The sequence below is a fragment of the Dickeya oryzae genome, assembly GCF_009372235.1.
Classification (GTDB): domain Bacteria; phylum Pseudomonadota; class Gammaproteobacteria; order Enterobacterales; family Enterobacteriaceae; genus Dickeya; species Dickeya oryzae.
The window spans coordinates 1-57,671 of record NZ_SULL01000017.1; the positions used below are offsets into that span (position 1 = coordinate 1).

General features: G+C 52.8%; 54 protein-coding genes and 1 tRNA gene. 24 read left to right on the forward strand and 31 right to left on the reverse strand.

Annotated features, from left to right (window positions below; genetic code table 11):
- Positions 1–97: 97 nt before the first annotated feature.
- A complete protein-coding gene (mltD, locus tag FAZ14_RS17860) occupies positions 98–1,495 on the reverse strand; it encodes a murein transglycosylase D (protein ID WP_038925133.1) in 1,398 nt (465 codons plus the stop codon).
- Positions 1,496–1,565: 70 nt separating this feature from the next.
- On the reverse strand, positions 1,566–2,321 hold the full coding sequence (gloB, locus tag FAZ14_RS17865) for a hydroxyacylglutathione hydrolase (RefSeq protein WP_153508967.1): 756 nt from the start codon (positions 2,319–2,321) through the stop codon (positions 1,566–1,568).
- Between the two features lie 46 nt (positions 2,322–2,367).
- Here gloB and FAZ14_RS17870 point away from each other — a divergent pair, with 46 nt between their 5' ends.
- Entirely contained in the window at positions 2,368–3,087 is a 720-nt protein-coding gene (locus FAZ14_RS17870; protein ID WP_016942106.1) for a class I SAM-dependent methyltransferase, read from the forward strand.
- A gap of 28 nt (positions 3,088–3,115) precedes the next feature.
- Here FAZ14_RS17870 and rnhA read toward each other — a convergent pair whose 3' ends face one another.
- Positions 3,116–3,682 (reverse strand): ribonuclease HI, encoded by a 567-nt coding sequence (gene rnhA / locus FAZ14_RS17875; protein WP_194287082.1) that lies wholly within the window; start codon positions 3,680–3,682, stop codon positions 3,116–3,118.
- Here rnhA and dnaQ point away from each other — a divergent pair.
- Together dnaQ and FAZ14_RS17885 are read left to right on the forward strand one after the other, a co-directional pair.
- Entirely contained in the window at positions 3,636–4,370 is a 735-nt protein-coding gene (gene dnaQ / locus FAZ14_RS17880; protein WP_016942104.1) for a DNA polymerase III subunit epsilon, read from the forward strand. The genes rnhA and dnaQ overlap by 47 nt on opposite strands.
- Positions 4,371–4,500: 130 nt before the next feature.
- Positions 4,501–4,577 (forward strand) — tRNA-Asp (locus FAZ14_RS17885).
- A 157-nt stretch (positions 4,578–4,734) separates the two neighbouring features.
- Here FAZ14_RS17885 and speD read toward each other — a convergent pair.
- The 3 genes from speD to FAZ14_RS17900 all read right to left on the reverse strand — a co-directional run bounded on the left by speD (position 4,735) and on the right by FAZ14_RS17900 (position 6,879).
- Positions 4,735–5,529, reverse strand: a complete 795-nt coding sequence (gene speD, locus FAZ14_RS17890) for an adenosylmethionine decarboxylase (protein WP_016942103.1) — start codon at positions 5,527–5,529, stop codon at positions 4,735–4,737.
- 30 nt (positions 5,530–5,559) lie between these two features.
- Positions 5,560–6,423, reverse strand: coding sequence for a polyamine aminopropyltransferase (gene speE / locus FAZ14_RS17895; protein ID WP_016942102.1), 864 nt, complete (start codon positions 6,421–6,423; stop codon positions 5,560–5,562).
- 108 nt (positions 6,424–6,531) lie between these two features.
- Positions 6,532–6,879, reverse strand: a complete 348-nt coding sequence (locus FAZ14_RS17900; protein ID WP_012885795.1) for a YacC family pilotin-like protein — start codon at positions 6,877–6,879, stop codon at positions 6,532–6,534.
- A 232-nt stretch (positions 6,880–7,111) separates the two neighbouring features.
- On the opposite strand from FAZ14_RS17900, the gene FAZ14_RS17905 reads away from it, so the two are divergent.
- Together FAZ14_RS17905 and FAZ14_RS17910 are read left to right on the forward strand one after the other, a co-directional pair.
- Entirely contained in the window at positions 7,112–8,719 is a 1,608-nt protein-coding gene (locus tag FAZ14_RS17905) for an ABC transporter permease (protein WP_153508969.1), read from the forward strand.
- Positions 8,720–8,726: 7 nt separating this feature from the next.
- A complete protein-coding gene (locus FAZ14_RS17910; RefSeq protein ID WP_016942100.1) occupies positions 8,727–9,794 on the forward strand; it encodes an ABC transporter ATP-binding protein in 1,068 nt (355 codons plus the stop codon).
- Between the two features lie 108 nt (positions 9,795–9,902).
- Here FAZ14_RS17910 and FAZ14_RS17915 read toward each other — a convergent pair whose 3' ends face one another.
- Together FAZ14_RS17915 and FAZ14_RS17920 are read right to left on the reverse strand one after the other, a co-directional pair.
- Positions 9,903–10,256 carry a hypothetical protein gene (locus FAZ14_RS17915; RefSeq protein ID WP_016942099.1) on the reverse strand — a complete coding sequence of 118 codons (354 nt, stop codon included), beginning with the start codon at positions 10,254–10,256 and terminating at the stop codon, positions 9,903–9,905.
- Positions 10,257–10,409: 153 nt separating this feature from the next.
- Entirely contained in the window at positions 10,410–10,880 is a 471-nt protein-coding gene (locus tag FAZ14_RS17920; RefSeq protein ID WP_016942098.1) for a GNAT family N-acetyltransferase, read from the reverse strand.
- A gap of 142 nt (positions 10,881–11,022) precedes the next feature.
- Between FAZ14_RS17920 and hpt the strand changes: the two genes are divergently transcribed.
- A complete protein-coding gene (gene hpt, locus FAZ14_RS17925) occupies positions 11,023–11,556 on the forward strand; it encodes a hypoxanthine phosphoribosyltransferase (RefSeq protein ID WP_016942097.1) in 534 nt (177 codons plus the stop codon).
- Positions 11,557–11,599: 43 nt separating this feature from the next.
- Here the strand turns inward: hpt and can are convergent, their stop codons facing one another.
- Complete coding sequence (gene can / locus FAZ14_RS17930; RefSeq protein WP_012885789.1) at positions 11,600–12,241, reverse strand: carbonate dehydratase; 642 nt, start codon at positions 12,239–12,241, stop codon at positions 11,600–11,602.
- 127 nt (positions 12,242–12,368) lie between these two features.
- On the opposite strand from can, the gene FAZ14_RS17935 reads away from it, so the two are divergent.
- Positions 12,369–13,292, forward strand: coding sequence for an ABC transporter ATP-binding protein (locus FAZ14_RS17935; RefSeq protein ID WP_016942096.1), 924 nt, complete (start codon positions 12,369–12,371; stop codon positions 13,290–13,292).
- The gene (locus FAZ14_RS17940) at positions 13,289–14,059 is read left to right on the forward strand and encodes an ABC transporter permease (RefSeq protein ID WP_016942095.1); all 771 of its coding nucleotides are present in this window, start codon (positions 13,289–13,291) and stop codon (positions 14,057–14,059) included. The genes FAZ14_RS17935 and FAZ14_RS17940 overlap by 4 nt, the downstream gene beginning before the upstream one ends.
- 73 nt (positions 14,060–14,132) lie before the next feature.
- Here FAZ14_RS17940 and panD read toward each other — a convergent pair whose 3' ends face one another.
- From panD to thpR, 9 genes are all read right to left on the reverse strand, one after another.
- Positions 14,133–14,513, reverse strand: coding sequence for an aspartate 1-decarboxylase (panD, locus tag FAZ14_RS17945; RefSeq protein WP_012768777.1), 381 nt, complete (start codon positions 14,511–14,513; stop codon positions 14,133–14,135).
- A 25-nt stretch (positions 14,514–14,538) separates the two neighbouring features.
- Positions 14,539–15,393 (reverse strand): pantoate--beta-alanine ligase, encoded by an 855-nt coding sequence (gene panC / locus FAZ14_RS17950; protein WP_023640514.1) that lies wholly within the window; start codon positions 15,391–15,393, stop codon positions 14,539–14,541.
- A gap of 15 nt (positions 15,394–15,408) precedes the next feature.
- Positions 15,409–16,203 carry a 3-methyl-2-oxobutanoate hydroxymethyltransferase gene (gene panB / locus FAZ14_RS17955; RefSeq protein ID WP_016942093.1) on the reverse strand — a complete coding sequence of 265 codons (795 nt, stop codon included), beginning with the start codon at positions 16,201–16,203 and terminating at the stop codon, positions 15,409–15,411.
- 169 nt (positions 16,204–16,372) lie between these two features.
- On the reverse strand, positions 16,373–16,861 hold the full coding sequence (gene folK / locus FAZ14_RS17960) for a 2-amino-4-hydroxy-6-hydroxymethyldihydropteridine diphosphokinase (RefSeq protein ID WP_016942092.1): 489 nt from the start codon (positions 16,859–16,861) through the stop codon (positions 16,373–16,375).
- A complete protein-coding gene (gene pcnB, locus FAZ14_RS17965; protein ID WP_071526209.1) occupies positions 16,858–18,261 on the reverse strand; it encodes a polynucleotide adenylyltransferase PcnB in 1,404 nt (467 codons plus the stop codon). Before pcnB ends, folK begins: the two co-directional genes overlap by 4 nt.
- A 68-nt stretch (positions 18,262–18,329) precedes the next feature.
- The gene (gene gluQRS, locus FAZ14_RS17970; protein ID WP_016942090.1) at positions 18,330–19,238 is read right to left on the reverse strand and encodes a tRNA glutamyl-Q(34) synthetase GluQRS; all 909 of its coding nucleotides are present in this window, start codon (positions 19,236–19,238) and stop codon (positions 18,330–18,332) included.
- A gap of 92 nt (positions 19,239–19,330) precedes the next feature.
- Positions 19,331–19,786: an RNA polymerase-binding protein DksA gene (gene dksA, locus FAZ14_RS17975; RefSeq protein ID WP_012768782.1), complete on the reverse strand. Its 456-nt coding sequence runs from the start codon at positions 19,784–19,786 to the stop codon at positions 19,331–19,333.
- 168 nt (positions 19,787–19,954) lie between these two features.
- Positions 19,955–20,674: a DNA/RNA nuclease SfsA gene (gene sfsA, locus FAZ14_RS17980; RefSeq protein WP_016942089.1), complete on the reverse strand. Its 720-nt coding sequence runs from the start codon at positions 20,672–20,674 to the stop codon at positions 19,955–19,957.
- A 10-nt stretch (positions 20,675–20,684) separates the two neighbouring features.
- Entirely contained in the window at positions 20,685–21,218 is a 534-nt protein-coding gene (gene thpR / locus FAZ14_RS17985; RefSeq protein WP_153508970.1) for an RNA 2',3'-cyclic phosphodiesterase, read from the reverse strand.
- A 204-nt stretch (positions 21,219–21,422) separates the two neighbouring features.
- On the opposite strand from thpR, the gene hrpB reads away from it, so the two are divergent.
- Both hrpB and mrcB read left to right on the forward strand, forming a co-directional pair.
- Positions 21,423–23,909, forward strand: coding sequence for an ATP-dependent helicase HrpB (gene hrpB / locus FAZ14_RS17990; protein WP_420890254.1), 2,487 nt, complete (start codon positions 21,423–21,425; stop codon positions 23,907–23,909).
- Between the two features lie 103 nt (positions 23,910–24,012).
- Positions 24,013–26,523 carry a bifunctional glycosyl transferase/transpeptidase gene (gene mrcB / locus FAZ14_RS17995; protein ID WP_153508972.1) on the forward strand — a complete coding sequence of 837 codons (2,511 nt, stop codon included), beginning with the start codon at positions 24,013–24,015 and terminating at the stop codon, positions 26,521–26,523.
- A 102-nt stretch (positions 26,524–26,625) separates the two neighbouring features.
- Here mrcB and yajL read toward each other — a convergent pair whose 3' ends face one another.
- On the reverse strand, positions 26,626–27,222 hold the full coding sequence (yajL, locus tag FAZ14_RS18000) for a protein deglycase YajL (protein ID WP_016942085.1): 597 nt from the start codon (positions 27,220–27,222) through the stop codon (positions 26,626–26,628).
- Positions 27,185–28,105: a 2-dehydropantoate 2-reductase gene (gene panE / locus FAZ14_RS18005; protein WP_016942084.1), complete on the reverse strand. Its 921-nt coding sequence runs from the start codon at positions 28,103–28,105 to the stop codon at positions 27,185–27,187. The genes yajL and panE overlap by 38 nt, the downstream gene beginning before the upstream one ends.
- A 198-nt stretch (positions 28,106–28,303) precedes the next feature.
- Between panE and FAZ14_RS18010 the strand changes: the two genes are divergently transcribed.
- Positions 28,304–28,795, forward strand: a complete 492-nt coding sequence (locus FAZ14_RS18010; protein ID WP_016942083.1) for a YajQ family cyclic di-GMP-binding protein — start codon at positions 28,304–28,306, stop codon at positions 28,793–28,795.
- Between the two features lie 138 nt (positions 28,796–28,933).
- On the opposite strand, the gene FAZ14_RS18015 is transcribed toward FAZ14_RS18010, so the two are convergent.
- From FAZ14_RS18015 to FAZ14_RS18050, 8 genes are all read right to left on the reverse strand, one after another.
- Positions 28,934–30,313: an MFS transporter gene (locus FAZ14_RS18015; RefSeq protein ID WP_016942082.1), complete on the reverse strand. Its 1,380-nt coding sequence runs from the start codon at positions 30,311–30,313 to the stop codon at positions 28,934–28,936.
- Between the two features lie 159 nt (positions 30,314–30,472).
- On the reverse strand, positions 30,473–31,363 hold the full coding sequence (gene cyoE, locus FAZ14_RS18020) for a heme o synthase (protein WP_023639160.1): 891 nt from the start codon (positions 31,361–31,363) through the stop codon (positions 30,473–30,475).
- Positions 31,364–31,379: 16 nt separating this feature from the next.
- The gene (locus FAZ14_RS18025) at positions 31,380–31,712 is read right to left on the reverse strand and encodes a cytochrome o ubiquinol oxidase subunit IV (protein ID WP_016942081.1); all 333 of its coding nucleotides are present in this window, start codon (positions 31,710–31,712) and stop codon (positions 31,380–31,382) included.
- Positions 31,712–32,326 carry a cytochrome o ubiquinol oxidase subunit III gene (locus FAZ14_RS18030; RefSeq protein ID WP_016942080.1) on the reverse strand — a complete coding sequence of 205 codons (615 nt, stop codon included), beginning with the start codon at positions 32,324–32,326 and terminating at the stop codon, positions 31,712–31,714. The genes FAZ14_RS18025 and FAZ14_RS18030 overlap by 1 nt, the downstream gene beginning before the upstream one ends.
- Positions 32,316–34,307 (reverse strand): cytochrome o ubiquinol oxidase subunit I, encoded by a 1,992-nt coding sequence (gene cyoB / locus FAZ14_RS18035; protein ID WP_153508973.1) that lies wholly within the window; start codon positions 34,305–34,307, stop codon positions 32,316–32,318. Before cyoB ends, FAZ14_RS18030 begins: the two co-directional genes overlap by 11 nt.
- A gap of 19 nt (positions 34,308–34,326) precedes the next feature.
- On the reverse strand, positions 34,327–35,277 hold the full coding sequence (gene cyoA / locus FAZ14_RS18040) for a cytochrome o ubiquinol oxidase subunit II (RefSeq protein WP_016942079.1): 951 nt from the start codon (positions 35,275–35,277) through the stop codon (positions 34,327–34,329).
- Positions 35,278–35,788: 511 nt separating this feature from the next.
- Positions 35,789–37,258, reverse strand: a complete 1,470-nt coding sequence (gene ampG, locus FAZ14_RS18045; RefSeq protein WP_153508974.1) for a muropeptide MFS transporter AmpG — start codon at positions 37,256–37,258, stop codon at positions 35,789–35,791.
- A 57-nt stretch (positions 37,259–37,315) separates the two neighbouring features.
- Complete coding sequence (locus FAZ14_RS18050) at positions 37,316–37,894, reverse strand: lipoprotein (RefSeq protein WP_153508975.1); 579 nt, start codon at positions 37,892–37,894, stop codon at positions 37,316–37,318.
- A gap of 352 nt (positions 37,895–38,246) precedes the next feature.
- Between FAZ14_RS18050 and bolA the strand changes: the two genes are divergently transcribed.
- From bolA to FAZ14_RS18090, 8 genes are all read left to right on the forward strand, one after another.
- Positions 38,247–38,561 (forward strand): transcriptional regulator BolA, encoded by a 315-nt coding sequence (bolA, locus tag FAZ14_RS18055; RefSeq protein WP_016942077.1) that lies wholly within the window; start codon positions 38,247–38,249, stop codon positions 38,559–38,561.
- A gap of 361 nt (positions 38,562–38,922) precedes the next feature.
- Positions 38,923–40,227, forward strand: a complete 1,305-nt coding sequence (gene tig / locus FAZ14_RS18060; protein ID WP_016942076.1) for a trigger factor — start codon at positions 38,923–38,925, stop codon at positions 40,225–40,227.
- Between the two features lie 406 nt (positions 40,228–40,633).
- Positions 40,634–41,257: an ATP-dependent Clp endopeptidase proteolytic subunit ClpP gene (clpP, locus tag FAZ14_RS18065; RefSeq protein ID WP_016942074.1), complete on the forward strand. Its 624-nt coding sequence runs from the start codon at positions 40,634–40,636 to the stop codon at positions 41,255–41,257.
- 128 nt (positions 41,258–41,385) lie between these two features.
- Positions 41,386–42,660, forward strand: coding sequence for an ATP-dependent protease ATP-binding subunit ClpX (clpX, locus tag FAZ14_RS18070; protein ID WP_016942073.1), 1,275 nt, complete (start codon positions 41,386–41,388; stop codon positions 42,658–42,660).
- Between the two features lie 188 nt (positions 42,661–42,848).
- Entirely contained in the window at positions 42,849–45,212 is a 2,364-nt protein-coding gene (lon, locus tag FAZ14_RS18075) for an endopeptidase La (protein ID WP_016942072.1), read from the forward strand.
- 194 nt (positions 45,213–45,406) lie between these two features.
- Positions 45,407–45,679, forward strand: a complete 273-nt coding sequence (hupB, locus tag FAZ14_RS18080) for a nucleoid-associated protein HU-beta (protein WP_012770737.1) — start codon at positions 45,407–45,409, stop codon at positions 45,677–45,679.
- Between the two features lie 254 nt (positions 45,680–45,933).
- Positions 45,934–47,814, forward strand: coding sequence for a peptidylprolyl isomerase (gene ppiD / locus FAZ14_RS18085; RefSeq protein ID WP_038925146.1), 1,881 nt, complete (start codon positions 45,934–45,936; stop codon positions 47,812–47,814).
- 150 nt (positions 47,815–47,964) lie between these two features.
- Entirely contained in the window at positions 47,965–48,345 is a 381-nt protein-coding gene (locus tag FAZ14_RS18090; protein WP_016942070.1) for a ComEA family DNA-binding protein, read from the forward strand.
- A 112-nt stretch (positions 48,346–48,457) separates the two neighbouring features.
- On the opposite strand, the gene queC is transcribed toward FAZ14_RS18090, so the two are convergent.
- On the reverse strand, positions 48,458–49,153 hold the full coding sequence (queC, locus tag FAZ14_RS18095; protein WP_016942069.1) for a 7-cyano-7-deazaguanine synthase QueC: 696 nt from the start codon (positions 49,151–49,153) through the stop codon (positions 48,458–48,460).
- A 147-nt stretch (positions 49,154–49,300) separates the two neighbouring features.
- Complete coding sequence (locus tag FAZ14_RS18100) at positions 49,301–50,353, reverse strand: PLP-dependent cysteine synthase family protein (RefSeq protein ID WP_016942068.1); 1,053 nt, start codon at positions 50,351–50,353, stop codon at positions 49,301–49,303.
- Positions 50,354–50,529: 176 nt separating this feature from the next.
- Between FAZ14_RS18100 and FAZ14_RS18105 the strand changes: the two genes are divergently transcribed.
- The 5 genes from FAZ14_RS18105 (at position 50,530) to amtB (ending at position 56,593) form a co-directional block, all read left to right on the forward strand.
- Positions 50,530–50,991 (forward strand): Lrp/AsnC family transcriptional regulator, encoded by a 462-nt coding sequence (locus tag FAZ14_RS18105; RefSeq protein WP_012883767.1) that lies wholly within the window; start codon positions 50,530–50,532, stop codon positions 50,989–50,991.
- 81 nt (positions 50,992–51,072) lie between these two features.
- Entirely contained in the window at positions 51,073–52,839 is a 1,767-nt protein-coding gene (locus tag FAZ14_RS18110; RefSeq protein ID WP_038925147.1) for a SmdA family multidrug ABC transporter permease/ATP-binding protein, read from the forward strand.
- Positions 52,832–54,625, forward strand: a complete 1,794-nt coding sequence (locus FAZ14_RS18115) for a SmdB family multidrug efflux ABC transporter permease/ATP-binding protein (protein ID WP_153508976.1) — start codon at positions 52,832–52,834, stop codon at positions 54,623–54,625. Before FAZ14_RS18110 ends, FAZ14_RS18115 begins: the two co-directional genes overlap by 8 nt.
- Positions 54,626–54,918: 293 nt before the next feature.
- The gene (gene glnK, locus FAZ14_RS18120; protein ID WP_002208627.1) at positions 54,919–55,257 is read left to right on the forward strand and encodes a P-II family nitrogen regulator; all 339 of its coding nucleotides are present in this window, start codon (positions 54,919–54,921) and stop codon (positions 55,255–55,257) included.
- A gap of 43 nt (positions 55,258–55,300) precedes the next feature.
- Positions 55,301–56,593, forward strand: coding sequence for an ammonium transporter AmtB (gene amtB, locus FAZ14_RS18125; RefSeq protein ID WP_016942065.1), 1,293 nt, complete (start codon positions 55,301–55,303; stop codon positions 56,591–56,593).
- 123 nt (positions 56,594–56,716) lie between these two features.
- On the opposite strand, the gene tesB is transcribed toward amtB, so the two are convergent.
- A complete protein-coding gene (tesB, locus tag FAZ14_RS18130; protein WP_016942064.1) occupies positions 56,717–57,580 on the reverse strand; it encodes an acyl-CoA thioesterase II in 864 nt (287 codons plus the stop codon).
- Positions 57,581–57,671: the final 91 nt, after the last annotated feature.

A 57,671-nucleotide genomic window follows, 5' to 3' on the forward strand; every position in this document is an offset into this window, starting at 1 on the left:
GTCCATGTGAAGACATGAACCCTTTTTACATCAGCCACCGGATCGGTCAACCGATCCTTAAACGATCGGCATTAGCCTAAGTGGCGGTTTTTTTGTATCAGGAGTCGGGTGACTGTCTTCTGGTGACATAAAGTGTCAGTCGATCGCCTGGCTGAAGGTTGGCATCTTTAATGACCGTATTCCAGCGCATGACATCAGCAATGTTAACGCCGTGGCGTTTGGCAATGCTTGCCAGCGAATCACCTTTACGAACCTGATAAATGATCGAGTTCGACTTATTGCTTGCTATTACACCTGCCGTCACGGGTGTGGTTGCCTTAGCAACCTGCAATGTCTGACCCACTTTCAGAGCACTACCCTTAAGGTGGTTCCAGTTTTGCAGGTCCTGCGTACGGACATTCATTCGTTTAGCGATACTCGATAACGTATCACCAGAACGAACTTTATATCCGGCAGAGCGAGTCGCCACAGTCGGCTGCACAGTTTTGGTCGGCTGGATTGCAGCAATATCACCATCAGCCAATGAGTCTTTCAACTGTCCTACATGGGACTTGGGCACCATAATGTAATGCGGACCGTTAGGTGCGGTAACATCACGTGTGTAGCCCGTGTTGTAGCTCTTAAGCTTAGTGACAGACAATCCCGCCAGCTCGGCAGCTTGTGTCAACTCCATCTGCTGGCCTAAATCAACGCGTGCCAATGCACGGTTTTCATTAGGCCTCGGCAGTTCAACTCCGTACTTTTTGCTGTGCTTGAGAATATCGCTCAGCGCCAACATTTTGGGCACATAGGTTGACGTTTCATATGGCAACGCCAGCGCCCAGTAATTTGTTGGGCGACCCTTCGCTTTATTCGCTTTCACCGCTTGCATGATTCGCCCTTCACCGGCGTTATAGGCGGCTACGGTCAATAACCAATCGCCGTCAAACATACGGTTCAGGCGCTGCATCATGTCCAGCGCAGCAGTCGTAGATGCAACAACATCACGACGTCCATCGTACCACTGGGTATGTTTCAACCCATAATTGCGCCCTGTGCCAGGAACAATTTGCCAAAGCCCTACGGCGTTGGATGATGATCTGGCGTTTGGGTCAAAAGCGCTCTCCACTATGGGTAGCAGTACCAGTTCCATCGGCATCTTACGTTCTTTAATCTGCCCGACTATCCAGTACATGTACGGCTCTGCCCGTAATGTTACATCGTGGAGATAGCTCTTATTTTTTAAGTAACGCTGTTTTTGCTCGCGGATCCGGGTATTTTCCGGAACCTCCATCTTCAGCTCGTCGCCAATGAAGTTCCACAGGTCTTGCTGCGCGATGCTTTCATCATCCAGCCATCGCGTACCGGTCTCTCGACCATCTGTGTACTTTCCTGCTTCACCTTGACCTGCCGAAGACAGACTCTGTGCATGCTGTCTGGGTTGAGAGGTGTCATTGGGTGGCACCTGGCAACCTGTCAACACGACTGAGGCGATGAATATCGCTTTAGTCTTCATATCTGTGTCAATAGTTGCTTAAAAGACAGGCAATGATACTTTGATTGGCAATTCAGTACAACAAAAACCGTCAGAATTGGTCTTTCAATGCACGTAAATGCGCAAAAATCTGCCAATCACCCTGAGTGTCCGTATTAATGGACAATTTTCTTTTTAAATCAATGTCATGGTAGCGTAAAAAAATATTTATTCTTCGTTCCCGGCCCAGCGTGGAGGGGAGGGATGATTCTCCTTTTTCACGTAATTGCCTGATTTTTACAAGGTAATCATAAATATCTACATCTTCTGGCCAAATCTGGTGGGCAAAGGCCAGATTGGACAATGTGTACTCATGCGCACAACATACTTGGGTTTCATCGGGTAAATCAGCCAACTTGATCAATGATTCGAACATTTGTTGTACTGTACCTTCAAAAATGCGACCGCACCCAGCAGAAAACAGCGTATCGCCACAGAACAGATATGGGTGGCTATAGTACGCGATATGTCCTGCGGTGTGTCCAGGCACGAAAAAAATAGAAAATTCCGAACCTGCGACGGTAATCTTGTCTCCCTCTTGTACTGTATGTGTCACACCACAACGTTTAGTTTCCTGTGGGCCGTAAATGTGTATATCGGGGTAATGAGTGGCCAGTTGCTGGACACCACCGGTATGGTCATTGTGATGATGGGTCAACAGAATCGCGGCGGGAGATAGCCCATACTGTTCCAGTGCATGAAGTACGGGGGCGGCATCTCCTGGGTCCACAATCACACAGTGTTTTTCATCATTAGCCAGCAGCCAAATGTAGTTATCTTTGAAAGCCGGTACACTGATAAGATTCATGCTGCATCCTCGTTGTTGATGGTTAGCTTGTGGACGATTCTAAAACATGAAGCCAGCACAAACATCCCAGAAAATCGTGGCGCCTGATAGTTGGGAAGCTATTCCCTGGGGAGAAAACTATCTTCATACCCTGAATACTGCGCTGGCCCCTTGGTGGAGCCGGATATTCGGATTTCATCTGCTAAAAATTGGCGGATTGAGCATCGCGATTGATAGCCAGACGTGCACTATCCCACATCAGGTGAATGTCAGTCGCGATCAGCAGGCGCATGTTATGGCTGATCCCTATCAACTTCCATTTATAGAGAAATCAGTTGATGCCTGTCTACTAACCCATGTCCTGGCGTACTCTGCCGATCCTCACCGTATCGTGCGGGAGGTAGACCGGATTTTGATTAATGATGGATGGGTCATCATCAGTGGTTTCAACCCGGTTAGTCTGGTGGGGATGGGGCGTCTGGTACCAGGAATGCGCCGACGGCAACCCTATTGTAGCCGTATGTTTAGCCAAATGCGGATGATGGATTGGTTGAGCCTGCTGAACTACGAAATTGTGCATCATAATAGTTTGCAGGTACTACCGTGGCGTGAGCCAGGGCAGGGCAAATGGAACAATACGCTACCACTACTGGGGTGCCTGAATCTGATCGTTGCACGCAAACGTACCATCCCACTGACCATGACGCCGAGCAAAAGCTTGTTAAGAAAATCACCAATGCATCGCCCGGTAGGGGCGACGAAAAGCTACCGGTATCGGCATGATTAATCACCTGACAGGCGAGTGATAGTGCAGATTATTCAGGCTGATAGCCAATGTCATCAAGGGTTGGTGCATTAGCCGCCTGGCGTGCCAACTCATCGCAGCGTTCGTTTTCTGGATGACCGGCATGCCCTTTGACCCACAACCAGCGCAGAGTATGGCGCTGAATTGCAACATCTAACCGCTGCCACAGGTCGATGTTCTTTACTGGTTTTTTCTCAGCGGTCTTCCAGCCGCGTTTTTTCCAGTTGTGGATCCAACTGGTAATCCCCTGGCGGACATATTGGCTATCAGTACTGAGTGTAACATCACAAGGCGAGGTCAGGCTTTCTAGTGCGACGATCGCCGCCATCAGTTCCATCCGGTTGTTAGTGGTTAGCCGGTAGCCTGCACTCAGTGTTTTTTCGTGCTGCTTGTAGCGCAAAAGCACCCCGTAGCCACCCGGGCCAGGATTGCCGAGACAGGAGCCGTCGGTGAAAATCTCAACCTGTTTTAGCATCTCTGGTAGACTCTTATTCATGGTCAAAAGCATAAGTCTGACATAAACGAAACCGATGAGCACTGCAATTACACGACAAATCGTTCTTGATACGGAAACCACCGGTATGAATAAGCTGGGGGTTCACTATGAAGGGCACAAGATTATTGAGATTGGTGCGGTTGAGGTGGTGAATCGTCGCCTGACCGGGCGTCATTTCCATGTTTATCTTAGGCCGGACCGTCTGGTAGACCCGGAAGCCTATAATGTTCATGGCATTAGCGATGAGTTTCTGGCTGATAAGCCGACTTATGCTGAGGTTGCCGATGATTTTCTCGATTTTATCCGCGGTGCGGAGCTGGTGATCCATAACGCGTCGTTTGATATCGGTTTTATGGACTATGAGTTCCGGTTGCTGGGACGAGACATCCCCAAAACGGAAACCTTCTGTACTATCACCGACAGCCTGCTGATGGCCCGCCGGTTATTCCCCGGCAAGCGTAATAACCTGGATGCATTGTGCGACCGTTACCAGATAGATAACAGCAAGCGTACGCTGCACGGCGCGTTACTGGATGCCGAGATTCTGGCTGAAGTCTATCTGTCGATGACCGGCGGGCAAACGTCACTGGCTTTTTCGATGGAAGGGGAGAACCAGCAGCAGACAGTGCAAGCCGAAACCATACAGCGTATTTCACGCCCGGCATCGGCGTTAGCGGTGTTGTACGCCAGTGATGACGAGTTAGTGGCGCATGAACAACGGCTGGATTTAATTATGAAGAAAGGCGGCAGTTGCCTGTGGCGCAACTGAGGTAGGATGCCTTGATCACAAAGGCATCACTGCGCTGAAAATGTAAGCAAACAGAAGCAGTTAGTGATAAAAAGCGTTGACGCAACCGGTGTCGGACCGTAGTATTCACCTCGCTCACTGAGCACAGCGCGGTGCGGTAGTTCAGTCGGTTAGAATACCGGCCTGTCACGCCGGGGGTCGCGGGTTCGAGTCCCGTCCGCACCGCCAATCATTCCGAAGCCCTGAATCATCTGGTTCAGGGCTTTTTCGTTTCTAAAGCAGGAATACAATGCTTTGCCTTTGCGCGGTGACGCGTATTTATCTTGTCAGGAATAACGGGCGAAGATTTGCCAGAACCTGAGGGCATATGCCCTCAGGTGGATGATCATACGGTTGCGATGTTTCTGCCGTAATAGATTTCCTGCATCTCACGATACAGCAAGTCCGTGATACGTTTACGCTCTTCGGCGCTCAGCTCTTGAGGGCTGACGTTAAACAGGTAGTGCTTCAGGTCGAAATCCTTCAGCAGCATTTTGGTGTGAAAAATATTTTCCTGGTAAACATTAACATCCATCAGATGATAGAGCGATTTCATGTCGTCAGACATGAAGTTCTGGATTGAGTTGATCTTATGGTCGATAAAATGCTTAACGCCATTGATGTCGCGGGTAAAACCACGAACACGGTAGTCAATGGTTACGATATCCGATTCCAGTTGATGGATCAGATAGTTCAGTGCCTTCAGCGGTGAAATGACACCACAGGTCGATACTTCTATATCCGCGCGGAACGTGCACAGGCCGCCACCAGGATGGCTTTCCGGATAGGTGTGCACACAGATGTGGCTTTTATCAAGGTGTGCGACGACGGAATTCGGCAAGGGGCCGGGATGTTCGGAGGTATCCACATCGCGTGGATCCATCGGCTCTTCGCTGACCAAAATGGTCACACTAGCGCCTTGCGGTTCATAATCCTGGCGAGCAATGTTCAGAATATTGGCGCCAATGATGGAACAGGTTTCACTCAGGATTTCTGTCAGACGGTTTGCGTTGTACTGCTCGTCAATATACGCGATGTAGCCATCGCGATCGGCGGGCGTTTTCGCATAACAGATATCGTAGATACAAAAACTCAGGCTCTTGGTCAGATTGTTAAAGCCATGTAGTTTCAGCTTTTGCAATTTAATTCACCCCCTTATGGATGCCAGTGATCAGCGTGCCGCTGACAGGGCATTCAGTAAATATTGTGGCAGAGCAAAGCTGCCGATATGGATGGCTGGGTTGTAATAGCGGCATACGATTTCCGCTGCGTCAAACCGTCGTTGCAGGCTCTGTTGGTCGATAGCACGCAACGCCGGGTTATTACTGGCCCAGGCAAAAGTCATGATCCCGCCATAATATGTGGGAATGGCTGTTTGATAAAAACTGACATCACTGAAATAGTGGCTCAGTTTCTGATGGCTGTTAACAGCCTCATCCTGCTGCAGGAAACAGACGCCGTTCTGTGCCACGAAGATCCCGCCGTCGTTCAGGCAACGCGCGCACCCCTGATAAAAATCCGAGGTAAACAGGCTTTCACCCGGGCCGATGGGGTCGGTACAGTCGGAAATGATGATATCGAACTTTTCCTGACAGGCATTGACGAAGTTAACACCGTCGTCAATCACCAGACGAAAACGTGGGTCATCGTAAGCGCCAGCGCTGTGATTGGGCAGATACTGGCGGCAGAACGACACGACACCCGCGTCGATTTCGACCATCGTTATCTGCTCGATGTTACGGTGACGACAGACTTCGCGCAGCATTCCGCCATCGCCGCCGCCGATGATTAACACGCGTCTGGCGTTGCCATGGGCGAGCAGCGGAACGTGGGTCATCATTTCGTGGTAGATGAACTCGTCGCGTTCGGTGGTCTGTACAACCCCATCTAATGCCATCACCCGGCCTAGCGCCGCGTTTTCGAAGATGATCAGATCCTGATGGTCAGTTTTTTCATGATAGAGCACCTGGTCTATTGAAAAGTACTGACCGAAGTTGGCATGCAGGGTCTCATACCAAATTTCTTTCTGGGACATGTTAGGGCTTCCTCCGCGATAACAGCCATGAAAATTGGCGCGCTATGATAGCTAACTCTCATGGTGCTTGCACGGTCAAATTTCACGCAATGCGGAGGATTTTAAGCTTTACTGTGTAGTGGCGAGTAAACTGAGTGAGTTCCGGGCCAAAGACTGACACTTTTTCGGTGTGGGAATGGCGATACCACTGAGATCACGGTAGCTGGCTTCGCCAAGCGCAATCATGTCGAACTGGTTGTAATTGCTGAGATCCCAGCGGTTTTGTTGGGCAAAAATAACCAGCGCCCGGCGGATCTGATCGTTGGGAAGGTCTTTATAGCCACAGTTGTTTTTCAGATAAACGAAAATGGCGGTCAGATCGGCGAGGTCTTCTGCCTCGAAATCATTCAATGCCTTACTGGCGGAGGAGAAGCCCAACAATGAGAGCAGGAGCAGCACCAGCGCGGAGTGTTTCATAATTTAACCTGTTTCATCTTTCATTAGATGACGTTATCACAGTTACCGGCCCTGATTTCAAGTTTTATTCAGATCAGTGTGATATCCGGTGATCAGCTGTTGGGCGGGGTCAAACGAGGTGCTGTTTGTTCAATGGGATAATTACCGGCCATTTATCGGCGATTGATACCATGACGCCAGCGCCCGGCTTTGATATTAATAGTGCAGTTTAAATTTATTTTACCGATTTCTCATGACTTCAGGTATCTGGCGCATTAGTAGTGTGCTGCTGGCGGTGATCCTTCTGTTCCCGCTAGTGACTATCGTCGGCATGGCCTTTTTCGCCCCCGGTAACGCGGTATGGGCGTTATGGCAAGCGCTGCCCGTTTATGGAATGAACTCGCTGATGCTGGTGATCGGTTGCGTGCTATTCAGCTTGCTGTTTGCGCTGCCTTTGGCCTGGTTGATGTCACATTATCGTTTTGCCGGTCAGGTATGGCTACATCGGGCATTGTTGCTACCGTTGGCGGTGCCTGGGTACCTGCTGGCGGCTGTATATGGCGACTTGTTTGGGTACGAAGGGCCGGTTAAACAGACGCTCTACGCTCTATCATTTACTTCTGCTCGCGTACCCCATACATTCTGGCATCAAGTCTGGATGGTGGGCTGTGCCAGCCTCTGTCTGGCGTTAGTGTTGTTTCCCTATATCTACCTGTTGGTGCGTACTGCGTTAATGTCACAGTCTGTCAACCTGCGGCAGGCTGCCTTATTGATGAATCATAACCGCGCTCAGGTTTTCTGGCGTGTGGTGTTTCCTATGGCGCGCCCGGCGATTGCTCTTGGCATGGTACTGATGGCTTCTGAGGCGCTCGGTGATTACGGCATCTCCGCCTATTTCTCATTACGGACGGTGACGACGGCGGGTCTGGATTTGTGGCGTGACAAAGCGCAGCACGGGACGGCCGCGTTATTGATGTCGTTATTGCTGCCGTTGGTATTCCTGATATGGTTTCAGGCGCGCCGCAGTCGTGCACGTCAATTGCGTTATCAACAATTGGGTAGCGTTTGCCCTAAAGATCTGCCGGTTTTGCGTGGGTGGGCGCGTTTTCTGACGGTACTGCTCGGCTGTGGGCTGGTGGTGATTGCGTTTGTCGTACCCGTTGGTCGCCTGGTGTGCTGGGCCGTGCTGTCTGAAGCACCGATCTGGAGCCTGCCATTCTTGCTGGCATTTACCAGCAGTGTGATGGCGGCTGCCTGCGCAACACTGCTGGTGATTGGACTGGCCGTCGTGTGTACGTTTGATTTCAAGGCAACGGGCAACCCGGCTTACCGTAACCCACTGCGCTGGGTCAATATTAACCGCTTGTTACCCTCGACGGCGCTAGGTATGGGGCTATTGGTGCCGTTCCTCGGACTGGATGCCTGGAACGCCTCGCCCGGTGGCGTGGTGGATGACCCCTGGGCGGGGTCGGTACTGGTGCTTATTCTGGCGTACTGCATGCGCTTTAGCGGTTTATTGATCGATCGGCTGCAAATTCGGATCTCCCGTTTACCGGGCGCGATGAATCATGTCAGTCAGTCGCTGGGATATACACCTGTACAGCAAGTGCTGTGGGTCTATTTGCCGCAGTTACGCCATTGCCTGGTGGTTGGCGTGTTGTTGGTGTTTACCGAAAGCCTGCGTGAGTTGAATGCATCGCTGCTGTTGCAGCCGTTTGAGGTGGAAACCATGGCGACTTATGTGTTTCGTTTCATCATGGATGAACGGCTGCCGTTGGTCGCTACACCTGCGTTGATGCTGGTCGGTGTGGGGATGATCCCGCTATTTGGGATCACCCGATTGATGCGAATGGAAGGATAGGAACGTTATGACGACTCCGGAGATTCTGACGATAACCTCGCTCAGTTGCGGCTACCCATCGGTTTCTGTATTAGAGAATGTGGGTTTTTCGGTACATGAGGGAGAGATGGTGTGCCTGCTGGGAGCCAGTGGCGATGGTAAAACCACGCTGCTGAAATCGATAGCGGGTCTGTTGCCGCCGGAAAAAGGCCGAATAGCTATTGCCGGTCAGAAGGTCGTTCCTCCTCAAACCCAACGTGGTGAAGCCTCACCAGGCGTAGTCGGGATGGTGTTTCAGGACGATGTGTTGTTTCCTCATCTGACGGTGATGGAAAACATTACTTTTGGGCTACGTGGTAAGTCATCCGAAGAAATCAGTACGCTGGCGATGGATGTGGTAGGGGTGATGCAACTGGAAACGTTCACCCGTTGCTACCCGCATGAACTTTCTCGCGAGCAGTATCAGCGTGCCGCCATTGCCCGGGCGCTGGCGTGTCAGCCTAAACTGTTGTTGCTGGATGAACCTTTTTCCTCCATAGATAGTCAGCTTCGCTACCAATTGATCAGCGAATTACGCCAAATCCTGCGGCAGCGGCAGATAGCCACGCTATTTGCCTCCTCTGACAGGGAGGATGCGTTTGCGTTTGCCGACCATCTGATTCTGATCCGTGACGGTGGTATTGTGCAGCAGGGATTTTCCGCCGATCTCTACTACCGGCCGGTTAACCGCTATGTGGCAAGTTTTATGGGGAACACCAACTACCTGCCAGTGAAGATCAGTGGTGACAGGCAATGGCAGAGTTTTCTCGGTGAGCATCAGGCAACACGGGCGTTGAAATTGCCGCATGGCGCGCAATATGACTGGTTGGTTCGTCCGCAAGAAATCGCACTGGCCCTTGATGAGGATGGGCCGGGGGTGATCGAGGACCGGTTATTCATGGGAAACAGCAATTTTTACCGTATTCGGGTTAATGAACTGGCGCTCCAGGTGCAAAGTGGTAACTGGTTTGAGCCAGGGCAACCGGTTCGACTCAGTATTCGCATTGATCAGCCGGTTCTGTTCCCGCCGCAATCTGCGGTAAGTGCTCAGGAATAGCGGGCCTGAGGCCCGCGTTGCCGTTAGGGGACCGGTACGTGGTTTATCACCACTCACTACGGTAACAACCGCCATGCGGCCCCCTCTCTGTGCTCTTCCTGTGCCGGGTCATTTGGCGGGTGCGGGTGCAACCTGTGCCGGATTCGGCTCTGGTGGCAGCTCTCTTACACTGATGCTGACTTCATACGTTTTACCATTACCTTGGGGCACGTTAGCGACCAGCTTGTTAGCGGCTAACACCGGGTCGGTCGCCTGTAATGACGCCTGATACAGTGCATGAACGGGTGGACGTAACGCAGGTGATGGGGGCGGGAACCCGGGTGGCGGTGGCAGCATTTCCTGTCTGTCCGGTAACCGTGGATCCACATTTTCTGGATGCGCAGACGCTACAGACAAGCTCGAAAGCAGTGAAATACCGGCAATCCACGCTGCGGTACGGCAGGTTTTCGTGAGTACTGTCATGTTACACCTCGTTTTGGTTGGACGACGTCCATCAGAAACCTTTCACCGATACCGTGCAATGCGCTTTACTCTGTTTTATGCCGTGATAACGTAATCTTCACATTCTTATACATGCACTGATATTCTCACTGCCATCATCGAGCCTGCCGGGCTTTACGGCTTCAGTGCCAGAAAGTCCTGCGCCAGAATATGCCAGGCACTGGGGTGTGCCTCAAAGCCGATTTTGGGGTAATAATCCACGGCCTGCGGTGCGGCAATCAGAATCAGGCGACACAGTGGCTTGAGTTGCCGGACCGTGTGCTCGATAAGCTGGCGGCCAATGCCGCCGTGCTGGCAGGCTTCATCCACCGCCAGATCCGACATATAGCAACAATAGTGATAATCCGTCACGCTGCGGGCGACACCCACCAGTTCGTCACCACGCCATGCTGTCACCAGCAGGTCGGCTTGTGTCAGCATGCCCGCGAGGGTCTCGCGCTGCTCCAGCGGACGTCTGGGTCCTAAGGAGGTTCGGTTAAGCAGATGGATAAATTGATCGACAGTGATGGGGTCATTCACTTTGTAAGTGATGAGGCTTGGTGTGGTGATAGTGTTGTCAGACGCTGAAGACGATAACGATGTCATGTTCTCTCCTTGAGTGGGGTAAAGCCGGCTTTCTGTTATACTGCGCGCCGTGATGAATGGCGGCACAGCCTGGCTGCGTGTCTGCCCTGGAGTATGGCCACGGTGGCCGATACTGGATATCTTTTTTTGGTGAGTAGTCAGTATGATGAAACATACGGTGGAAGTCATGATCTCCGAGCTTGAGGTCAAGACGCGGGTGGCTGAGCTTGGACGCCAGATTAGTGAACATTACCGTGATAGCACCAGTGACATGGTGTTGGTGGGGTTACTGCGTGGATCCTTTGTGTTTATGGCCGACCTGTGCCGCGCCATCGACCATTCTCACGAAGTGGATTTCATGACTGCCTCCAGTTATGGCAGTGGCATGAGCTCGACCCGCGATGTGAAAATCCTCAAGGATCTGGATGAGGACATCCGTGGCAAAGATGTGCTGATCGTCGAAGACATTATTGATTCGGGTAATACACTCAGTAAAGTGCGGGAAATTTTGCAGTTACGCGCCCCCAAATCGCTGGCGATCTGCACGCTGCTGGATAAGCCGTCGCGTCGCGAAGTTCCGGTAGCGGTAGAGTGGGTTGGTTTTTCCATTCCGGACGAGTTTGTGGTGGGATACGGTATTGATTATGCGCAACACTACCGTCATCTGCCGTTTATCGGTAAGGTGATTCCGCAGTAAAGCGTGCAATCGCGCCCATACCGCATGGGCGCGATGCGCATGATTACAGCAGCGACGAGACCGCCCGACGATAACGTTGTTCCAACGTCTCGCGGCTGGTGGCGGTGACTTCCAGGTCGCGTAAACGCCCATCCTGAATCCCATAAACCCAGCCGTGAATTGTCACTTTCTGGCCGCGTTTCCAGGCCGACTGCATGATGGTCGAGTGACCCAGGTTGTACACTTGTTCTACTACATTGATTTCACAAAGTTTGTCAAATCGCTGTTCCGGTGGCAATTCTCCCAGTAATGAGCTGTGCTTATACCACAGGTCTCGAACGTGGAGCAGCCAGTTGTTGATCAACCCGAGTTCCGGGTTTTCAACTGCGGCCTGTACACCACCGCAGCCATAGTGACCACAAATAATGATGTGTTCCACTTCCAGAACCTCAACCGCGTACTGAACGACAGACAGACAGTTAAGATCGGTATGGATAACCAGGTTGGCCACGTTACGGTGCACAAACAGTTCACCCGGTTCCAGACTGGTCAGGCTTTCTGCGGGAACCCGGCTGTCCGAACAGCCGATCCACAGAAAACGGGGACGTTGGGATAGTGCCAACCGCTCAAAATAATCGGGGTCTTCTTTCACGATCGTTTCAGACCATTGCTGGTTATTGGCGATAAGCGTTTCTATTGTTTTCATGAAAGTAAATGACCTGTAACGACAAAAGGGCGGTGCAAGGTAATATAGAGCAATCATAGGGGTTTTGAAATCGAAAACTGGGTCCGATCAAGGCCCGCTTAACTGATAAGAAGGCATGCATTCAGCTATGACATATGCACTTGAATTGTCGAATCTGACTAAGACATACCCTGGTGGCGTTCAGGCGCTGCGAGGTATCGATCTGCGTGTGGAAGCCGGGGATTTCTACGCCTTGCTGGGCCCGAATGGTGCAGGCAAGTCCACGACTATTGGCATCATTAGCTCTTTGGTCAATAAAACCGGTGGCAGGGTGCAGGTATTCGGCCACGACCTGGACCGGGATGTCGTGAATGCCAAACGGCAATTGGGGTTGGTACCGCAGGAGTTCAACTTCAATCCGTTTGAGACCGTGATGCAAATCGTGGTGAATCAGGCTGGTTACTACGGCGTACCGCGGCATGAAGCGGTGCAACGCGCTGAGAAGTACCTCAACCAACTTGATTTATGGGGTAAGCGTAGCGAACGGGCACGTATGCTGTCCGGGGGGATGAAACGTCGTTTGATGATCGCCCGTGCGTTGATGCATGAGCCCAAACTGCTGATTCTGGATGAACCGACCGCTGGGGTGGACATTGAATTGCGCCGTTCAATGTGGGGGTTTCTCAAAGAGCTAAACGGGCAGGGGACGACTATCATCCTGACCACCCATTATCTGGAAGAGGCGGAAATGTTGTGCCGGAATATCGGCATTATCCAGTCTGGGCAATTGGTGGAAAACACCTCGATGAAGGCGTTGCTGGCTAAGTTGCAATCAGAAACCTTCATTTTCGATTTGGCGGCGAAAAGTGCGTTGCCACGGCTGGAGGGGTATCAACACCGTCTGGTGGACACCTCGACGCTGGAAGTGGATGTCAGAAGAGAGCAGGGGCTGAACGGCATTTTCAGCCAGCTTAGCGCCCAGGGGGTTCAGGTACTTAGCATGCGTAACAAGGCCAATCGCCTGGAAGAACTGTTTGTCGCTCTGCTCAATAACAACGGAGATAAAGCATGATGGGGCTATATTGGGTGGCGTTGCAGAGTATCTGGGTCAAAGAGATCAACCGCTTCGCGAGGATCTGGATCCAGACGCTGGTGCCGCCGGTGATCACCATGTCGTTGTATTTTATTATATTCGGTAATCTGATCGGTAACCGCATCGGCGAAATGAACGGTTTTAGCTATATGCAGTTCATTGTGCCGGGGTTGATCATGATGTCGGTGATTACCAATGCGTATGCCAATGTCGCTTCGTCATTTTTCAGCGCCAAATTCCAACGCAATATCGAAGAGCTGCTGGTCGCGCCGGTACCGACGCATATTATTATCGCCGGTTATGTGGGGGGCGGTATGGCGCGCGGTATCTGCGTCGGTGTGCTGGTGACGGCGGTATCGCTCTTCTTTGTGCCGTTACAGGTTCATGCCTGGTGGATGGTGGTGGTGACCTTGCTGCTGACCGCGATGTTATTTTCGCTGGCGGGGCTGATCAACGCCGTGTTTGCCAAAACGTTTGACGACATCAGCCTGATCCCTACCTTCGTGCTGACACCGCTTACCTATCTGGGGGGCGTGTTCTATTCGTTGTCATTGCTGTCGCCATTCTGGCAGGCGGTGTCCAAACTAAACCCGATCGTATACATGATAAGCGGCTTTCGCTTTGGGTTCCTGGGTATTCATGACGTGCCGTTGCCGCTGACGTTGGTAGTACTGCTGGCCTTCATCGTGGTGTTCTATGGCGTGAGCTGGTGGCTGATTGAGCGTGGGCGCGGGCTGCGCAGTTAAGACTCGTGTCTGTTGGTTAAAGTGAAGCGAGGCGGTGTTTCTGCCTCGCTTTTTTTTATCCGCGCTGATGCGCTCAGGCTATCTGTACGGGGATGGCTTTAGCGGTACGCTGCAGTTCGTTATTATCACCAAAATAGGCGACTTTAGGATGATGGGTACGGGCCTGTTCATCCGGCATCTGCACGTAGGAGCAGATAATCAGCTTATCGCCGACGCAGGCGCAGCGTGCCGCCGCGCCATTGACGGAAATGATGCGGGAGCCGCGCTCTGCGGCGATCGCGTAGGTGGAAAAGCGGTGGCCGTTATCCACGTTGTAGATGTCGATCGCTTCGTATTCAAGAATACCGGCGGCATCCATAAAATCCTGATCGATGGCGCAGGACCCTTCATAATGTAAATCTGCCTGGGTTACTTTTACCCGGTGCAGCTTACCTTGCAGCATGGTTCGAATCATCGGTCTGTCACTCTGGTTGGAAAAATCAGGTGGTCAAATCCACCTGTTGGTTATCAATCAGGCGCGCCTTACCCAGCCAGGCAGCCATCAGCACCACGGCAGAAGTACTGTCGATGGTGAGCGGTTGCAGCGTCACTGCGTCGCGGATAAATAGCTCGTCCGGCGTGAATCCGGCATCGCGCAGCGCTTCTGATGCTCTGGCGAGCATATCATCAATTTGTCGGTCGCCGTTGGATAATTGCGCCGTCACCTCGTTCATGATGCGATAGAGTTGCGGTGCTTGCTGGCGCTCTTCGGCGGTCAGGTAGCCATTGCGTGAACTGAGCGCCAGGCCGTCTTTCGCCCGCACAATAGGGACGCCGACGATGCTGATATCGTAATCCATATCAGCCACCATCTGACGAATCAGAGCCAGTTGCTGGTAGTCTTTTTCGCCAAAGCAGGCGACGTCCGGCTGCACCAGATTAAACAGCTTGCTGACAACGGTGGCGACGCCACGAAAATGACCTGGCCGACTCGCACCTTCGAGCATCTGGGAGAGCCCCGGTACTTCGACAAACGTCTGTTGCTGCAAACCGTTAGGGTAGAGGGTCTCGGGCGCTGGGGAAAAGACCAGGTCAACCCCACGACGAGTCAGTTTTTCGCAGTCTTCCTGCAGGGTTCGTGGGTAGCGAGCCAGGTCATCCGCCCGGTCGAACTGCAATGGGTTAACAAAAATGCTGACCACAACGATATCAGCCCGGGCGCGGGCCTCATCCACCAGAGTCAGGTGGCCGTCATGCAGGTTACCCATGGTTGGTACCAGCGCGATGCGTTTCCCATCCTGACGCCAGCGGCGGAGTTCACGGCGCAGCAGCACCGGCGTTTCAATAATCAACACACGCTTACTCCTGTGTTAAATAAAACTGTATTTCTCATCAGGAAAGGTTCCCTGTTCGACTTCCTGCACGTACAGACGAATAGCCGCACGGATATCCGCCGCTTCCGCCATAAAGTTGCGGGCGAATTTCGGCGTATGCCCGCCGGTTACGCCAAGCGCGTCGTGCATGACCAGAATCTGGCCATCGGTGACATTGCCTGCACCGATGCCGATAACCGGGATACTCAGCGCCTCGGTGACGCGCTGCGCCAGCGAAACTGGTACACACTCCAGCACCAGCAACTGAGCACCTGCTTGTTCCAGCGCCAGAGCATCTTCCAGCAGTTGGCTGGCAGCCGCTTCATCACGGCCCTGAACTTTATAACCACCAAAGATATTGACTGACTGTGGTGTCAGCCCCAGATGTCCACACACCGGGACGGCTCGTTCAGTCAACATACGCACGGTGGGGGCCAGCCAACTGCCGCCCTCGATTTTGACCATATTGGCACCGGCACGCATCAGTTCTGCGGCGTTCTGACAGGCGAGCTCTGGCGTGGTGGCACCCATAAAGGGCAGGTCGGATAACAGCAGACAATGTGGCGCGCCGCGTCGGACGCAACGGGTGTGGTACACCATGTCATCAAGGGTAACGGGCAGGGTTGAATCGTGGCCCTGTACGGTCATACCGAGAGAATCTCCCACCAGCATGACGTGGATCCCCTGTTCATAAAACAGTTGGGCAAAGCTGGCGTCGTAAGCCGTCAGGGTGGCGAACTTTTTCTGTTCCTGCTTCCACTGGCGCAGGTGGGAAATCGTCGTCGCTTTCATGGCAACCTTCCTGAGTTAACTCAATGGCAATTCAAGGGGAAATCATTCTAATGGAAGGCAGGCATCAGGAACAGCAGTCTGTTTCTATTTGTAAAACAGACGATTGGCATCCAGCCGATGCCGGACGCGCATCAAGATTGATTCTGGTGAGGGGGCGAAACGGTGAGTTTTAGTGCTCGTCCCACAGGCTTAAGCCATTACGGGGGACGTGTTGCAAACGGGTTGCCAGGGCTTCGCCGTCGGGAAACACCAGCTCTGGCGCCAGTTCTGCTAGCGGGTAGAGCATGAATTCGCGGTTTTTCATGTCATAGTGCGGCACGGTGAGCCGCTCGGTATGCAGCGTCAGGTCACCAAACAACAGGATATCCAGATCGAGGGTGCGCGGGCCCCAGCGATTTTCTTTGCGCACCCGACCTTGCTCCAGCTCAATGCGCTGGGTGTTGTCCAACAGTGCTTCTGGCGATAATCCGGTCTGTAATTCGGCGACGGCGTTGAGGTAGTCGGGCTGATCCTGCGGGCCGAGCGGGCGGCTGCGATAAAATGACGAGCAACGCACCAACCGGGTTTGCGTGATGGCGTCCAGCGCGCGCAGCGCTGCGCGTACCTGCTGCAATGGTTCGGACAGGTTGCTTCCCAACGCCAGATACACGCAGGTCATCGGTTATTATCCCGGTGGATTGGGCGTTTACGCGGACGACGAGAACGGCGATGCGGTGTTGGGCCGTCATCAAGTGTATTGAGCATCACTTGCTGGCGCGGCGGTGCCGCTACCTGAAACTCGCCCCACCACTGTGCCAGACGTTGTAATTCCTGATGGTTTTCAATTTCTGCACGCAGACACAGCAAGTCATAGGCTGCCCGGAATTTCGGATGCTCCATCAGTTTAAACGCGCGTTTGCCTTGACGGCGCGACAGGCGCAATTGCAATTGCCAGATATCGCGGACAAGCGAGGTAATCCGTTTAGGAATAGCGAGTGAGCGGCACTGTTCGTCGAGAACGTCGTTCATGGCTAACGCAAAGGCTTCGAAGTAAGCGAGTCCGCTTTCCTGCGTCAGCTTCTGGGCATGCTCCACCAGCGGATACCACAACATGGCGGAGAACAGAAATGCCGGGTTAACCCGCATATCGTTCTGGATGCGCTGATCGGTATTCTTCAAGACCTGTACGATCATCCGTTCCATTGTGCTTTCACCATTCGCGGTAAAATAACGGCTGATGAGCGGGAACAGGGGCTGGAACAGCTGGTATTCGCACAGTAACTGGTAGGTGGGGTGACCGTGACCCGCCTGCAATAGCTTCAGTGATTCTTCAAATAACCGCGCAGGTGGGATGTCGTGCAGCAACGAGGCCAGACGAGGAATCGGCTCGGCGGTTTCAGAACTGATGCGCATACCGAGTTTGGCGGCAAAGCGTACCGCACGGAGCATACGCACCGGGTCTTCACGGTAGCGGGTTTCCGGATCGCCAATCAGGCGAATCAGCCCCTGACGCAGATCGTTCAGGCCGTTGGTGTAATCCCGCACGGTGAAGTCAGCAATGCTGTAATAGAGGCTGTTGATGGTGAAGTCGCGCCGTTGGGCGTCTTCTTCAATGGTGCCGAAAATGTTGTCACGCAGCAGCATACCGTTGTGGCCTTGCTGGGCGGCATTCTTGGTTTCCTGCTCCTGATGCTGCTCATGGTGACCGCGGAATGTGGCGACCTCGATCACCTCCGGGCCAAACATCACATGCGCCAGACGGAAACGTCGGCCCACCAGCCGGCAATTACGGAACAATTTGCGAACCTGCTCCGGAGTGGCGTTGGTGGTAATATCGAAGTCTTTGGGCTTTTTGCCCAACAGCAGGTCGCGGACACCGCCGCCTACCAGATAAGCCTCATAGCCCGCTTTGCTCAGGCGATACAGTACTTTCAGCGCATTCTCACTAATGTCACTGCGTGAAATGGCATGCTGGTCGCGAGGAATGACGGTCATTGCCTGTGGCGGATTGTCCACACTGACGGGCTCATTCTCACGATTCAGTACCTTGCGGCAAAAATTAGCTACCCGGGTAAAGATAATACACCTCGATAATCATTGAAAATTTAGCGGTACAACAAAAAATAGCGGCTAATCATAGCTCACCCTCAGCCCTTTGAGAATGCTGATGTTATTTCCGGCGATGTAAGAGCGGCTTCGACAGGGACCACCGCCAGTGACCAATGCGCTATGGCCCATGTGAGCAAGGCGTCCCTTTCAAGATCACGCCAGTGCGTCGGCAAAGGCTGGTGCAAAAAAGCCAGAGCCTGCACCAGTACCGCCCGAGGGTCGCCATCAGGTAACGCTGGTGCGTGATTCTGCTTGGAGAGCTTATTGCCGTCAGTATTCAGCGCCAGCGGCAGATGCACATAGTCTGGTGCCGGATAATCCAACTGTTGGTACAACGATAGCTGCCGCACCGTCGGTTCAATCAGGTCTGCACCACGTACGATTTCAGTCACACCCTGATCGTGGTCATCCACCACCACCGCCAGATTATAGGCAAACAAGCCATCACGCCGATGGATGATAAAATCTTCTTTCGCCAGCATCGGGTCGGCATCAATCCGTCCACGCAGGCGATCGTGAAAGTGCAGGACGGGGTGTGTCTGGCGAAGACGTAACGCGGCGTTATCCGCAGGTAATCCGCGATCACGGCAGTGACCATCGTAGTAACCGCCGTTTTGCTGGATACGTTGTCGGGTGCAGGTACAGTAATAGCATTTCCCCTGACGCTGTAATTCAGCCAGCACCGCGCGATAACGCTCCTGGCGTTGAGACTGATACACCACCTCGCCGTCCCACAACAGACCATACTGTTCCAGTTGACGCAGAATACGGGAAGCGGCACCGGGTACTTCGCGCGGAGGGTCGATATCCTCGATACGCACCAGCCAGCGTCCCTGGCAGGCACGAGCTTGCAGGTAACTGCCCAAGGCGGCTATCAGGGAACCAAAATGGAGAGCGCCAGAAGGTGAGGGCGCAAAGCGTCCGACATAAGGGAGAGATTCAGACATACGGCGATATCGTGCCAGTCAGGGTGAATGGTGACGGGCTAGAATCAGTAAAGATCCGGCGGTAAGGCCGTAGGCTTTCCCGCCGGACGATATCATCCAGCCATCTGCTTTTCGCGGATTTCGGCCAGTGTTTTGCAGTCAATGCACAGATCAGCGGTGGGACGTGCTTCCAGACGACGGATGCCGATTTCCACGCCGCAGGACTCACAATAGCCAAAGTCCTCGTCTTCGATTTTCTGCAGTGTTTTGGCAATCTTCTTGATCAGCTTACGTTCGCGATCACGGTTGCGCAGCTCAAGGCTGAATTCTTCTTCCTGAGCGGCACGGTCTACCGGGTCTGGAAAGTTAGCTGCTTCATCCTGCATGTGCGATACGGTTCTATCGACTTCATCCCTGAGTTGATTGCGCCATGCTTCAAGAATACGCCTGAAGTGAGCCAGCTGAGCGTCGTTCATGTATTCTTCGCCCGGCTTCTCCTGGTACGGCTCCACTCCGGCAATTGCGAGAATGCTCAGAGAGGATGTCTTACGGTTTTGCCCTTCTTGCATGTTGCTTCTCCTACATAACACGACACGCAGTATCGATCCCCCGAGGGGGAAAAACAGGCCGCTATAAATAACAGATGGATGTGTGGTTGGCAATCATTCCCGACACTGGCCTGACAAAGTGTGAGGAACGACATAATCCCATCAGATAATACATAACGCGTGGCAGAATTAGCTCGCTGACGTCACGTTATTGAACGGCAACCGCCCTGTTAGCGTCATGCTATCTGGGCTGATATGGGTACCGTAACACAGAATTTCAACCCCCTGCTGCTGTGAGAGTTGTAATAATTCGGCGTAATGTCGGTCAATGTGTTGCGCCGCTGAAACCTGGCCGATGCCAGAGTGCAGCACGGCGAAACACAATACGGCGCGACAACCCTGTGACGCCATCTGTTGCAGTTCCCGCAAATGCTTCTGTCCCCTGAGGGTCACCGCATCGGGAAAGTAACCACATCCATGTTGCAATAATGTGACTGATTTGACTTCAATATAGCAGTCAGTGCGTCCTTCTGCCTGTAATAACAGATCTATCCTGCTGTTTTCTGAACCATAGCGCACTTCGGTGCGGAGAGTGGTGTAACCTGCTAAATCCGAAAGTTTGTTGGCGTGCAGCGCTTCAAGCACCAGTTGATTCGCCCGCAGGGTGTTAACACCAATCCAGTGCCCTTGCGCGGTTTGCGTCAGTTCCCAGGTGTGAGGATACTTGCGTTTAGGGTTGTCGGAGGTGGAATACCAGATAGTATCGCCAGGCGCGCCACAGCCTGTCATCGCTCCGGTATTGGGGCAATGTAACGTCAGGGTGGTGCCGTCAGGGGTGACCACATCAGCCAGAAATCGCTTGTAGCGTTTAAGCAGCGTGGCCGGGCGCAGCGGTGGGGAAAATTGCATGCATAGTCTCTTAGGCTGTCAGCAACGGCCAGTGGGCAAGCGGGCGGTAATGAGTACGCCCAGCTTCAGTGGATGATTCATAAAGAAAGAATTGCTCGGCATGTACCGTCCAGTTGAATGTGGCGGCGGGAAGCGACAGCGGGCGGGTGGCACCGCGCAGCAAGGTAATGTGCGGGTGGAAAGGCTGCGCTGGCTGGTAGCAGCCATTGCGCGCCGCCTGTGAACGCAGCATATCCGCCAGTTGCAATAAGCCTCGTGGTGCCTGGCTGCAGCCCAGCCATACCACGCCGGGGCGTGGCCAGTGTCCCGCATCGTTGAGATTCAGGGTGAACGCTGGCTGGCGGATGCGACCTGCCAGTGTCATTAATGCCTGCATTTTGGCGTCGCTAACTTCACCGAGAAAGGCCAACGTCAGGTGCAGATTCGCGGCCGCCACCGGGCGTCCGGCATCCTGAGCAAACTGCGTTGCACGCCAGTGCACGATCTGCTGGCTGACCGCGTCTGGCAGCGAAAGGGCAAAAAACAGGCGGCGGGTTGGCGTCATGGCAATCTCTCTGTTCTGCGGGGTTCCGATGCTACAATGCTTGCCGAATAAAGTTAATGCCCGCTGAATAAAGTTAAGGCGGCGTTTTGCCTCTTATCGTCATGCCCCGATGGGCGGCGGGGTGTTCTTTTTCTTTATTCATTGATGGTGTATTGAACACTATCGATAACAAATGATGATGATTACGTCAGTGAATGGGACTGTATGGTGACGGAGCGTTATGTGAATCTACCCCCTGTCAGCGCCGTTGCGGATGAGGTTATCCAGGCGTTGCATACCGCACCACAGGTGTTGCTGCATGCGCCGACCGGCGCAGGAAAATCGACCTGGTTACCGTTGCAGTTATTACAGCGGTGTGAGTTTCCCGGCCGCATTATTATGCTCGAGCCTCGTCGGCTGGCGGCTAAAAGTGTGGCTTTCCGGCTGGCAGAGTGGCTGGGTGAAACGCCTGGGCAGACTGTCGGTTACCGTATGCGTTCAGAAAGCCGGGTGAGCGGCCAAACCCGACTGGAGGTAGTGACAGAGGGTATTCTGACCCGAATGCTGCAACAGGATCCGGCGCTGGAGGGTGTTTCGCTGGTCATGTTGGATGAGTTTCATGAGCGCAGTTTGCAGGCAGATATGGCGCTGGCGTTGCTATTGGATGTCCAGCAAGGGCTGCGTGATGAGCTGAAGCTATTGATTATGTCCGCCACGCTCGACAATGCCCGTCTGGCTTCCTTATTACCTCAATCGCTCTGCGTATCGTCGCAAGGGCGTTCATGGCCGGTTACGCGACATTACCAGCCAGTCGGCTCGCAGGAGCGACTGGAAGAGGCCACCGCCCGACTCGTTTATCGTTTGTTGCAGGACGAAGCCGGTTCATTACTGGTATTTTTGCCGGGTGTGGCGGAAATCAAGCGAGTGCAGACACTGCTGGAAAACACACTCTCGGCCGACGTGGTGCCTGACGAAGGGGGTTGTCAGGTCGATGTGTGTCCGCTTTACGGCGCGCTGACGCTGGCGGAGCAACAAAAGGCGATTCTTCCGGCCGCCGTCGGGCGGCGCAAAGTGGTGCTGGCGACCAATATTGCTGAAACCAGTCTCACCATCGAGGGGATTCGGGTGGTCGTGGACTGCGGGCTGGAGCGGGTGGCGTTGTTTGATGTTAAAACCGGTCTGACCCGGCTGACGACACAACGCATCAGTCAGGCATCCATGGTGCAGCGGGCCGGGCGCGCCGGACGACTCGAACCGGGCGTGTGCTGGCATCTGTTCGCCCGCGAGCAGGCAGAACGCGCCGCGGCACAAAGTGAGCCGGAAATCCTGCACAGCGACCTGTCCGGTTTGTGGCTGGATCTGCTGCAATGGGGTTGTCATGATGTTGCTCAGCTCAACTTTCTGGATAGCCCGCCTCAACCGGCGTTGCTGGCGGCTGAGCGTTTACTACTGCAACTGGGTGTGTGCGATACGCAACAGCGTCTGACAGTAGACGGGCGTAAGATGGCCGCGCTGGGCTGCGATCCTCGACTGGCGGCGATGTTGCATGCTGCCGGGCAGGACGGCGATGCGCTGGCGACGGCGGCATTATTGGCGGCGATTATCGAAGAGCCGCCACGCGCAGGCTCCCCCAATTTATTCGATGCACTGCATCGACCCGCTGGCCACTGGCAACGCCGGGCGCAACAACTGGCGCGTCGTGTGGGTAAGGCGTCAGGTAAGGTGAATGAGAGCCTGGCGGCATGGTTACTCTCGATAGGGTTTGCGGATCGCCTTGCCCGACGACGAGGTCAGGATGGACGTTATCAACTGGCGAACGGTACCGGTGCCAGTTTGCCGGTGGATGAGGCGTTAGCGGCCTCAGAATGGCTGTTGGCTCCGGTACTAATGCAAAGCCCGAACAGTGCGGATGCGCGTGTGTTACTGGCATTGCCAGTGGATATCGATGCGTTAGTACGGCAGCGGCCGGAACTGGTGGCTGAACAGAATCTGATGCACTGGGACGAAGAAAAAGGTACCCTGCGCGCCAGCCTGCGCACGCATATTGGCAGCCTGACGTTGTCCTCCCGTCCGTTGGCAAAACCCTCAGACGAGGCATTGCAGCAGGCGATGCTTAACTGGCTGCGCGAACAAGGGCTGTCGGTGTTGAACTGGGATGAACCGGCACAACAGTTGCACCAGCGTCTGCTGTGCGCCCGACAGTGGTTGCCGGAGGTGGCATGGCCTGCGGTGGATGATGCCGCGTTGCTGGCGTCGCTGGAACAGTGGTTGTTACCATCGTTAAACGGTGTGCGGGATCGCCGTACGCTCAATCAGGTCAACCTGAGCGAAGCGCTGTGGCGGCTGCTTGACTGGCCGCAACGTCAGCGGCTGGATAGTGCGTTACCCAGTCACTATACCGCGCCTGGCGGCAGCCATTTACTGATCCGCTATGAAGCGGATCAAGCCCCGGTGCTGGCGGTTCGGTTGCAGGAAATGTTTGGTGAGCAGGCCAGCCCGTTACTGGCGGAGGGGCGAGTGGCGCTGGTGCTTGAATTGCTCTCTCCGGCGATGCGGCCCTTGCAGATAACCCGTGATTTAGCGGCGTTTTGGAATGGAGCTTACCGTGAGGTGCAAAAAGAAATGAAAGGGCGCTACCCCAAACATGTCTGGCCGGATGATCCGGCGAATACGGCACCAACGCGGCGTACCAGAAAATACCAGAACACCTAATTTCAGATGTTTCCCCCTTCCTTGTGTAGCGTGGGAGACACAGAGTAGACGGCCATGGTGAGTAACCCTGAGCCGTCAGTAACCTGATGGAGATGTCACTGTAATGTCTCGGGATGACCGCGAACCTATCGGGCGCAAACGTAGTGCGTCACGACACACTCCCCCTCGCAGGCAAGCGACGCGCCGTCGCAGGGATGATGACTACGACGACGATTATGACGATGAGTATGAAGACGACTATGACGAGGATGACGAGGAAGAGGTCATGAGCAAGCGGCCACGTAAAAAGCGCCGCTGGCTGGGGTGGCTTATCCGGCTATTCCTGATTTTCGTGGTGGTGATGTCGGTTTACGGCGTGTACCTCGACGGAGAAATCCGCAGTCGTATCGACGGCAAGGTATGGCAACTGCCCGCGGCGGTGTATGGCCGCATGGTCAGCCTTGAGCCCGGCATGCCTTATAGCAAGAAAGACATGACAACACTGCTGGAAGGCATGCAATACCGTGAAGTGAGCCGGATTACCCGTCCGGGCGAGTTTACGGTGCAGGCCAACAGCATTGAAATTCTGCGTCGTCCGTTCGATTTCCCGGATGGCAAAGAAGGGCAGATCCACGCCAAGATGATCTTCAGCAGCGGTCGGCTGTCGCAGATCCAAAACATGGATAATCAGCGTAATTTCGGCTTCTTCCGGCTCGATCCGAAGCTGATTACCATGCTGCAATCGCCAAACGGTGAACAGCGGCTGTTTGTCCAGCGTTCTGGTTTCCCCGATCTGTTGGTACAAACGCTGATCGCCACCGAAGACCGTCATTTCTACGAGCACGACGGTATCAGTTTCTACTCCATTGGCCGTGCGTTGATAGCCAACCTGACGGCGGGCCGGGCAGTGCAGGGCGGCAGTACGCTGACCCAGCAGTTGGTGAAAAACCTGTTCCTGACCAACGAGCGCTCGTTGTGGCGTAAAGCCAACGAAGCCTACATGGCGTTGATCATGGACTACCGCTACAGCAAAGATCGCATTCTGGAGTTGTATCTGAACGAGGTGTACCTCGGTCAGAGTGGTAACGATCAAATCCGTGGTTTCCCACTGGCTAGCCTTTACTATTTTGGCCGTCCGGTAGACGAACTGAGTCTCGATCAGCAGGCGATGCTGGTGGGAATGGTAAAAGGGGCGTCGCTGTACAACCCATGGCGTAACCCACAGGTCACGCTGGAGCGCCGTAATCTGGTGCTGAAGCTGTTGCAGAACCAGCAGGTCATCGACGAAGACCTGTATAACATGCTGAGCGCGCGTCCGTTAGGGGTGCAGCCGAAAGGAGGGGTGATAAGCCCACAACCAGCATTTATGCAGATGGTGCGCCAGGAGTTGCAGCAGCGGCTGGGTGACAAGGCGAACGATCTGTCCGGGGTGAAAATCTTCACTACACTGGATCCGGTGTCGCAGGATGCGGCGGAAAAAGCGGTGGAGGACGGCATCCCTGCACTGCGCGCCGCGCGTGGTGTTAAGGACCTGGAATCGGCGATGGTGATTGTCGATCGCTTTAGCGGCGAGGTTCGGGCGATGGTGGGCGGTTCCGATGCCCAGTTTGCTGGTTTTAACCGTGCCATGCAGGCGCGTCGTTCCGTTGGTTCACTGGCGAAGCCACCGACGTATCTGACCGCGCTCAGTATGCCGGATCGTTACCGTCTGAATACTATCCTGCCGGATGAGCCGATTTCGCTTAAACAGCCGAACGGCACCATCTGGGAGCCGAAAAACTACGATCGCGAATTCCGTGGTCGGGTGATGTTGGTGGATGCGCTAGCGAATTCACTCAACGTCCCGACGGTCAATCTGGGGATGGCCGTTGGGCTGGACCAGATCAGCGATACGTTGCAGAAGCTGGGGATCCCGCAGAACCAGATTCAACTGGTACCGGCGATGTTGCTGGGTGCTATTAGCCTGACGCCGATGGAAGTTGCGCAGGAGTACCAGACTATCGCCAGTGGTGGCAGTCGCGCGCCGCTTTCGGCGCTGCGCTCGGTGATTGCCGAAGACGGTAAGGTGCTGTATCAGAGCTTCCCGCAGGCTGAACGGGTGGTGCCGTCACAGGCGGCTTACCTGACCTTGTACGGCATGCAGCAGGTGGTGGAACGTGGTACTTCGCGTTCGCTGATGGTGAAATTCGGCAATTACCATCTGGCGGGGAAAACCGGTACCACTAACGATTTGCGCGATAGCTGGTTTGCGGGCGTCGATGGCAGAGAAGTGGTGATCACCTGGGTCGGGCGAGATAACAACGGCCCGGCGAAACTCACCGGGGCCAACGGGGCGTTGACTATCTACCGTCGCTATCTGGAAAACCAGACGCCGCTACCGTTGATGCTGACACCGCCAGAAGGCATTACCACCATGACGGTGGATAGCAGCGGCAACTTTATCTGTAATGGTAGCGCGGGCCGGGCACTGCCGGTATGGACGGATAATCCGCAAGCACTGTGTCAGGCCAGCCAGCAGCAGGTAGTGCAATCGCCAACTGCATCGTCGGGCAGTCCGAGTCAGCCAAATCAACCAAGCCAGCAACAAGATGGTGGCAGCGTTCCTGATTGGATCAAACAGATGTTCGGGCAGTAACGACCCGCCGCAGATAAGTGAGTTGCCGGGTAATGCCAGTCAGTGGCTTAACTGACTGGCATTACCGGCTATGCCGGAGGATATTTATTTTTGTACGGCAGATTAAGCCGGATCCTGATAATTGTAGATCCCCGGCGGCAGAACCAGTTGTGCAGCGATTTCTGCGGCTTTGCTCTTACCCAGTAGCAGATCGATAAGCTTCAGTGCGAAGTCGATACTGGTCCCCGGACCCTGACTAGTCAGCAGATTGACGCGTGGGTCGAATACCACCCGTTTTTCCAGCCATTTTTCTGGTGAAATCTGCTCTTTCAGTGCGGGGTAACCGGTCATATTGCCGACAGGAAACAACTGATGATGCTCCAGCACCACAGCGGGTGACGCGCAGATCGCCGCGACGATTTTTCCTTCCTGATGGGTCTGGCGCAGGCGTTCAACCAGCAACGGGCTGTCACGAAAGCACTCAGCACCTTGCAGACCACCAGGCAACACGACCGCATCAAAGTCATGATCCGCGACGGCGACCAGCGGCGCGTCAGCAAGCAGTTTCACACCACGAGAACAGGTGATCTCTGTGTTGCCATCGCTCGCGACGCTGGCTGTGGTGACGCGGATCCCCGCCCTGACCAGCAGGTCGATGGTGGTCACGGCTTCGATTTCTTCGCTACCAGGTGCCAGACAGACCAGAACCGAGGCGGTCATATTCATTCTCCTTTCGTTTGATATAGTCGAACAGGCGGTTGTTTTCCGGCAGGGCGAGTCCGTGGGCGCGAGCGCGACGCAGCAGGTAACCGGTGATGTAGTCGATTTCCGTATGACGCTGCGCCAGCACGTCCTGACGCATTGACGATGTGTTAGCCGCCGTGTTCTGAATGATTTGATTCACATAAAGCAGCAGGCTCTCCGACGAGGTGTGGAAACCTTCGCGGTCCATGACCAGCGCCACTTCCTGGCAGAGAGTGGCTATTCTTTCGGGATAAGCCTGTAACTCGCCGTTGGTACACTGGTACTGCACGGTCAGCGGATTGATGACGCAATTGGCGGCCAGTTTCAGCCAGCAGGTTGCCGCAATATGCGTGTGCCACGCAACGTCAGGCAGCGCCTGATGCAGCGTTTCAGCCAACTGGCTTTGTTCTTCTTCGCGGTGTGTGGTACGTCCAAGCGAACCGATGTGGGTTACGCCAGCCGCGACGTGTACCACTGTCGAGATGTCTCGCCGTGCAGCATGCGTGGTGACACCTAACAATAACGGTTGGCTGATTGGCGGCAGTTCTTCCCAGGTACCCATGCCGTTATGCAACAATAAAATAGTACAGTCGGGGCGTAGCCGAGGGAGCAGCGTGACAAGCGCATCGGAGACTTGCCACGCTTTTAGCGTGACCAGCAGTAATTCACTTTGCGCCAGATGTTCTGCGTTGTTGGCTGTCAGATTAAGGTTACAACGCTCACCGCTGAGCATCGTAACGTTAATCTGGCAGGAAACTTGCGGAATGCGCAACCACCCTTGTACATCATGCCCTTGCCGATGTAACGCATTAAGCCAGAGTTGACCGATGGCGCCACAGCCAAGAACGGTAATTTTCATCCACACTTTCCTTTATCGGGCCAGCTTGCGTCTGTCCGGACTATCATCTTTCCGACCTATCATCTTTCCTGTCTATCATAAAGTATTCTGCTGCCGTCTGCCGCTGCTTGTCGCCACGAAGACGGTAAGGTCGGTGAAGTTTGCTTATTGGGCGTGAGCGGTTATCATGCTCGGCAGCTATTGTCAGGAGAAAAAATTATGCCATCTTTCGATATTGTTTCGGAAATCGATATGCAGGAAGTCCGCAATGCGGTGGAAAACGCGACCCGTGAACTGGGTACTCGCTGGGATTTTCGTAATGTGCCTGCCAGCTTTGAACTGAATGAAAAAGCACAAACCATCAAGGCGACCAGTGAATCAGATTTTCAGGTTAAGCAATTGATTGAAATCATAAGGGAAAAGCTGGCAAAACGCGGAATTGAGGGCGGTTCGCTGGATATCCCTGAAGACATGGAACACAGTGGCAAAACCTACAGTGTGGAAGCGAAGCTCAAGCAAGGTATTGAAACTACGCTGGCGAAGAAAATCGTTAAACTGATTAAAGACAGCAAGCTCAAAGTGCAGGCCCAGATCCAGGGCGAACAAGTCCGCGTTACCGGGAAATCCCGCGATGATCTGCAAGGTGTGATTGCGCTGGTGCGTGGTGCTGATTTAGGGCAACCCTTTCAGTTTAACAACTTCCGCGATTAAACCGGCTGCTGTTCAGGCAGTGATACGCTAAATATGCAAAGGCACCGAAATGGTGCCTTTGGTTTTTCAATCGACGAGGTGGTTTGGGGTGACCTCGTTGACGTCGTGACGGTGGTGCTTCTACGGGCAGTTAGCCTCTTAGGCTAGCTTGGCCGTCTGACCGACGAGCTGTTCCAACTGCTGCCGATTGGTTTTGCTGCGATCAATTTTCACATAGGCGCTGAGTTCGTCCGGTACGATCACCACATCGGCCACGCCAGGATGCTGTTGCAGTTTATCGGACAGCTTGCTATCGCGTAGCGCTTCATCCGGTAGGGTAATGCGCAGGCTGCTCAGATACGGTGGTTCCTGCATGGTGACGCTGACCAATAACCAGACTACCCCCAGCAATGCGCCCGCACTGAATACCAGTGACGCGCCATGCAGGTCATACAGCGCGCCGCCAAGACTACCGCCAATCGCCACCCCCATAAATTGGGTGGTGGAGTAAACCCCCATGGCAGTACCTTTGTAGCCTGCTGGCGACTCTTTGCTGATAAGGGATGGCAGCAATGCTTCCATGACATTGAAGCCCAGAAAGAACAACTGAATGCCGATAAAGAGTTGCCACAGCGCATGGTGGCCTGCTTGCAGCAAAACCAGCTCTGCGGCAATCAGTATCATCACGCAAATAATGAACACCTGCTTCATGCGGCGTTTTACTTCTGCGTAGATGACGAATGGCACCACGGCCGCGAACGATATCAGCATCGTGGTCAGATAGACTTTCCAGTGGTCCTGCGGTGCCAGACCTGCTTGCTCCATGACTCTCGGTAAAGCGACAAAGCTCGACATCAGCAGAATGTGCAGGCACATGATGCTGAAGTTGAGTTTTAGCAAGCGAGGATTGGCCAGTACTTTGGCGACACCGCCACGCACGATGGCCGACTCACGGTTGAGCACATGGGAAGGGGCGGAGGGAATGACTGCCAGCGTGATGGCGATAGCCAGCAGCGCCAGCAGCGCAATTCCCCAAAACAGCGCATTCAGCCCCAACGCATGGGTAACAATCGGGCCGACTACCATGGCGATAGCAAACGTAATGCCGAAGCTGACACCAATAAACGCCATAGCTTTGGTGCGGTTTTGTTCACGTGTTAAGTCTGACAGCAGCGCCATAACCGCAGCAGAAATCGCCCCGGAGCCCTGCAAAGCACGACCCAGAATTATCCCCCAAATGGAATGGCTGAGTGCGGCGATGACACTACCCAGCACAAATATCAGTAAGCCGCCAACAATGAGCGGTTTGCGACCAATACGGTCAGACATGAGCCCGAATGGGATTTGAAAAATCGCCTGCATCAAGCCATAAATGCCGATGGCAATGCCAATCAGTGACTCGCTGGCGCCCTGCAGAGCCATACCGTAGGTGGTGAGTACCGGGAGCACCATAAACATGCCGAGCATGCGAAGTGAAAAAACCAGACCCAGTCCCCATGTTGCCCGCTGTTCAATCGGGGTCATGCGATTATCGTTCATTGCTACCTCTGATATTTTATCAGCGCTATTTTAGTGTCCGAGCCAGAAGGCGTAAACGACGGGTTTGTTTCCGTATTTGGCAAAGCAGGGGAGGGGAGATAAAAAAACAGACGGGCAAGCCCGTCTGTCTGGTCGTATAGGTCGTATAGACTGATGAGATCAGTGCAGGTAGGTCAGCAGCGTGTCCTGCATCGGTGTCATGGAATCGACTGACATCATGACGCTCAATGACGTAATCGCGACAATAGAGAACAAGAACAGCTTCTTGGCCCAGGCACGATCGTCGTTCGGGCGTTTGTAGCCGGATAACGCCATGCCAAGCCACCAGACGCTGACCGCCGCGGCCACCACCAGGTATTTGTAACCAGCATAACCACCCAGCGATAGCATCAATGTGGCAATCATAAACGCCAGGATATACAGCGTAATATGGTGCTTCGCGACGGAAATGCCTTTGACGACCGGTAACACCGGAATATTCGCCGCCTGATAATCTTTAAAGCGGAAAATCGCAATGGCGTAAGAGTGCGGCATCTGCCACAAACTGAAAATCAGCAGCAGAATCAGTGCACCAGCATCAAACTGATTACTCACAGCGCAGTAGCCGATAACCGGCGGTGCTGCACCGGAAAGACTGCCAATCAACGTGCCATAAACCGAATGGCGCTTCATGTACAGGCTGTAAACACCGACGTATACCACAAACCCCATCACCGCCAGCCACATGGCCAGCGGATTTGCCGCAAGATACAGTAACGCGAAGCCAGCAATACCTAACAGCGAAGCGTAAACCAGCGTATTTTTAAGCGGAATCAGCCCCTTAACCAGAGCCCGATTCTTGGTCCTCTCCATTTTTTTGTCGATGTCACGATCGATAACGTTGTTAAAGACGCAACCAGATGCAACAACCAGCGATACCCCGATCAGGGTCGCGACAAACAGTGGATAGTTAATGGTGCCTTTGGCTGCCAGTAAAAATCCACCGATAACGGAAATCAGGTTGCCAAAAATAATGCCGGGTTTGGTGACCTGCAGGTATTGCTTAATCATCATGTAAAAGGCTCGGTTACTGAATCATCATATTGTGGTGCGCGTTCATCATGATCCAAATGGATCCCACCACCACAATTGCGATAATCAGGGCGGTAAACACGATGGCTACCAGATTCCAGCGCTCTTCTGATGAGGTGTTGAGATGCAGGAAGTACACCAGATGAACCAGGATCTGGATAACAGCGCAACCCAGCACGGTTAACAGAATGGCGCTATGGGACGCCGAACCATTCATCACCAGACCGAATGGAATGACGGTCAGGATGATGGACAGGACGAAACCAATCAGATAGGACTTCACGCTACCGTGGCTGGCGCCTGCATGATCGTGTGTGGAATGACTCATTACATCGCCCCCATCAGATAAACAACAGTGAAGACACAAATCCATACCACATCAAGGAAGTGCCAGAACAAGCTCAGGCACATCAGACGGGTTTTGTTCGTGCTGGTCAGGCCGTATTTCGTTACCTGAATCATCATGATGGCGATCCAGATAAGGCCTGAAGTCACGTGGATACCGTGAGTACCAACCAGCGCAAAGAAGGAAGACAGGAATGCACTGCGGTCAGGGCCTGCGCCTTCTACGATCAGGTGATGGAATTCATAGATCTCCATCCCGATAAACACCAGTCCAAACAGGAAGGTCAGACCCAGCCAGGCGTTAACCTGGCTCTTGTTACCTTTGTTCATGGCAATCATCGCCATGCCGTAAGTAATACTACTAAACAGCAGTGCGAAGGTTTCTACCAGCACGAACTTCAGATCGAACAGTTCTTTGCCCGTCGGGCCGCCAGCGGTACCGTTCACCAGAACGGAGTAGGTGGCGAACAACATCCCAAACAGGATGCAGTCGCTCATCAGGTAGATCCAGAAACCGAAAACCTTATTGGAACCGGTGTCGTGGTGCCCATGCTCGGCATGGGCTGTGTTGTGATGAGTTAACGTATCAGTGGACATTTTTCACGCCTGCCTTGCTGAGTTTATCGAAGTTTTGATTTTCGATGTGTTCGACCTCGTTAACCGGCACGTAGTAGTCCACGTCCTGATTAAAGCTGTGAGCTATCCAGGTTACAATCATGCCCACAAAACCGATGATCGCCAGCCACCAGATGTACCAGATCATCGCAAAACCAAACACCAGGCTGAATGCGGAGATGATTACACCCGCACCGGTATTTCTTGGCATATGAATTTCTTCATACTGTGCCGGTTTGCGATAGGCCTCACCTTTTTCCTTCATTTCCCAGAACGCGTCGCGTTCCTGAATATGCGGCACGATGGCGAAGTTATAGAACGGTGGCGGTGAAGACATTGCCCATTCCAGCGTGCGAGCATCCCACGGGTCGCCAGTCAGATCGCGGTTTTGATCGCGGTCGCGGATACTGACGGCAAACTGGATAATCTGGCACAGCACGCCGAGTGCAATCAGACCGGCACCGACGGAAGCGACCACCAGCAGCGGGTGAAATTCCGGGTTGATCTGCTGGCTCAGACGACGCGTCATCCCCATGAAGCCCAGTGCGTACAGCGGCATAAAGGCAACGAAGAAGCCGATGATCCAGCACCAGAACGCGCGTTTACCCCAGGTTTCATTCAGCGTGAAGCCAAATGCTTTCGGGAACCAGTAAGTGATACCGGCAAAGCAGCCAAATACCACACCACCGATGATCACGTTATGGAAGTGAGCGATCAGGAACAGACTGTTATGCAGTACAAAGTTAGCGCCCGGAACAGCCAGCAGTACCCCAGTCATACCACCGATGGAGAAGGTGATGATGAAACCGGTGGTCCACAGCATGGCAGAATGCGGTTGAATACGCCCTTGGTACATGGTGAACAGCCAGTTGAAGATTTTAACCCCGGTAGGGATTGAAATAATCATCGTCGCTATACCGAAGAAGGCGTTGACGTTGGCTCCAGAACCCATGGTAAAGAAGTGGTGCAGCCAAACGATGAACGACAGGACGGTAATCGCGATGGTTGCCCATACCAGTGAGGTATAGCCAAACAAGCGTTTTTTACAGAAGGTTGCCACCACTTCGGAGTAAATACCGAAAACCGGTAGCACCAGGATGTACACTTCCGGATGGCCCCAGGCCCAAATCAGGTTGATGTACATCATCATGTTGCCACCCATATCATTGGTAAAGAAATGGGTGCCGAGGTAACGGTCCAGCGTCAGTAACGCAATGGTCACCGTCAGAATCGGGAACGCAGCAATAATCAGTATGTTGGTGCACAGCGCCGTCCAGGTAAACACCGGCATTTTCATCAGGCTCATGCCAGGCGCGCGCATTTTCATGATGGTGGCGAAGAAGTTAACACCAGTCAGCGTCGTACCGACACCGGAAATCTGGAGACTCCATATCCAGTAGTCTACCCCCACACCGGGACTGTACTCCTTACCCGACAACGGCGGATAGGCCACCCAACCGGTCTGGGCGAATTCCCCGATCCCCAACGACAGGTTGATCAGGATAACGCCGGCAACAAACAGCCAGAAGCTCAGTGAGTTCAGGAAGGGGAAGGCCACATCACGTGCGCCTATCTGCAATGGCACGGCCAGGTTCATCAGACCGACAACAAACGGCGTCGCCACGAAGAAAATCATGATAACGCCATGCGCGGTGAAGATCTGGTCATAGTGGTGAGGAGTAAGGAAACCCGCTTCACCAGCGGAAGCCAGCACTTGCTGACCACGCATCATCACGGCATCAGCAAAGCCACGCAGCATCATCACCAGGCCGACGATGATGTACATGATACCGATTTTCTTATGGTCCACAGAGGTGAACCACTCGGACCACAGCCATTTCCATTTACCGAAATAGGTAACGGCAGCCAGCAGCGCCAATCCACCTACAATGATTGCCGCCACCGTGACCATGATAATCGGCTCATGGTAGGGGATCGCATCAAGAGTTAATTTTCCGAACATCGTTTATCCCTCGACTCCTTTAATGAGAGGAGTGCTCGCTCATGTTCATGCCCTGGTGATTCTGCATGCCTTCTTCTTTTTTAGGCTCGCCTTCAGCACCATGCTGCATGTTCATGTTGTTGCCAATGAATTTGGTAATGATCTGGCGGAACAAATCAGGTTGTACCTGAGAGTAGTACTCTACCGGATGGTACTCGGTAGGCTGTGCCAGTTTGTTAAAGTCATTCATCGTGCTCAGCGTTTTGGATGACTTGCGTACATTCTCAACCCATTGGTCAAAGGCTTGCTGATCCGGGGTCGCAATGGCGGTGAACTTCATGCCAGAGAACCCTTGGCCACTGTAACCACCAGAGATACCGTCGTATTTGCCCGGCTCGTTGGCGATCAAGTGCAACTGGGTCTGCATGCCGGCCATGGCGTAGATCTGACCACCAAGACGCGGGATAAAGAAGGAGTTCATCACCGTGTCGGATGTAATCTTGAAATTGACCGGAACATTGGTCGGGAACGCCAGTTCATTGACCGTGGCGATGCCAAGATCCGGGTAAATGAACAACCATTTCCAATCAAGAGACACCACTTCAACATTAATGGGTTTGACCGTGGAATCCAAAGGCTTATACGGATCAAGCGAATGGGTAGTTTTCCAGGTGATCGTCCCAAGGATGAGGATAATGATGATAGGGACCGTCCAGACAACGGCTTCGATTTTGTTTGAATGCGACCAGTTTGGCGTGTACTTCGCTTTTTCGTTGGAGGCTCTGAACTTCCAGGCGAAGGCAATCGTCATAATGATCACCGGGATAACAACGATCAGCATCAAACCGAGTGCTGTCAGTATCAACGAACGTTGCTCTAACCCGACTTGTCCTTTGGGGTTCATCAATGCCATATCGCAACCACTAAGAAGCAGTGTGGTAGCGATTAAAGACAACATCCCAAAAATTTTATTGTATTTCCTGAGTCTCATCTAGCGACCTCAATTACAAGGGCTCTATTGTCATTTCACGCGAGCGGGCATTTTACGGGAAGGTTACCGCACTGTAAACATCATTAAAGAGATGTCAGTCCGCTGTTTACAAATTTTGTCTGACCCGTCACACGTGAGCTACATTTTACAAAATTACTTTTAAAAACAGTGGGTAAACCGCCTACAGAAAAAGTATGTATCGCTTTTCATGAATTACAACTCTTCCTGAATATTATTTTATCCCGGTGTTAATATTTCGTTTCTGTAACGTTGCGTAAATTAATGTGGGTGGCGGGATTTATTAAAGACAACGAAATAAATGTTTTTTGCCGTATGCCTGGAGAGAAAAATAATTTAATAAAGTGATAATAGATAATGAGGGGGGTTTTAGCGATATCACTTACCTGCCTCAGGCAATGAAGTAAGCGATTGCTCCTGCCTTATCCTGAAAGATGAACGCATGAGGCATTACAGAACCGTGTTCACACATCATTGCTTTGTGCTTCCGGGTTTACCGGCGTTGTAATGACAGGTAATCAAGCAGAGCACCCAGCAAAATTGCCACTGCTGCTCCCGTCGCGCCTGCCGCCATCAGTATGTTTTTGGCAAGTTCGCTCTGCAGCCAGCCCAATCCCAGCATGCCCCAGACAAGCAAACCACCGACAAACATAATACACCCGATGAAAAACAGGCGGGACGCCAATAGATAAAGGTGTGGGTAGGCGTTACGACGCAGAAATTCGCCACCTGATTGCACGTGTTCTAATGATGAACGACAGATATTCAGCAGGAGAAGTCCTGGGATAGCGATGATGATGGAAAACAGATAAAACCAGGCCCACCCATACAGCTCTACAAACCAGCCAGCAATCGGACCGACATAAACCCGCCCCACAGCCGACAGTGCGGACAACAAGGCGAACTGGGTGGCGGAAAATGATTTGTTACAAAGCGTCATTAATAGCGCCACAAACGCGGCTGTTCCCATGCCACCACACAGATTTTCCAGAAACACCGCGCAGGCCATGGTGAACAGGTGTTTATCGGTGATGGCTAGCAGCCAGTAACCGGCGTTCGAGACCGCCTGTAGCAGGCCGAATAGCATCAATGACCGAAATAGCGTCCAGCGCTGCATCAATACACCGCCGTACAGCGCGCCAATAATGGTGGCGAACAAGCCCAGCGTCTTGTTAACCAGCCCGACATCGCCCGGATTGAAGCCGACTCCGCGAATTAAAAAAGGCGTACTGAGGCTGACGGCAAACGCATCCCCCAGTTTGTACAACACGATCAACAGTAGAATTAGCCAGGCATTATCACGGCCGAAAAAATCTTTCAGCGGCGCTAAGACCGCCTGCTCCAGTGAGCGAGGGGCCGGTTCGCTCACGGCGGGTTCCGGCGACAGCCAGGTTGCCAGTGTGCACAGCAATAAAAGACCAGCCATCAGCCAGTAGGTGGCATGCCAGCCGAGAAAACGATCGGCTATCCATAATGCCAGCCCGCCGGAAACCAGCATCGCCAGGCGATAACCCAAAACAGAAATAGCTGCGCCGCTGCCACGTTCTTCTGGCGGCAACAAGTCGGTTTTATACGCATCAAACACAATGTCCTGTGAGGCGGAACAGAATGCGATGATGACCGCCAGTAATGCCAGCCACCATAAATGATGCGATGGATCTACTGTGCCGATAGCGATGATGGTGGCTACCAGCAACAACTGTGTGACCAGCAGCCAGCCGCGCCGACGCCCCATAAACGACGGCGTGTAGCGATCCATCAGTGGTGACCACAAAAACTTGAAGACATACGCCTGCCCCACCAGAGAAAAGAAACCGATGGTTTTCAGGTCCACGTTTTCCACTGTCATCCACGCCTGCAACGTACCGGAGGTCAGAGCCAGTGGTAAACCAGAGGCGAACCCCAAAATCAGAAGAATGACACTGTTGCGTTCACGGAAAAGTGAAAAAAAGCGGCTGAGCATGCGAGGTCCTTTTCCCTTGCCCCGTGAGGAGCAAGGGAGGTGAGGCGGAATAAACCGTTACCGGGAGTTGGTTTTGATGAAGGTACTGATGCTGGTATCTTGAGCCATATCACTGATGACATCACTCAGCACCTGATTGACCGACTCGGTAATCTTGCTGTTAGTGGCGGTAAGCGCACCTTGTACATTATAGCTGGCACGGTAGTTCTTGATTTGCTTATTACCGTTGGCGGCTTGTGCAATGATAGAGATATCCGCGCGGGTGGTAATGTTGTAGCGCAGATTCCCTTCGGAAACATCCGCATACAGCTTGTTAACCACCACTTGCAGTGCGACCGGGCCGCCAGTACCTATCATATAACCACGGGCAGACATTTGTTTCTCCAGCACTTCCTGCAACAGGAACCGCAGGTCGCGCGATGGCATCAGCGTGATCAGTTGGCCGTCACGATTGACTCTGGCCAGTGACTGGTCGGCACGTTGGTCTGCGCCATTAATGCTGATAGTGATCCCCATCAGGGTTGGATCCTGCGACGGCAGGGCAATTTTCGGGGTGACATCCAGCGTGTTGCTTTTACTGGCGCATCCTGCCAGCACAAGTGCGGCGAACAACGGGAAAATGAATTTTTTTAACATGTGTGTCTTCTCGTCATAAAACGGTGGTTGGCGGATAAATATAGTTCGGTATCATATCATCGTCTTGGACAAGGGAAAGAGCAGAAAGTGGCCAGTATCCTGCTGAGCTTGCATCATTTTTTTCCATTGTGTTTGACGTGAAGGCTGTCTGGCATCGACGACTGGCATTTCGGCGAGATGCATGTCGGCGAGATGGCGAGATAGAGTGCAGCCTGCTGCCACGCATCCAGACTAGCGATGATGCCCATTAATAATCAAAAAATGACTGAAATTGAAGTGGATAAGCGTGCAATCAGTAATAAAGGCCGCGTTGTCGAGAGCAATTTCACTGATACCTGAAAAAGGTCACCCTATGATTCGCGAAACGATAGAAGCTAAGTTACGCACTGAATTTGAACCACAACATATTGAAGTGATTAATGAAAGTTATCGCCATAATGTACCTGCAGGTTCAGAAAGCCACTTCAAAGTGGTTCTTGTCAGTGAGCATTTCTCGGGGGAGCGGGTCATCGGCCGTCATCGTGCGATTTATCGCGTATTGGCTGATGAACTGGCAGGTTCGGTTCATGCGTTGGCGTTGCATACCTATACGCCCCAGGAGTGGCTTGATTTACAAATGGCTGTGCCGTCTTCCCCGCCTTGTGGCGGAGCAGGGTTGGACCGCTGAAATCAGGCGTCTCTCTACTTCTGTGAAGATGCGCATGACGGTGTGTATATACCCGCTGGCGCATCACCGGTTGAGGGCCTTGCGGTAATAAAGGTGGTAATACTGGGCAAGGACAGGTGAAAAGTGTGAAAGTCCTCTGTCAATAGTCTGGTTACTCTCCTCGACTCGGTCTATTGATGCCGCTATAATGCCGCGTCTTATTTTCCGGAATGTATTCGGGACGCTTCTGACTATAGGGAACGGGTCCGCTAAAGTGGCCGTTCTGGTTCTGTGAGACTGTGATCAGCAAGGTTGCCCCAGGGCGCTTTATGAAAACGGCCTCTGAGGTTGACCGAGAACTGTGATTTTTTGAGGTAACAAGATGCAAGTTTCAGTTGAAACCACTCAAGGCCTTGGGCGCCGCGTAACGATTACTGTTGCTGCTGACAGCATTGAGAATGCCGTTAAGAGCGAACTGGTCAGTGTGGCTAAAAAAGTTCGTATCGACGGTTTCCGCAAAGGCAAAGTGCCGGCGAAAGTTGTTGAACAGCGCTATGGCGCTTCCGTCCGCCAGGATGTACTGGGCGATCTGATGCAGCGTCACTTTGTTGATGCCATCATCAAAGAAAAAATCAATCCGGCTGGCGCACCGAACTATGTTCCGGGCGAATACCAGGTCGGTGGCGATTTCACCTACTCGGTAGAGTTCGAAGTTTATCCGGAAGTTGAGCTGAAAGGCCTGGATTCTATCGAAGTTGAAAAACCGCTGGTAGACGTGTCTGACGCTGACGTTGACGGTATGCTGGACACCCTGCGTAAACAGCAGGCGACCTGGAAAGACACCGATCGTGCTGCAGCGGCTGAAGACCGCGTAACCATCGATTTCACCGGTTCTGTTGGCGGTGAAGAGTTCGAAGGTGGTAAAGCATCTGATTTCGTACTGGCCATGGGTCAGGGTCGTATGATCCCAGGTTTTGAAGACGGCATCGTCGGTCACAAAGCCGGTGATGAGTTCACTATCGATGTGAAATTCCCGGAAGATTACCACGCTGAAAACCTGAAAGGTCAGGACGCTAAGTTCGTTATCGTTCTGAAGAAAGTGGAAGAGCGTGAACTGCCGGAACTGACGGCTGATTTCATCAAACGTTTTGGCGTTGAAGACGGTTCTGTTGATGGCCTGCGCGCGGAAGTACGCAAAAACATGGAGCGCGAACTGAAAGGCGCTATCCGTAATCGCGTGAAGTCTCAGGTTATCGACGGTCTGGTTAAAGCCAATGAAATTGACGTGCCGGCTGCATTGATCGACGGCGAAGTCGACGTACTGCGTCGTCAGGCGGCTCAGCGTTTCGGCGGCAACGAGAAGCAGGCTCTGGAACTGCCGCGTGAACTGTTCGAAGAACAAGCTAAACGCCGTGTCGTTGTTGGTTTGCTGCTGGGCGAAGTGATTGAGTCCCACGAGCTGAAAGCTGACGAAGATCGCGTTAACGCACTGATCGACGAAATCGCCTCCGCGTATGAAGATCCGCGCGAAGTGGTTGAGTACTACAAGAAAAACAAAGAAATGATGAACAACATGCGTAACGTCGCTCTGGAAGAGCAGGCGATCGAAGCGCTGTTGTCCAAAGCGAAAGTGGTAGAAAAATCAGTCAGCTTCAATGAGCTGATGAATCAGACGACCGCTGCCTGATTACGATTTTTACCTGACATCGTTTCTTCGAAAGCCCGCAGCCTGTGCTGTGGGCTTTTTCCTTTATGGGTACAGTAAACCGTTGGGCGTGCTGTCAGTTCCTGCCAAATCTGCACCATTCCGCACTATTCTGCACTATGATTAATAACGATTAATCGGGGCGTCATTCGATCTGCTTTCGGCGCAGGATATCGCTTTAACCAAAATGAATCACTGGTGTAATCTTGAAAAAGGATGCATCGGTCCCCAACTGGTTAAATAACTGCGTAGATCGCATCGTCAGGGAAATTCGCCTGATTCCGGCAACACAGAGATGGCTAACTGCGTGTCTTAGCATGGTCATCACTTTCTATCTCAAGTAGAATCAGGGTATATGCGCCAAGTGCATTTTATCTAGGAGACGTTAATGTCATACAGTGGCGAACAAGAAAAACTGGCCCCGCACATGGCTTTGGTGCCGATGGTGGTTGAGCAGACTTCGCGTGGGGAGCGTTCTTACGATATCTATTCCCGGCTCCTGAAGGAGCGTGTGATCTTTCTGACCGGTCAGGTTGAAGATCATATGGCTAACCTGATTGTGGCGCAGATGTTATTTCTGGAAGCGGAGAACCCTGAGAAAGATATCTATTTGTACATTAACTCTCCGGGTGGCGTGATTACTGCTGGTATGTCGATTTACGACACCATGCAGTTTATTAAACCGGACGTCAGCACCATCTGTATGGGGCAGGCTGCGTCAATGGGGGCTTTCCTGCTGACTGCTGGTACAAAAGGCAAACGCTTCTGTCTGCCGAACTCCCGGGTGATGATCCATCAGCCGCTGGGGGGATTCCAGGGGCAGGCGACGGATATCGAGATTCATGCCAAAGAGATCCTCAAGGTGAAAGCCCGGATGAATGAGCTGATGGCTAAGCATACCGGTCAGTCTCTTGACGTGATAGAAAGGGATACGGAGCGTGACCGTTTCCTCTCTGCCGCAGAGGCAGTAGAGTACGGGTTAGTGGATTCTGTATTGACCCATCGTGAATAACGCCATTGATGCGAAATAGCCCGATGACGCGGGTTGTCGGCCGTTGTGATAAGCCGGCTGGTGTGTGTTGTGGCGCGATTGCTATGTGGTTGGCCTGCGGGCAAGAGACTAAAGAAGAGGTTTGACTCATGACAGATAAGCGCAAAGACGGTTCAGGGAAGCTGCTGTACTGTTCTTTCTGCGGCAAAAGCCAACACGAGGTTCGTAAGCTCATTGCCGGGCCGTCAGTGTATATCTGCGATGAATGTGTTGACTTGTGTAACGACATTATTCGCGAAGAAATTAAAGAAGTAGCGCCACACCGTGAGCGCAGCGCGTTACCGACGCCACACGAAATCCGCCGTCATCTTGATGACTATGTTATTGGCCAGGAACAGGCGAAAAAGGTATTGGCGGTTGCTGTCTACAACCACTATAAACGCCTGCGCAATGGCGATAGCAACAATGGTGTTGAGCTTGGCAAAAGCAACATTCTGCTGATTGGCCCGACAGGTAGCGGGAAAACGTTGTTGGCGGAAACGCTGGCCCGTTTACTCGATGTCCCTTTCACCATGGCAGATGCGACGACGCTGACTGAAGCCGGCTATGTGGGTGAAGACGTCGAGAATATCATTCAGAAGTTGCTGCAAAAGTGCGATTACGACGTACAGAAAGCGCAGCGTGGTATCGTCTATATCGATGAAATCGACAAGATTTCCCGCAAGTCCGACAATCCGTCCATCACGCGTGATGTGTCCGGTGAAGGTGTTCAGCAGGCATTGCTGAAGCTGATTGAAGGGACGATCGCCGCGGTTCCGCCGCAAGGTGGCCGTAAGCATCCGCAACAGGAGTTCCTGCAGGTTGATACCTCCAAGATTCTGTTTATCTGTGGCGGCGCATTTGCCGGGCTGGACAAAGTCATTGAGCAGCGTACTGATACCGGGCGCGGTATTGGCTTTAACGCGACAGTGAAAGGCGTGTCCCAGAAAGCGAGTGAGGGTGAACTGCTGAGTCAGGTTGAACCGGGTGATTTGATCAAGTTTGGTCTTATTCCTGAATTTATTGGCCGTTTGCCGGTGGTTGCTACGCTGAAAGAGCTGGATGAAGAAGCATTGATCCAGATTCTTCGCGAACCGAAAAATGCGTTGACCAAGCAGTATCAGGCGCTTTTCAAACTGGAAGGTGCTGAGCTGGAGTTCCGTGACGAGGCGTTGACCGCCATTGCGAAAAAAGCGATGGCACGTAAAACCGGTGCACGTGGCCTGCGTTCTATCGTTGAAGCGGCACTGCTGGAAACGATGTACGATCTGCCTTCACTGGAAAACGTGGATAAAGTGGTGGTTGATGAGTCTGTCATTTCAGAGCAGACCGAACCGTTGCTGATTTACGGTAAGCCAGAAGCCCAGCAGGCATCTGGTGAATAATTAGCCTAAAAAACAATGCTGAACGATAAAATGGGGGAATTTAGTCCCCCATTTTTTTTTACATACGTTCAGTCGTTGAATGTAAGACATTTATCCCCATATACTCGATTACCTATAGGTGAAACCCGTGATGCACGTGTTCCACGGATTCCCTTAACCTGGCGGAAACGAAACTAAGAGAGAGCTCTATGAACCCTGAGCGTTCCGAACGCATAGAAATCCCCGTATTGCCGTTGCGCGATGTGGTGGTTTATCCGCACATGGTCATTCCGTTGTTTGTTGGTCGGGAGAAATCAATTCGGTGCCTTGAAGCGGCTATGGATCACGACAAAAAGATCATGCTGGTGGCACAGAAAGAAGCCTCAACGGATGAGCCTGGTGTTAACGATCTTTTCTCGGTAGGGACGGTCGCCTCTATTCTTCAAATGCTGAAATTACCCGACGGCACCGTTAAAGTGCTGGTGGAAGGGTTGCAGCGCGCACGCATCACCACACTCTCCGATAGCGGGGAGCATTTTGCGGCCCAGGCGGAATACCTGGAGTCGCCGGCAATTGAAGAGCGTGAGCAGGAAGTGCTCATGCGTACGGCCATCAATCAGTTTGAAGGCTACATCAAGCTGAATAAGAAAATTCCTCCTGAAGTATTAACATCGCTTAATAGTATTGATGATGCGGCGCGTCTTGCCGACACCATTGCTGCACACATGCCGCTGAAGCTGGCGGACAAGCAATCCGTGTTGGAAATGTCTGACGTGACCGAGCGTCTGGAATACCTGATGGCGATGATGGAGTCCGAAATTGATCTGCTGCAGGTGGAAAAACGGATCCGTAGTCGCGTTAAAAAACAGATGGAAAAAAGCCAGCGCGAGTACTACCTGAATGAGCAGATGAAGGCCATCCAGAAAGAGCTGGGCGAAATGGATGATGCGCCTGACGAGCAGGAGGCGCTGAAACGTAAGATTGAATCTGCCAACATGCCGAAAGAGGCCCGCGAGAAAGCGGAAGCGGAATTGCAGAAACTGCGCATGATGTCACCGATGTCAGCGGAAGCGACCGTGGTTCGCAGCTACATCGACTGGATGGTGCAGGTGCCGTGGCAGGCACGCAGCAAGGTGAAGAAAGATCTGGCGAAAGCCCAGGAAATGCTCGACAGCGACCACTATGGTCTGGAGCGTGTCAAAGAGCGCATCCTCGAATATCTCGCAGTACAGAGCCGTGTTAGCAAGATAAGAGGGCCGATCCTGTGTCTGGTAGGGCCGCCGGGGGTAGGTAAAACCTCTCTGGGGCAATCTATTGCCAAAGCCACCGGGCGCAAATATGTCCGTATGGCGCTTGGCGGCGTACGTGATGAAGCGGAAATCCGTGGTCACCGCCGTACTTATATCGGCTCGATGCCGGGTAAACTGATCCAGAAGATGGCGAAAGTGGGGGTAAAAAACCCATTATTCCTGCTGGATGAAATCGACAAGATGTCTTCCGACATGCGCGGCGACCCGGCTTCTGCTTTGCTGGAGGTGTTGGATCCAGAACAGAACGTGGCATTTAACGATCACTATCTGGAAGTGGATTATGACCTGTCCGACGTGATGTTCGTCGCGACGTCTAACTCCATGAACATTCCGGCACCGTTGCTGGATCGTATGGAAGTGATCCGACTGTCTGGCTATACCGAGGATGAAAAGCTCAATATTGCGCGTCAGCACTTGCTGCCCAAGCAAATTGAACGTAACGCCCTGAAAAAAGGCGAGTTGACGGTTGAAGATAGTGCCATCATTGGCATCATCCGCTATTACACCCGTGAAGCCGGGGTGCGTAGTCTGGAGCGTGAAATCTCCAAACTGTGCCGTAAGGCGGTGAAATCGCTCATGATGGATAAAGCCATCAAGCACATCCTCATCACCGGCGATAACCTGAAAGAGTATCTTGGTGTACAGCGCTACGATTACGGCCGGGCAGATGAAGAGAATCGTGTTGGTCAGGTAACCGGTCTTGCCTGGACGGAGGTGGGGGGTGATCTGCTGACGATCGAGACCGCCAGCGTACCGGGCAAAGGCAAACTGACGTATACCGGCTCGCTGGGCGAGGTAATGCAGGAGTCCATTCAGGCTGCACTGACCGTGGTGCGCGCCAGAGCGGAAAAACTGGGTATCAATTCCGACTTTTATGAAAAACGCGATATCCATGTGCATGTACCGGAAGGGGCAACACCGAAAGATGGCCCGAGTGCCGGTATTGCGATGTGTACCGCACTGGTATCTTGCCTGACGGGTAACCCGGTACGTGCAGATGTGGCGATGACCGGTGAAATTACCCTGCGTGGGCTGGTACTGCCAATTGGTGGGTTAAAAGAGAAGCTGCTGGCGGCGCATCGTGGTGGTATCAAGACAGTGCTGATTCCGGAAGAGAACAAGCGCGATCTGGAAGAGATTCCACAAAATGTGATTGCCGATCTGGAGATCCACCCGGTAAAACGCATTGAGGAAGTGCTGACTATTGCTTTGCAGAACTCGCCTTACGGCATGGATGTGGTAAAGACGGCTAAGAAGAAATAGTGACCTATAGCAAAAACCACTGAGAAAATAAGGGCTGGTAAGTGAAATGGTGCTTGCCAGCCTTTTTTCGTGCCGCTAAGTTAGAGCACTGTTGATCCTGTTGGCTGGTAGCCTGCGGTTTGACTGAATAGATAAAGCTACGTGTTGCGCTGGGGGCTCTGGCGTAATGACAGTATTTCAGAGGGGATGAGAGTGTGAACAAGTCACAATTGATCGACAAAATTGCCGCAGATGCTGATATTTCCAAAGCGGCAGCAGGGCGTGTGTTGGATGCAATTATTGGGTCTGTTACCGAATCTCTGAAAGCCGGAGATGACGTCGCTTTGGTTGGTTTTGGTACGTTTTCCGTGCGTGAACGTGCTGCGCGCACCGGGCGTAACCCGCAGACTGGCAAAGAAATCAGTATTCCGGCGGCTAAAGTACCCGGTTTCCGTGCCGGTAAAGCACTGAAAGACTCAGTGAATTGATTATTAAGTAGCAAATTCTGAGTTGGGACGGTCTTCCAGTCCAAACACTACCTGACTCAGCGTGATGGGTAAGGTAAGATATAAGGCGCATCATGGTATGATGTGCCTTTTTTTACAGGTAATTAAGATTACTGTTATCCGGCAAATACTTGAATGCGCCCTGGCCGAGTGTGGCTATAGCAATAGCAGGGAGGCATGGCTACGGCCTGCGCAGGGGAAGTGTTATCCATTCTACAGCGGAGTGTTGTCACATTATGATGGACAATTTACGCGCGGCCGCTAACAACGTCGTGCTAAAAGTTATTCTTGCCTTGATTATTGGTTCATTCGTGTTGACCGGTGTGGGCGATTACCTGATACGTGGTTCAGGTGATTACGCGGCCAAGGTGAATGGACAAGAGATTACCCGCTCTCAGCTTGAGCAAGGTGTACAGAATGAGCGCAATCGTCAGCAAGAGATGCTGGGGGATAATTTCTCCGCCCTGGCCGCTAACGAAGGGTATATGCAGCAGTTGCGCAAACAGGTGCTGTCACAGCTAATCGATGAAACGCTGGTGGTGCAGTACGCGCATACCCTGGGGTTGAACATCAGCGACGAGCAGATCAAACAGGCGATTTTCTCCGTGCCTGAGTTTCAGACCAATAACCGGTTTGATAACGACAAATACCTGGCGCAGGTGCGTCAGATGGGGTTGACACCAGACGCGTATGCGCAATTCCTGCGTAAGCAATTGCTGACTCAGCAGCTGATTCGCGGGTTAGGCAGTACGGATTTCGTATTGCAGCAGGAGCTTGATAACCTGGTGGCGATGGCCGCGCAGGATCGCACCATCCGTACGGCAACCCTTGATCTTGGCGTTCGTGCCAAGAGTCAGACTGTCTCTGATGACGAAGTAAAAAACTTCTACGATCAGAACAAGAGCCGTTATCTGGCACCGGAGCAGTTCAAAGTCAGCTATATCATGCTGGATGCAGCGTCTATCATGGATAAAACCAAGGTAGATAACAATGATATCGCGGCGTATTACGAACAACATAAGAGCGAGTTCACACAGCCGGAACGCAAAAAGTACAGCGTTATTCAGCTGAAAACCGAAGCAGATGCTAAGGCCGTGCTCGACCAGTTGAAGAAAGGCGCTGATTTTGCAGCGTTGGCTAAAGAAAAATCCACCGATATTGTTTCCCGTCGTAATGGTGGGGATTTGGGCTGGATGGACGATGGCTCCACGGTGGATGAAATCAAACAGGCGGGGCTGAAGCAGAAAGGCCAGCTTTCTGACGTTATCAAATCTTCCGTGGGTTACCTGATTATCCGTTTGGATGATATTCAGGCGCAGCGCGTCAAAGCGCTGGATGAGGTACGCGCTGATTTGGCTGAAAAGGTAAAACGTGAGAAATCACTGGATGCGTTTTACGCGTTGCAGCAGAAGGTGAGCGAAGCGGCCAGCAACGATAATGAGTCGCTGGTTTCTGCTGAGAAAGTCGCTAACGTCAAAGCTGTTCAGACAGATTGGTTTACGCGTGACAACGTCCCTGCCGCATTGAATTTCCAGCCGGTTACTCAGGCGATTTTTGGTGGTTCTCTGGTGGGTGAGAATGGCACGCCGGGTAACAATTCCGATGTGATCAGTGTCGAAGGCGATCGTGCGTTCGTATTGCGCGTGACTGACCACAAACCGGAAGCAACCCAGCCTCTGGATAAGGTGCGCGATCAGGTCGTACAGTCGCTCAAACGCCAGAAAGCAGAACAGCAAGCCCGGGTTGAAGCAGAGAAGATTCTTGCTGATCTCAATCAGGGGAAAACCGACAGCATGACTGCTGCTGGTCTGAGTTTTAGTGCAGCGAAAGTGATATCTTCAATCGGTCAGGCGGATGCGCTGTCAGAGACGGTGTTTGCGATGCCTCAGCCGAAGAAAGATAAACCTTCTTACGCTGTCGCGCAGGATCAGGCAGGCAATATCGTACTGGTCGCCTTGGATACGGTGAAACCGCACGCCTTATCGGACGATCAGAAAAAACAGTTCGGTAACCAGATAGAACAGAGCTCGGTGGGCGCACTGTTCGATACCCTGCTGACGAGTCTGCGCAGTCAGGCGAAAATCAAGTACGGTAACGCGGCACAAGAAGTGCAATAAGAAGTGCAATAACCCCCGCAGCGTTTTGCAACTCACTGCAACATTCAAAGGCCGCTTTCGCGGCCTTTTCCACATTTTCAGTTTGCTGTTTGCCGCGTGTCGCACACTCGGGCATTGTTGCCGTGCTGTCAAACACAAGGAGGAAACAGCATGAAAAACTCAGGAGTCAAAGCGTTATGTTTTATGGTGGGGATGAGCCTGGCGGGGATGTCAACGTGGCTTCATGCTTCTCCCACTACCGCTTCGCTGGAAAAAACAGGCGTGAGTGCAGTAAAACCTGCCTCGCCGGAACATAAACCTGAAAAAGCGGCCAAGCCATCGGTGGCGACCGATGAAGAAGAAGTAAGTATTAACAAGGCGACAGCGGAACAACTGGCTGCGGCGCTCAATGGTGTAGGGCTGAAAAAAGCACAGGCGATAGTCTCTTATCGTGAGCAAAACGGGCCGTTCACCCAAATTGAGCAACTGCAGGAAGTACCGGGGATTGGCAGTGCGCTAATCGAGCGTAATCAGTCACGTTTGCGCCTGTAAGTGCGTTTATCGTCAGAACGTGTTGTTGAGGGAACGGTTTCAGTACGAGGGTAAACGTCAATGTGAAAAGCCAGTACCAGACAAGCATTCTCTTGTCTGGTACCTGGTCGGGTCACTTCAGCCCGGTTTTTTTCTTCATGGCGGCCATGACCGCGGATGGATTCTGGCGGTACTCTGCCAGCCCTTTCGCTCTCAGGTGACACGCAGCACACTGCCCGCATCCTGTTCCTTTAATGCCGTTGTAGCAGGTGAGCGTATGGTTTTGCACGGTATCAAGCTGTTGATAGTAGTCTGCCAGTGCCCAGGTTTCTGCTTTGTTGAGCCACATCAGCGGTGTGACAAAACGAATATCTTTGGCCAACCCCAGGGTTATCGCCTGGTTCAAGGCCTTAACGAATTCGTCCCGGCAGTCGGGATAACCAGAGAAATCGGTTTCACAGACACCGGTAATAACAGTCTCTGCACCCACCTGATAGGCGTAGATCGAGGCCAATGTCAAAAAGAGGATATTTCGGCCAGGAACAAAGGTACTTGGCAGGCCATCGACTGTGGCATCAAACTCGGGTACAGGAATATTGTCACGAGTGAGGCTACTCACAGCCAGTTCGTTGAGCAGACTGACATTCAGCACTTTATGCGCTCTGGCTCCCAGTGTGTGGGCCAGTTCGGCAGCAACGTCAATTTCAGCACGGTGGCGCTGTCCGTAGTCAAATGTGACACAGTGGACTTCATCGTACTGCTGCAATGCCTGTATCAGGCAGGTGGTAGAGTCCTGACCACCACTAAAAACTACAACTGCACTTGTCATTCTTCTCTTCCCTCATGCATGGGTGCTGCCAGTCGGCCGCAATCCGCCAAACTTATTCTGGCAGATACTGTACTTGTTCTGGTGGTTATAGTACTTGAAATCCCGATGCAGTTCAGTGCGAGGGGAGTGCAGCCGACCAGAATACCATCAGGAAAAGGGGCGTCCTTCGGCCAGTTGCTGCAAGTAGGGAGTGATATCACCGATATGATTTTTTACCCAGTCTGGATTGTAGTAGGTATCGAGGTAACGCTCACCGCTGTCACACAGCAAGGTAACGATCGCGCCACGGCGCCCTTCCGCTACCATTTTCCCCGCCAATTGCAACATGCCCCAGACATTTGTTCCGGTAGACGGGCCGACTTTACGTCCCAGTATTTTCTCGAGCCAGTACAAGGTGGCAATGCTGGCGGCGTCAGGTACTTTCACCATATCGTCGATTACGCCGGGGATAAACGAGGGTTCGGCACGAGGGCGGCCAATCCCTTCAATACGGCTGCTGCATGTGCCGATGAGAGTCCGGTCCTGCTGGTGATAGCAGTCATAGAATACCGAGTTTTCCGGGTCTACCACCACTAACTGCGTATCCAACCCTTTGTAATGGATATAGCGCCCAAGCGTAGCAGACGTCCCGCCAGTACCGGCGCTCATGACCAGATAGTCAGGGACAGGAAACGGTTCGCGGGCCATTTGCCGATAGATGCTGTCCGCAATGTTGTTATTACCGCGCCAGTCCGTGGCCCGTTCGGCGTAAGTGAATTGATCCATATAGTGGCCGTGCAGCTCTTTGGCCAGCTCTTCCGAGGCGGCATAGATCTGACAGGATTGTTCGACAAAATGGCAGTTGCCGCCGTAGAACGCGATTTGTTCGATTTTTCGTTTAGCGGTGCAGGATGGCATCACAGCAATAAACGGTAATCCCAGCAGGCGGGCGAAATACGCTTCTGATACAGCGGTACTGCCAGATGAGGCTTCAATGATCGGCGTGCCTTCTTTGATCCAGCCATTGCACAGGCCATACAGAAATAGAGAACGGGCAAGGCGATGCTTGAGGCTGCCGCTTGGGTGGGTGCTTTCGTCTTTAAGATAAAAATAAATACCGGGGTAATCCGGCAGAGTAAGGCGAATCAGGTGAGTATCTGCCGAACGTTGAAAGTCTGCCTCAATCGCGCTAACGGCGTCGCGTACCCAGGTGGTGGTCATGTGATGTTATCCTGCTGAAAGAAAATGATGTTTCATGGAATGTTCCACCACCGGCACTGGCGCGTATCAGCCTTGGGTGGCATACGATGTAGCGTATCGGGTTTTGCAGAAAAAAAGGTTGCCTTTTTGTTTTCGAAAGGCGCTAATGAGAGAAAATTTTTCTCTTTTATGTCGCCATGATGGATAAAACCGATCGTATGCTGCTGTCGCTATTACAGCAGGATTGCACCCTTTCACTGCAGGCGCTGGCTGAAGCGGTGAATCTGACCTCGACACCGTGCTGGAAGCGGTTAAAGCGGCTGGAGGATGATGGATATATCAAATCCCGGGTTGCATTGCTGGATAACGAAAAGCTGGGGCTGGGGCTGACGGCATTTGTGTTGTTGAAAACCCAGCAGCATAACAGTGCCTGGTATCAGACGTTTTCCCGGTTTGTCTCCGAGATGCCAGAGGTGCTGGCATTTTACCGCATGGCAGGCGAATACGACTATCTGATGCAGGTTCAGGTTGCTGACATGAAAAGCTATGATGCGTTTTATAAACGTCTGGTCAATGGCATACCGGGGCTGGTTGATGTGACATCGAGTTTCGCGATGGAATGTATAAAACAGACTACCGCCTTGCCCCTCCAGGTATAAAATTTATTCACCATACACTTTATGTATAATGGCCTGTTTACCGCATTCTACTTTGCTATGTAGCTAATGGATTGAAACCGCGTGAGACTTTTTGTTCAACTGGGATGGTATTTCCGCCGTGAATGGAAGCGCTATCTGGGGGCAGTCATCCTGTTGATTGTGATTGCTATCCTGCAATTGCTGCCGCCCAGACTGGTTGGCATTATCGTGGATGGCGTAACGCAACACCAAATGACCACGGCTTCCGTGCTGTGGTGGATTGGTGGAATTCTGCTGATTGCCTTATTAACCTATCTGCTGCGCTATTTCTGGCGTATCTGGTTGTTTGGTGCGGCCTATCAACTGGCTGTTGAACTGCGAGAAGCGTTCTACCGGCAACTGAGTCGTCAACATCCCGCATTTTATCTTCGCCATCGTACCGGAGACTTGATCGCACGCGCGACCAATGACGTGGATCGCGTGGTATTCGCTGCGGGTGAAGGCGTATTGACGCTGGTGGATTCACTGGTCATGGGCTGTGCGGTACTGGTGGTCATGAGTACCCAGCTTAGTTGGCAGTTAACGCTGATAGCGCTGGCACCGATGCCATTGATGGCGATTATCATCAAACGTTATGGCACCCAGTTGCACTTGCGTTTCAAAGACGCGCAGGCCGCGTTTTCTTCACTCAATGACCATGCACAGGAAAGTCTCACCAGTATCCGCATGATCAAATCATTTGGCCTGGAGGATCACCAGTCTGGCAGCTTTGCCAGGGTGGCAGCTGACGCGGGTCAGAAAAATATGCGAGTTGCGCGGGTAGACGCGCGTTTTGACCCAACGATTTATATCGCCGTCGCCCTGTCTAATTTGCTGGCGGTAGGGGGCGGCAGTTGGATGGTGATACAAGGTTCTTTGACTCTGGGGTCATTGACCAGCTTTGTGATGTATCTCGGGTTGATGATTTGGCCGATGCTGGCGCTGGCCTGGATGTTTAATATTGTGGAGCGCGGTAGTGCCGCTTATAGCCGCATTCGCCAGCTCTTGTCCGAAGCGTCCGTGGTTGAAGATGGGACTCAACCCTTACCCACTGAACCCGGAACGCTGGTGGCTGAGATTACGGCCTTCCATTACCCGGAACACTCGGCAATGGTGCTTAACGATGTTCGTTTTACATTGACACCCGGCAAAACGCTGGGGCTTTGTGGGCCAACGGGTTCTGGCAAGAGTACGTTGCTGGCACTGCTATTGCGCTATTTCGATGTCGGGCAGGGGCAGATTACTTACCATGGGCAGGCGTTGCATCACCTCCAGTTGGACGCGTTGCGAGCGCGTTTTGCGGTGGTTGGGCAGACACCTTTCCTGTTTTCGGATTCCGTCGCCAGTAACATCGCGCTGGGGCGTCCTGAGGCGTCTCAACAACAAATAGAAGAGGCGGCGCGACTGGCAAATGTTCATGACGACATTCTTCGCCTGCCGCAGGGTTACCAGACTGAGGTGGGCGAGCGGGGCGTGATGCTGTCTGGCGGTCAAAAACAACGTATCGCTATTGCCCGAGCCTTATTGCTGGAAGCCGAAGTGTTGGTGCTGGATGACGCCTTATCAGCGGTAGATGGCCGTACAGAGCATCAGATTTTAAGTAACTTGCGTCAGTGGGGACAGAAGCGAACCCTGATTATCAGTGCGCATCGCTTGTCGGCGCTGGTCGATGCCGATGAGATTCTGGTGTTGCAGCAAGGGCATGTGGCGCAGCGTGGTGATCACGCACATCTATCACAGCAGACGGGATGGTATCGCGACATGTATCGTTATCAGCAACTGGAAGCCGCATTGGATGATTCCCCCCGTGAGGAGCAATCAAGTGAATAATCCTCGTGCATTATGGCCAACGTTAAAACGGTTGCTGTCTTACGGATTACCGTGGAAGAAAACGGTAGGAACCGGCGTATTGCTATTATGGATAGCAGCGGGCGCTGAGGTAGCCGGGCCGGTTTTGGTCAGTTACTTCATCGATCATCTGGTCAGTAAAGGTGAGTTTCCGCTGATGATAGCGGCCGGCCTGGCTGTCGGATATGTGTTGCTGCAAGGGATGGCCGCGTTGTTGCATTACGTTCAGGCGCTGATGTTCAATCGGGTGGCCGTCGGCGTTGTGCAGCAGTTGCGCACAGATGTCATGGACGCGGCGCTGCGTCAGCCGCTGGCGGTGTTTGATACCCAGCCGGTTGGACAGCTGATCTCCCGAGTGACCAACGATACCGAAGTCGTGCGTGACTTGTATGTCATGGTGGTGGGCAGCGTGTTGCGTAGCGCCGCATTGATTGGGGCAATGCTGATAGCCATGTTTAGCCTGGACTGGCGTATGGCGCTGATAGCCACGGCTATCTTTCCCGCGGTTGCGATTGTGATGGTGATTTATCAGCGTTACAGCACACCGATTGTTCGCCGGATGCGTAGTTATCTGGCGGATATCAACGACGGCTTTAACGAGTCGATTAGCGGCATGCATGTCATTCAACAGTTTCGCCAACAGATGCGATTCGGCAAAAAACTGAGTGATGCAAGCTGGGCGCATTATCACACCCGGATGCAGACACTGAGGTTGGATGGGTTTCTGTTACGCCCGCTATTAAGTCTGTTTTCGGCGTTGGTGATGTGTGGGCTGTTGCTGCAATTCGGATTCAGCGCTGTCGGTTCTGTTGGGGTCGGGGTGTTGTATGCGTTTATTAATTATCTGGGGCGATTGAATGAGCCTCTGATCGAACTCACCACCCAACAATCGATGCTGCAACAGGCCGTTGTTGCCGGGGAGCGCATTTTTGAACTGATGGACGGTGCCCGACAGCAGTACGGTGACGATACCCGCGCATTGGAAAGCGGTCGTATCGATATCGAGCAGGTGACGTTTTCTTACCATAAAGATAAACCGGTATTACACCACATCGAGTTGCATGTACCGGATCGGGGATTTGTCGCGCTGGTTGGGCATACCGGTAGTGGTAAAAGTACGCTGGCAAGTCTGTTGATGGGGTATTACGTTCCAGATAGCGGTGAAATCCGTCTGGATGGTCGTCCATTATCGGGGTTATCGCATCAGGTGCTACGTCAACATGTGGCGATGGTGCAACAAGACCCGGTTGTGCTGGCTGACTCCATGTTCGCTAATGTCACGCTGGGGCGCGATATCAGTGAGGAAAAGGTCTGGCAGGCGCTGGAGGCGGTGCAACTGGCACCGCTGGTGCGAGACATGCCTGAAGGCATTCATAGTCGCATTGGTGAGCAGGGCAATAATTTGTCTGTGGGGCAAAAACAGTTGCTGGCGCTGGCCAGGGTACTGGTAGTAGCCCCCCGGATCCTGATTCTGGACGAAGCAACCGCCAATATTGATTCCGGTACGGAGCAGGCTATCCAGCGAGCGCTGCGACTGGTGCGTTCCCACACTACCTTGGTGGTGATAGCACATCGCCTGTCAACCATCGTTGAGGCCGATAACATTCTGGTACTGCACCACGGTAAAACGGTGGAGCAGGGAACACATGAACAGTTGTTGGCGAAAAACGGTCGGTACTACCAAATGTATCAATTGCAGCAGGCGAGCAGAGAACTGACCTTTTCACAGCCACATGACTCTGCGGAACTGATCTCCCAGGCACCATGAGTGCCTGTATCGGGCAGCGTTTCGCACCATAATTTAGCAGCGCTTTCCTTACTGTGCAGTGTGGTGCACTGAAATTAAGCGTGACGCACTATTTTTGTGCATCGCGCGCTCCTGTTTTTCCTGATCATTGTCCATACTTTATTCACTCCTCTTCTTTTCTGTCTTTAAAGCGTCGCGTTTCGTCACTTTTATGCGGGTGTTGTCGTTATGGCACACGATTTGCTTTAAGTGATGCGTGGACATATTGAGAGTGACGGGCACAAGCCTGAACTTACACAGTTAGGGGGATGAGGATGAAACTGGTTACTGTAGTCATTAAACCGTTCAAGCTGGAAGACGTTCGTGAAGCACTGTCTTCTGTAGGCATCCAGGGGCTCACCGTCACTGAGGTGAAAGGGTTTGGGCGTCAGAAAGGGCATGCCGAGTTATATCGCGGCGCGGAATACAGCGTGAACTTTTTGCCAAAAGTGAAGATCGACATCGCGATCGCTGACGACCAACTGGATGAAGTTATCGATGTCATCAGCAAAGCTGCTTACACCGGTAAGATCGGCGACGGCAAAATCTTTGTTGCAGAACTGCAACGCGTCATCCGTATCCGTACCGGCGAAACTGACGAAGCCGCATTATAACAATTACCTGATTTAGCCTTATTAAATAGGGATGAATGAAAAAATGAAGAAACTTTCCTTGTCGTTAGGTTTAGGTGCGGCAGCCATGCTTCCGACATGGGTTATGGCGGATACGCCTGCACCTGTAGTAGACAAAGCGGACAATGCGTTCATGATGATTTGTACCGCGTTGGTACTGTTCATGACCATTCCTGGTCTGGCGCTGTTCTACGGTGGTTTGATCCGTAGCAAAAACGTACTGTCCATGCTGACCCAGATAACAGTGGCTTTTGCACTGGTGTGCATTCTGTGGGTGATTTATGGTTACAGTGTGGCATTTAGCACGGGTAGCCCGTTTTTCGGCGGCCTGACTAATTTCATGCTCAATGGCATTGATATCAACTCAATCAGCGGTACGTTTTACCAGTTTATCCATGTGGCTTATCAGGCGTCCTTTGCCTGCATTACTGTGGGGCTGGTGCTTGGTGCGCTGGGTGAACGTATTCGTTTCTCTGCGGTACTTATCTTCTCTACACTGTGGTTCACCTTGTCTTATCTGCCGATGACCCACATGGTCTGGGGTGGTGGCTATCTGGCGGCTGATGGTGCACTGGATTTCGCTGGTGGTACGGTGGTGCATATTAACGCGGCGGTTGCTGGTCTGGTGGGGGCATTGCTGTTGGGCAAACGCGTTGGTTTCGGTAAAGAAGCGTTCAAACCACACAATCTGCCGATGGTGTTCCTGGGTACTGCGATTCTGTATATCGGCTGGTTCGGCTTTAACGCCGGTTCTGCCGCAGCGGCTAACAATATTGCCGGCCTGGCGTTCCTGACTACGGTGGTGGCGACTGCCGCAGCGATTCTGGCCTGGGTTGTAGGTGAATGGATTACTCGTGGTAAACCATCGCTGTTGGGAGCGTGCTCTGGTTGTATCGCAGGTCTGGTTGCCATTACGCCAGCCGCTGGTACGGTCGGTGTCGGTGGTTCCATGGTGATTGGTTTTGCCGGTGGCTTTGCTGGCCTGTGGGGCGTGACCGTGCTGAAAAAATGGCTGCGTGTTGACGACCCTTGTGACGTGTTCGGTGTGCACGGCGTTTGCGGTATCGTAGGGTGCTTGCTGACGGGGGTGTTTACAGCGTCATCACTGGGTGGTGTCGGTTATGCGCAGGGCGTGACAATGGCGCATCAGGTATGGGTTCAGCTGTTTAGCGTGATTGTTGCTATCGTATGGTCTGGCGTTGCCGCGTTCATCTCCTTCAAGGTTGCGGATATTGCTGTTGGTCTGCGTGTACCGGAAGAACAAGAACGCGAAGGTTTGGACGTCAACAGCCACGGCGAAAACGCGTACAACCAATAATTTCTCATGTTCAGTATCGGTAATGGATAAATATCGGTTACCGTTATGAGGCAAACAAAAAACCACCTTGGAAAAGGTGGTTTTTTTATCGTTCAACATTTCTATGTTTCAACATCGCCTGGATTACTGTCCATGCCGACGGATGACACCTTCCTGTACGCTGGAGGCGACCAACACGCCTTCGCGGGTGTAGAACTGGCCGCGTACAAATCCGCGAGCACCGGAGGCTGAAGGGCTTTCAACAGAGTAAAGCAGCCAGTCGTCAAGCCGGAACGGCCGATGGAACCACATCGCGTGGTCAATCGTGGCGACTTGCATACCCCGCTCCAGGAACCCGACACCATGTGGTTGTAGTGCCGTGAGTAGGAAGTGGCAGTCAGAGGTATAACCCAGCAGATATTGGTGAGTCCGTTCGTCATCTGGCATGGTGCCGTTGGCTCGACACCACACTTGCCTGACCGGGGGGGCGGCTTCGCCTTTTAATGGGTTGTGGAATTTTACCGGACGAATTTCGATAGGCCGGTCGCTAGCGAACACCTGCCGCATTGCAGGGGGAATCAACGACCCCATGCTGCGGGCAATGTCCTGCTCTGATGGGAGCTCGTCTGGCGGTGTGACGAGTGGCATGTCGCTTTGATGCTCAAAACCGCTTTCCCGAGTCTGAAAAGACGCCGTCATGTAAAAAATCGAACGGCCATTCTGAATCGCGCTGACGCGTCTGGCGCTAAAGCTATTGCCATCTCGTAGGGTTTCTACATCGTAAATGATCGGTTTCTGGCTGTCGCCGGGGAGCAAAAAGTAGCTGTGAAACGAATGGATGAAACGTTCTGGCGGCACAGTCTGTTTGGCAGCGGACAACGCCTGGCCGACTACCTGACCGCCAAATACCTGGCGTAATCCCAGATCCTGACTTTGGCCACGAAATAGGCCTTCTTCGAGTTTTTCCAGATTTAGCAGGTCGAGAAGTTGTTGTAATGCCTGACTCATAGTTCTGCCTTTGGAGTAATGTGATTACGCACGTCAATTCATCGTCTAAAGAACCAGGTTCCATCAAAACGCATAGGCAGAATTTGGGATA

Coding starts and splice junctions, on each gene's coding strand:
- mltD (WP_038925133.1), bottom strand. CDS start 1,495: ATGAAGACTAAAGCGATATTCATCGCCTCAGTCGTGTTGACAGGTTGC.
- gloB (WP_153508967.1), bottom strand. CDS start 2,321: ATGAATCTTATCAGTGTACCGGCTTTCAAAGATAACTACATTTGGCTG.
- FAZ14_RS17870 (WP_016942106.1), top strand. CDS start 2,368: ATGAAGCCAGCACAAACATCCCAGAAAATCGTGGCGCCTGATAGTTGG.
- dnaQ (WP_016942104.1), top strand. CDS start 3,636: ATGAGCACTGCAATTACACGACAAATCGTTCTTGATACGGAAACCACC.
- speE (WP_016942102.1), bottom strand. CDS start 6,423: ATGTCCCAGAAAGAAATTTGGTATGAGACCCTGCATGCCAACTTCGGT.
- FAZ14_RS17900 (WP_012885795.1), bottom strand. CDS start 6,879: ATGAAACACTCCGCGCTGGTGCTGCTCCTGCTCTCATTGTTGGGCTTC.
- FAZ14_RS17905 (WP_153508969.1), top strand. CDS start 7,112: ATGACTTCAGGTATCTGGCGCATTAGTAGTGTGCTGCTGGCGGTGATC.
- FAZ14_RS17910 (WP_016942100.1), top strand. CDS start 8,727: ATGACGACTCCGGAGATTCTGACGATAACCTCGCTCAGTTGCGGCTAC.
- FAZ14_RS17915 (WP_016942099.1), bottom strand. CDS start 10,256: ATGACAGTACTCACGAAAACCTGCCGTACCGCAGCGTGGATTGCCGGT.
- FAZ14_RS17920 (WP_016942098.1), bottom strand. CDS start 10,880: ATGACATCGTTATCGTCTTCAGCGTCTGACAACACTATCACCACACCA.
- hpt (WP_016942097.1), top strand. CDS start 11,023: ATGATGAAACATACGGTGGAAGTCATGATCTCCGAGCTTGAGGTCAAG.
- can (WP_012885789.1), bottom strand. CDS start 12,241: ATGAAAACAATAGAAACGCTTATCGCCAATAACCAGCAATGGTCTGAA.
- FAZ14_RS17935 (WP_016942096.1), top strand. CDS start 12,369: ATGACATATGCACTTGAATTGTCGAATCTGACTAAGACATACCCTGGT.
- FAZ14_RS17940 (WP_016942095.1), top strand. CDS start 13,289: ATGATGGGGCTATATTGGGTGGCGTTGCAGAGTATCTGGGTCAAAGAG.
- panD (WP_012768777.1), bottom strand. CDS start 14,513: ATGATTCGAACCATGCTGCAAGGTAAGCTGCACCGGGTAAAAGTAACC.
- panB (WP_016942093.1), bottom strand. CDS start 16,203: ATGAAAGCGACGACGATTTCCCACCTGCGCCAGTGGAAGCAGGAACAG.
- folK (WP_016942092.1), bottom strand. CDS start 16,861: ATGACCTGCGTGTATCTGGCGTTGGGAAGCAACCTGTCCGAACCATTG.
- gluQRS (WP_016942090.1), bottom strand. CDS start 19,238: ATGTCTGAATCTCTCCCTTATGTCGGACGCTTTGCGCCCTCACCTTCT.
- dksA (WP_012768782.1), bottom strand. CDS start 19,786: ATGCAAGAAGGGCAAAACCGTAAGACATCCTCTCTGAGCATTCTCGCA.
- sfsA (WP_016942089.1), bottom strand. CDS start 20,674: ATGCAATTTTCCCCACCGCTGCGCCCGGCCACGCTGCTTAAACGCTAC.
- thpR (WP_153508970.1), bottom strand. CDS start 21,218: ATGACGCCAACCCGCCGCCTGTTTTTTGCCCTTTCGCTGCCAGACGCG.
- hrpB (WP_420890254.1), top strand. CDS start 21,423: ATGGTGACGGAGCGTTATGTGAATCTACCCCCTGTCAGCGCCGTTGCG.
- mrcB (WP_153508972.1), top strand. CDS start 24,013: ATGTCTCGGGATGACCGCGAACCTATCGGGCGCAAACGTAGTGCGTCA.
- yajL (WP_016942085.1), bottom strand. CDS start 27,222: ATGACCGCCTCGGTTCTGGTCTGTCTGGCACCTGGTAGCGAAGAAATC.
- panE (WP_016942084.1), bottom strand. CDS start 28,105: ATGAAAATTACCGTTCTTGGCTGTGGCGCCATCGGTCAACTCTGGCTT.
- FAZ14_RS18010 (WP_016942083.1), top strand. CDS start 28,304: ATGCCATCTTTCGATATTGTTTCGGAAATCGATATGCAGGAAGTCCGC.
- FAZ14_RS18015 (WP_016942082.1), bottom strand. CDS start 30,313: ATGAACGATAATCGCATGACCCCGATTGAACAGCGGGCAACATGGGGA.
- cyoE (WP_023639160.1), bottom strand. CDS start 31,363: ATGATTAAGCAATACCTGCAGGTCACCAAACCCGGCATTATTTTTGGC.
- FAZ14_RS18025 (WP_016942081.1), bottom strand. CDS start 31,712: ATGAGTCATTCCACACACGATCATGCAGGCGCCAGCCACGGTAGCGTG.
- FAZ14_RS18030 (WP_016942080.1), bottom strand. CDS start 32,326: ATGTCCACTGATACGTTAACTCATCACAACACAGCCCATGCCGAGCAT.
- cyoB (WP_153508973.1), bottom strand. CDS start 34,307: ATGTTCGGAAAATTAACTCTTGATGCGATCCCCTACCATGAGCCGATT.
- cyoA (WP_016942079.1), bottom strand. CDS start 35,277: ATGAGACTCAGGAAATACAATAAAATTTTTGGGATGTTGTCTTTAATC.
- ampG (WP_153508974.1), bottom strand. CDS start 37,258: ATGCTCAGCCGCTTTTTTTCACTTTTCCGTGAACGCAACAGTGTCATT.
- FAZ14_RS18050 (WP_153508975.1), bottom strand. CDS start 37,894: ATGTTAAAAAAATTCATTTTCCCGTTGTTCGCCGCACTTGTGCTGGCA.
- bolA (WP_016942077.1), top strand. CDS start 38,247: ATGATTCGCGAAACGATAGAAGCTAAGTTACGCACTGAATTTGAACCA.
- tig (WP_016942076.1), top strand. CDS start 38,923: ATGCAAGTTTCAGTTGAAACCACTCAAGGCCTTGGGCGCCGCGTAACG.
- clpP (WP_016942074.1), top strand. CDS start 40,634: ATGTCATACAGTGGCGAACAAGAAAAACTGGCCCCGCACATGGCTTTG.
- clpX (WP_016942073.1), top strand. CDS start 41,386: ATGACAGATAAGCGCAAAGACGGTTCAGGGAAGCTGCTGTACTGTTCT.
- lon (WP_016942072.1), top strand. CDS start 42,849: ATGAACCCTGAGCGTTCCGAACGCATAGAAATCCCCGTATTGCCGTTG.
- ppiD (WP_038925146.1), top strand. CDS start 45,934: ATGATGGACAATTTACGCGCGGCCGCTAACAACGTCGTGCTAAAAGTT.
- FAZ14_RS18090 (WP_016942070.1), top strand. CDS start 47,965: ATGAAAAACTCAGGAGTCAAAGCGTTATGTTTTATGGTGGGGATGAGC.
- queC (WP_016942069.1), bottom strand. CDS start 49,153: ATGACAAGTGCAGTTGTAGTTTTTAGTGGTGGTCAGGACTCTACCACC.
- FAZ14_RS18100 (WP_016942068.1), bottom strand. CDS start 50,353: ATGACCACCACCTGGGTACGCGACGCCGTTAGCGCGATTGAGGCAGAC.
- FAZ14_RS18105 (WP_012883767.1), top strand. CDS start 50,530: ATGATGGATAAAACCGATCGTATGCTGCTGTCGCTATTACAGCAGGAT.
- glnK (WP_002208627.1), top strand. CDS start 54,919: ATGAAACTGGTTACTGTAGTCATTAAACCGTTCAAGCTGGAAGACGTT.
- amtB (WP_016942065.1), top strand. CDS start 55,301: ATGAAGAAACTTTCCTTGTCGTTAGGTTTAGGTGCGGCAGCCATGCTT.
- tesB (WP_016942064.1), bottom strand. CDS start 57,580: ATGAGTCAGGCATTACAACAACTTCTCGACCTGCTAAATCTGGAAAAA.